Raw genomic sequence first — 57671 nt, 5'->3', positions numbered from 1 at the left:
GGAAATCGTCTTCGTGCTGCTGAGCACCTTTGCAACGAGCCTGCTCCAGGAGCAGGCGGACCGGTTTGAACTACCCCCGGATTGGGCCATGTACCTGCGGGACGGCTCCGGGAACGTCATCGCTCAACGCCTGCCGCCTGAGTTTGACGTCGGACCGGACGAATCGCCGGAAAGACGCTTCGAGGTCCAGTCGACTGTGGGTCCCTGGTTCGTGGAAATGGTAATCCCGGACAGGGTCTGGCTTTCCTTGCGTGTCCATTCCGCGATTCCGATACTCTTGGGGTTGTTGGCCACCACTCTGGTCGGCGTGCTGGGAGCCAGGCTGGCTAGCAACCGGCTGCAACGGGCCGTGGCCTCCCTGGTCGGTCCGCCGCCGACCAAACCAGCGGCCCGGATCGTCGAGATCGAGGAGGTGCGTCGGCTGCTCGCCTCCACGCAGGAGGAACTGCGTAACAGTGAACTGTACTTCCAACGGTTGTTTGAAGACGCCCCTGTCGCCCTGGCCCTTTCCAACCAGGAAGGAGTTATTCTCAGCCGAAATACACGCTTTGACGAACTGACCGGCTACTCTGCGGACGAGACGTCCACCTGGGCCGAATGGTGGTCCCGCGTCTGCCCCGAGCCTGAACTTCAGACCAAGGTCCTGGCAGACTGGGAATCCACCATCGCCACCCCTGACGCGACTTCAGTGGAACACGGGATTCGGCGCAAGGACGGAGCTGAGCGCACTGTTCAGCTTTTCTCCGCTGGATTCAACAGCGGGGTACTGTGCAGTTTTCTGGATGTCACGGAACTGCGCCGGGCGGAAGATGAACTGCGCGCACATCAGGAAGCCAAACTGGAACAAAACGCCGAGATGCGCCTTGCCCTGCTCAACCAGATGCAGGACGCCAACGCGGCCCGGGAGCGTGCGGAGACAGCTCTGGGAGCGTTGCAGGAATCAAATCAACGGCTTGCAGCCTTTCTGCGGATCAGCCAGGCTGTTTCATCTTCGCTTGAAACGAGTTCGGTGGTCCAGGCGGTTACGGACTACGCGGTTGAGGCCATGAACTTCTCCACTGGAGCAGTTTATTTGCTGGAAGGGGAGCATGTTCGCATAACGGCAGCAACCCCCGTCTTACCCTATGATTTTCCAGAAAAATTCCGCTATGCTCCTTTGATTGATCACCCCCATCTTGCGAAATCCCTGGCCACAGGAAAACCTGTGGTTATGGCTGACACAGCGACGGCAAACCTCACTCCGACAGAGCAAGAAATTGTCCGTTCAGTGAACCTGCGTTCGATTCTCTATCTGCCCATCCGCCTCAAGGACCAGTCCCTCGGCGTGCTGATCCTCTCCGACATTACAACAGCACGAACAATCCAAGAAGAGGAGATTGCCCTGCTGCAAGGGTTCGCCGATCAGGCCGCGCAGGTCATGAACAACGCCCGTCTGTATGAGGAGGTCCAAAACCATGCGGTGCAACTCAAACAAGAGATCGACCAGCGCAAGGAGGCCAAAGAAGCGCTTCGGCGGCTCAACCTGGAACTGGAAGAGCGGGTGCACGAGCGGACCAAAAACCTCGAGGAGGCCAACAAGCAGCTTGAGGCGTTCAGCTATTCCGTATCCCATGATTTACGCGCACCGCTGCGGGGAGTGACCGGGCTGACCCGTATTCTGCTGGACAAGCACGCCACGGGACTTTCCGAGGAGGGCCGAAAACTGTGCGCCATGATCACGGACAATGCCACGGCCATGGGCCTGCTGATCGACGACTTGTTGCTGTTTTGCCGGGCCGGTCGCAAGACCCTGCACGTTTCGCTCATCGATATGACGGCCATGGTCCGGGCGGTCATTGATGAACTGAGGGTAACCGAAGACGCGGCCCGGGTGGATTTTCAGGTGCAGGACCTGCCCTCTACCGAGGCTGACCCGGCTCTGTTACGCCAAGTCTGGCAAAATCTGCTGGCCAATGCGGTCAAATTTTCATCCAAACAGGAGCATCCCGTGGTCCAAGTCCGCGCGGAACGAAAAAACGGACAGCTGGTCTACCATGTCCAAGACAACGGCGCGGGATTCGACATGCGGCATGTACACAAGCTTTTCGGCGTCTTCACTCGTCTGCATTCCTCCAAGGAATTCGTGGGCACAGGCGTCGGGCTGGCTATTGTCCAGCAGATCATCACGCGCCACGACGGCCAGATCTGGGCACATGGCGAGCCGGACAAGGGAGCAACGTTTTCGTTCACCCTCAATTAGGTGGGAATGAAATTGAAGAAATCGAATCAACAATAGGGAGCACTCATGTCTGAATCGACAAAGGTATTGATCATCGAGGACCTGCCCACGGACGCCATGCTGGTGGAGCATGAAGTCCGGGAGGTATTACCCGAAACCAGCTATCTTGTTGTGGAAACCGCTCCGGACTTTCTGGCGGCCCTGGATTCGTTTCAACCGGACATCATCCTCTCCGACTACTCCATGCCCCAGTTCGACGGCCTTACCGCCCTCAAACTGGCCCAAGAACATGCTCCGGACACGCCTTTCATCATCATTACCGGCTCCATCAACGAGGAAACCGCGGTGGCCTGCATGCAGGCCGGGGCCTGGGATTACATTCTGAAGGAGCGGATCATGCGGCTGGGGCAAGCGGCACTGGCCGCCCTGGAAAGAGGGAAAGAACGGCTGGAAAAGAAGCGTGCGACCGAGGCACTGGAGCAGAGCGAGACCCTCTTCCGGAGCCTGTTTGAACAGCATGCAGCCATCAAGCTGATGGTGGACCCGGTGAGCGCTGTCATAGTGAATGCCAACCAGGCTGCCGCTGAATTTTACGGATGGTCCCGAGAGCAACTCAGATCCAAGTATGTTTTTGATATCAACACCCTGCCTCCGGATCAAATCAGGGCCAACATGCAGAAGGCCGCAGCCGATAAATGCGTTTACTTTGAGGCCCGGCACAGGCTGGCCAACGGGGAGATTCGTGATGTGGAAATATTCAGCAGCCCCATCGAATCAAGCGGAAGGATTCACCTACATTCCATTGTTCACGACATCACCGGTCGCAAGGAAGCGGAACGAGCCCTGGTGACGGCCAAGGAGCAGGCCGAAGCGGCCAATATCGCCAAGTCCGAATTCCTGGCCAATATGAGCCATGAACTGCGCACGCCCTTCAACGGGATCATGGGCATGATGCAGCTCCTGCAGACCACACCCTTGGACGCGGAGCAGCAGGAGTTCGTGGCCGCGGCCATCGAGTCTTCCAAGCGTTTTACTCGGCTGCTTTCGGACATCCTGGACATTTCCAGTTTCGAAGCGGGCAAGGCGAGCCTGACCATGTCCGAGTTCAACCCCGCTGAAGCCCTGGAATCCGTCCTGGACCTGTTCCACCTCCGCGCTCGGGAAAAGGGTCTTGACCTGGATCTGACCGTTGATCCGGCCATGCCCCGAAGCGTCGTGGGCGACGTTGCACGGGTCAAGCAGATCCTGTTCAACCTGGTGGGCAACGCCATGAAATTCTCGGACAGGGGGGCGGTCCATGTCCGGCTGATCCCCCTGTCCGCGGCCAAAGGCGGCGATTTGCGAGCCATGTTCTCCATTTCCGATACTGGCATCGGCATCCCGGACGACAAGCTGGCCTCCTTGTTCAAGCCCTTTGTCCAGGTGGACGGCACGTATACCCGGTCCTACCAGGGTGCCGGCCTGGGGCTGTCCATCGTCAAGCGGCTCATGGGAATGATGAACGGAAACGGCTGCGTGGAAAGCGAGGTCGGCCAGGGAACCACCGTCCATGTCATTCTGCCTTTCACTCTCCCGGCCAGGGACGCCGCGAAAACCGCCCATGCCGCAGTGCCCAGGGTGAGGAAAGAACACCTGAAGATCCTTCTCGCCGAGGACGACTCCCTGAACCAGATGTTCATGACCCACGTGCTGAAAAAACTCGGACACGCCGTCACCGTGGCCAACAACGGCCAGGAAGCCGTGGACCTCTTCCAGACGAGAGACTTCGACTGCATTCTTATGGACATCCAGATGCCGGTAATGACCGGTGTGGAAGCGACACAACGGATAAGAAGTCAGGAGTCAGAAGCCGGAAGCCAGAAGTCAGAGGATGGAGACAGGACGTCAGCGAAGGGACATCGGACCTCTGGCACTCAGGTTTCAGGTCTCATCCCTCCACCCTCTCCCCATACGCCCATCATCGCCGTGACCGCCCATACCCAGCCCGGCGACCGGGAAAAATTCCTGGCCGCGGGCATGGACGACTACCTGGGCAAGCCGGTGGGGATCGAAGATTTGGAGAAGGTGCTGAAGAAAATTCAAGGTGATAAATGGAGCTAGCATTGACTGCTTGTAAATTACCTTCCCAAAAACCATCCGCGGACTGACGCTTCCGACGGAGCTTCAGGGAGGCCATTTTTATTAACGCTAAGGTGGAGCATGAGGCATAAGGCTCAAGAACCTGTGAAAATGAACTGTTGCGTGAGGTGGAGGATGCATGAAAACCAGAGCCATTCATGATCACCAAAGGCCGGATCGCAAAATTTCTTCTCGCATTATCAGCTCGCTGTTTACTGTATTTTTTTTGCTGGCAGCCATGCCTATCGAGACGCGGAATGGACAATCCGAAGATGTTGGATCGCCATGGTATGGACAGATGGAGGGCAACCTCATCGGACTTGGTATCATGGATCGGAAAAAAGCAGAGAGCCAGCTCCAACAAAGTGAGGAACTCAACAGTGCCTTGTTCAACGACCATGCCGCGGTCATGTTGCTGATTGACCCCAACACAGGCGAGATCCGCGATGCCAACGTGGCTGCCGTCGACTATTATGGCTGGCCCCGGGACCAACTGGTGGGAATGTTCATCCAGAATATCAATACTCTTTCCCCCGACGAGGTGAAACAGGAGATGCAACGGGCCGAAAGCCGTGCTCGCACCTTCTTCGAATTTCGTCACCGCAGGGCCGATGCCTCCATTCGTGACGTCGCTGTCTTCAGCAGTCGTGTTCACACTGGCGAGGAGGGACTTTTATACTCCATTATTCATGATATTACCGACCAAAAGAAGGCCGAAGCGGCTTTGGCGACCCGTACTCAAGTGTTCCTGCTCGCACTTGCGGTGCTTTGCCTCATGCTGCTGGGACTTGTCGTCAGGCTGGTCATGATCCTGCGACAACGCAAGCGTGCCGAGGATGCATTGCAGCAAAAGAGCGCGCTTCTGGCCAAGGCAGAACAACTTGCCCAGCTTGGAAGCTGGACGCGGGACATGGCGACCAACGGCCTGACATGTTCGGACGAAGCCTACCGCCTCTTTGGTTGCACACCGCAGGAACTTACCCCGACATATACGGGCTTTCTCGAAAGAGTTCATCCGCTGGACCGGGAGACCTTGGCCTGTAAGCATTCAGTCTCGGTTCGGATGGGCATAGAAGCGGATGAGTTCGAGTACCGGATTCTACGCAAAGACACTGGTGAAGTTCGTTACATCAATGAACGCTGTGAACACGTACGCGACGCATCCGGGACCGTCATTCGGACCATCGGCATATGCCAGGACATCACAGAACGTAAACTCGCGGAGCATCAAACAACAATCCAGTTGAAGCTGATTGCCTGCTCCGCAGCGAGCCCCCTCTCCGATCTTCTGACCATGGCCCTGGACGAAGTTGAACAATTGCTGAACAGCTCCATCAGCTTCTGGCATTTTGTCGAGCCAGATCAAAAAACGCTGTCCTTGCAACAATGGTCCACGGCAACCCTGGAACGCTTTTGCACTTCCCAGGGCCGGGGGATGCACTACAACATCGACCAGGCCGGTGTCTGGGTGGACTGTGTCCGTGAGCGCAAAGGCGTCATCCATAACGACTACGTCTCCCTGCCGCACAGAAGGGGACTGCCTGAGGGGCATGCCGAGATTGTTCGTGAAATGGTCGCCCCGGTTATCCGCCAAGACGCAATCGTTGCAATTATGGGCGTGGGCAACAAGTCGACGGATTACACACCGGAGGACTTGAGCACCCTGTCCTTTCTGGCCGATGTGATCTGGGAAATCATCACGCGGAAAAAAACAGAGGAGGCGCTCCGGCAGTTCAACCAGGAACTGGAAAAACGGGTGCGTAAGCGGACCTGGGAACTCGAGGAGGCCAACAGGCAGCTGGAGGCGTTTAGCTATTCCGTTTCTCATGACCTGCGCGCCCCTTTGCGAGGGCTGACCGGGCTGACCCGTATTCTTCTGGGCAAACATACGACGGGGCTTTCCGAGGAGGGCCGGAAACTGTGCGTCCTGATCAATGACAATGCCACGGCAATGGGCCTGCTGATCGATGACTTGTTGTTTTTTTCCCAGGCTGAACGCACGGCCCTGCATGTTTCGCCCATCAATATGACGGCCATGGTCCGCGGGGTCTTCGAGGAACTGGGGTCAACCGAAGACACGGCCCGGGTGGATTTTCAATTGCAAGAACTGCCCCCCATCGAGGCCGACCCGTGCCTGTTGCGCCAGGTTTGGCTGAATCTGCTGGCCAACGCGGTCAAGTACTCGTCTAAAAAGGAACATCCCGTGGTCCAGGTCCGCGCGGAACTGAAAGACGGACAGGCGGTCTACCATGTCCAAGACAACGGCGCGGGATTTGACATGCAGCATGCACACAAGATTTTCGATGTCTTTAAGCGCGTGCACTCCACCAAGGATTTTGCGGGCACGGGCGTCGGGCTGGCAATTGTTCAGCAGATCATCACGCGCCACGGCGGTCGGGTTTGGGCCCAAGGCGAGCCGGACAAGGGTGCGACGTTTTCATTCACTCTCAATGTGGTGGAAACGGAACGGATGAAATCGAACCAACAATAAGGAGTACTCATGTCTGAAGAGACAAAGATATTGATCGTCGAGTATTTGCCCATGGACTCCGTCATCGTGGAGCAGCCCTCAACCATGAACCTGAACAAATACATCCCCAGCATCTCCGTGGCCGCCCACGCCAAACTTGGCGACCGGGATGGATTCCTGGCCGTCGGAATGAGCGACTACCTGAGCAAACCAAAGCCATGAAGCATCGAATATTGTTCGTGGACGATGAACCTCAGGTCCTGCAAGGTTTGCGGCGGATGCTGCATGGTCAGAGCAGGGACTGGGAAATGCATTTCGCGCCAGGCGCGAAAGAGGCCCTGGAGGTGATGGCCGCAACCCCAATGGACATGGTGGTTTCGGACATGCGCATGCCCGGCATGGACGGGGTCCAGTTGCTGGCCGAGATCAAGAGTCGCTTTCCCAAGGCGATTCGGTTGGCCTTGTCCGGCCATATGGACGAACGGATGATCATGGGCTGCACCAAGGTGGTGCACCAATATCTGAGCAAGCCATGCAGCCCGGAAATCATGATCTCCGTGCTCCGGCGCATTCTGGCCCTGCGCCGTTATCTGGCCGAGGAAGCCCTGGCCTGCCTTACCTCCAGCCTGGACCAGATCCCCAGCCTGCCCAAAATGTATCTGGCCATCCAGGAGGAACTGCAATCTTCCCGCTGTTCCTTGAAGAAAATCGGCGAGATCATTTCCACGGACGTGGGCATGTCCGCCAAGATCCTGCAACTGGTCAATTCCTCGTTTTTCGGAATGTGCACCAAGGTTGCCAGCCCGGCCCAGGCCGTGAACCTTCTGGGCACGGAAACGGTCAAGGCCTTGGTGCTGCACGTTCAGATCTTCTCCCAGTACGATCCCAGAAAATGTCCGAACTTTTCACTGGCCCGGCTTTCCCGGCACAGCCTGATAACGGCCACTCTGGCCAAACGGATCTGTGCCATTGAAAGCGCGGCCAAGGATGTTCAGGAGGATGCCTTTCTGGCCGGCATTCTCCATGACGTGGGCAAGCTGATTTTTGCCGTGAACTGTCCGGTTCTCTACGACGAGATACTGGAAATGATCTCGTCCCGGCACTTGTCCCTGGCCTCTGTGGAGCAGGACGCGCTGGGTGCCAGCCATGCCCAGCTCGGAGCCTATTTGCTCGGCTTGTGGGGCATGGCCGATCCGGTGGTGGAAGCCATCGCCTTTCATCATCACCCTGCGCTGAGCGCCACGAGCCAGTTCACTCCCTTGACGGCCCTGCATGCCGCCGACTCCCTGATCCTCGGCATCCAGCCGGAAGGGCCCACGGGCAAGGCCGAGGGTCCGGACATGAACTATCTCGAAGCCTGTGAGCTCGGCGACCGAATCGAGGAATGGGAAAAACCGGCCAAGGAACTTTTCGGGATGACCGTGGACGAGGCATGAGGAATTGTGGATGAGTGATTCTAAAAGCAAGCCGACCATCATGGTCGTGGACGACAATCCGGCCAGTCTGAATCCTCTTCAGGATTTACTGCAACAGGAGGGTTACTGCGTCGAGCTGTTCCCGCGCGGTGAAACGGCCATCATGGCTGCGGTCAGGCACCCACCGGACTTGATCCTTTTGGATATTGTCCTGCCTGAAATGGACGGCTTCGAGACATGCAAGCGATTGAAGCAGGATGCGAGGCTCAAGGACATTCCCGTGCTGTTCGTCAGCTCCCAGGCCGGCACAAACGAGGATGTCCGGGCCTTTGCGGCGGGTGCCGCTGATTTCGTGGCCAAACCCTTCCATCCAAGCGTGCTGATCGCGAGAGTGAAGACGCACTTGCATCTCCACCGGGTACAAAAGGAAACGGAAGCCGATATCCAGCAGCGATCGGCTGAACTGCACCTGGCCCACCAGGAGATCTACCAGATATTATCCTCCATCCAATTACTACTTGTCGTGCTTGATGAACAGAACATAGTCACGAGGTGGAACTGGGTGGCCGCCAAACTGTTGCGTCTTCCTTATGAAAAGGCCTTTGGCAAGGAATTCGACGCATTGCCCGTGACATGGGAACAGGAACGGGTTGCGGAAGCGATCCGTTCCTGTCGGGAAAACAGGGCCGCCGTCCGCGTCGACAATCTCTGGTTTGAGCTGCCGGATGGCACCAACGGATTTCTCATGTTGCACCTTGATCCCATTCTGGACATTTACAAGAGTGAAGTCGGCGGAGTGCTGATCCTGGGCGAGGACAAAACAGAGCAGAAAATGTTGGAAAGCCAGCTGCTACAGGGCCAAAAGCTGGAAGCCATCGGCCAGCTGGCCGCCGGAATTGCCCATGAAATCAATACGCCCATCCAATTCGTGGGCGACAATTTGCAGTTTTTGGGTAGCGCCCTGAACGATCTCCTCCCGCTTCTCGACTCCTGGTTGGCATTGACGCACGGGGCCGTATGCGGGGACGAGTTCGAGAAGCAGACGGCCGAATGCAAAAAGCGCATCCAGGAAGTGGATGTCTCGTTCCTGACCCAAGAAATTCCCCAGGCCATTACCCAGTCCATGGACGGACTGGAGCGGGTGGCAGATATTGTGCGGTCCATGAAAGCCTTCTCCCACCCCGGAAAGGAACACTCTACCCTGGTGGATGTGAACAAAATCCTGGAGCACACCGTCACCATATCTTGCAACGAGTGGAAATACGTGGCCGAAATGGACGTGCGCCTGGCCCCGGACTTGCCGTCGATCCTTGGCCATCCTAGCGAACTCGGCCAGGCCTTCCTGAACATCGTGATCAACGCGGTCCATGCCATAGCCCAGACCCATAGCCAGGCCGCCAAGAGTCAAGGCAGGATCAGCATTACCAGTTGTCTGGACCAGGAGTGGATCGAGATTCGGATATCCGACAGCGGCGGAGGGATTCCAAAAGAGATTCAAGGGAGAATTTTTGATCCGTTTTTCACCACCAAAGATGTGGGCAAGGGTACCGGCCAAGGACTGGTCATCGCCCATTCAGCCATTGTCAAACGCCACAAGGGGACAATAACTTTTAAATCCAAGGCCAACCATGGTACCACCTTCATCGTGCGGTTGCCGCTCATGGAAGACATGGAAAAGAAGATAGATACGACACAGCTCCCTGAAATTTTCGCGGAGCGGGAAAAAATGACTGGTGGACAGGTTGAACCGACAGCCCATCAAGTCTGATCAGGTTTCCAACCAGAGGAACACGACCATGACCGAGCAATGCATTATACAGGAAAAAATCCTCTTCGTGGACGACGACCAGAACATCCTGGACGCATTGCGGCGCAACTTTCGCAAAGAATACGCTATGGATACCGCCACAGGCCCCCGGGAAGCCGCGGCGATCATCGCCCGTAAGGGGCCCTTTGCCGTAGTGGTCTCGGATATGCGCATGCCCGGAGTGGACGGGGTCCAATTCTTGGCGAGGCTGAAGGAAATCAATCCGGACACGGTCCGGATCATGCTCACCGGCAACGCGGACATCCAGTCCTCCATCGCAGCGGTGAACGAGGGCAACGTGTTCCGCTTCCTAACCAAGCCCTGCTCAACCCAGCAGATGAAGCGGGTCCTGGAGGACGCCCTGCGCCAGTACCGGCTGGTCACCGCCGAAAAACAGCTCCTGGAACAGACCCTTGGCGGCAGCATCAAGGTACTCACCGAACTTTTGGCCCTGGTCAATCCGGACGCCTTTGGCCGGGCCAACCGGCTCCATCGCCTGGTCCGTCAGATGGCCCTGCACCTGGGCATGACCAATACCTGGGAAGTAGAAAATGCGACCCTGCTCTCCCAGATCGGATGCATGCTCCTGCCCTCCATGGCCATCCAGAAAATTACACAAGGCAAGATGCTGGACGAGGAAATGCAGCAGCTCTACGACATGCACCCGGTGATCGCCGCGAACCTGCTGGGCCATATCCCTCGACTGGACATTGTTCGGGAGATGATCCTTTACCAGGACAAGCACTTTGACGGACAGGGTTCGCCCATCGGCGGCAAATCAGGCCCGGACATCCCTCTTGGCGGCCGGATATTGAAAATCTTGGTAGACTTCGACCAGCTGGATTATTCCGGAAAGTCCACGGAACAGGCCCTGAACATTCTGAGAGGCCGCGAAGGCTGGTACGATCCTCAAATCCTGGCGGCCCTGGAAAAAGTACTCAGCCTGAAATCGGAATACGAACTGCGCGAGGTTCGCGTCGACCAGCTTGAAACCGGAATGCTGCTGACCGCGGATGTCCAGAGTCAGAAGGGCATGCTCCTGGTGGCCCAAGGTCAGGAAGTCACCCCGGTGATGATCACCAGGCTACGGACCTACGCGAAAATCAGTGGTGTACACGAACCGATCAAGGTGCTGGTCCCGCCGCATCAAAAGGCAAGCAGGGCTTTCCAGGTTGAGAATTAGCGGAATGCTATGCTCCATAACTCTAAAAAAATACAAGGAGAATCCTGTGGGCATTACACGAAGATTGTTTTTCAAAGGTGTTGGTCTGGCCCTTGGCGCCGTGGGCTTGCAGTCAATAGCCCCGAATCGGTTGGAGGCAGTGCAGGGCAGCAGTGTTGGCGATAAACGGTTTGAAGGGGCGGTGGGTATTGAATGGCTGGGCCATGGCAGTTTCTTGTTCACCTCCTGCGCGGGCAAATCAATTCTGCTTGATCCCTGGCTGACGACCAACCCTAATTGTCCGGACAAGTACCGTCGCGTCGGAAGCTTTGACGCTGTCGACTACGTGCTCTGGACCCATGGTCACGTGGACCATTTCATGCTCGGCGACGCGAAGGACGTGGTGGAACAGTATCAACCCAAAATCATCGCACCCTGGGAGCTGAGCTTTTTCATCAAGAGCGAAATCCCGGAGGCAGACTGTCTGACCTTTACTTTGGCCAACAAGGGCGCGACGTCGGACTTCGACGGCATCAAGATCACCATGGTCGAGGCCTTTCATTCCGCCGGAGCCCAGCTGACCGGATTTCAGGGTACGAACCGGTTCGTGGGCGAGGCCGTGGGCTATATTCTGGAATTTGAAAATGGACTGCGTGTTTACCATTCCGGCGACACATCCCTGATGGGAGACATGAAGACGATCATCGGAGACTATTACCAACCGGACATCGCCATCCTCCCCATCGGCGGCGTATTCACCATGGGGCCTGAAGAGGCGGCGCACGCCTGCGCCCTGATCCGACCTCGCATGGTGATTCCCGAACATTACGCAACTTTTCCGGTACTTGAACAGTCCGCGGAGGCATTCATGGAGGCAGTGGCCCGACGCGCCCCAGACGTCGCTGTCCAGGTTTTACAGCCCGGTATCCCTTTCCAAGCTTGATCGTTGATTTACCGAGTATGATCCGCTTCCAGGATGATCCCAGGCATTGCACCGACAATAGTGCCATGAAGAAAACCGGAGTCCGAATTCCGATTTTTCTGAAGTTCACGATTCCGGTCGTCCTTCTCTTCATGCTGACATCTTTCCTTGGCGCGTTCCTGATCATGCGAACGGAACGGAATATCCTGCTCGGTAATGTCGTCCACTCCGGCGAGATCATCGCAAAAAATGTCGCGTCCCTGACGGAGAGTGCCTTCTGGTCCCTGAACTGGGCCAATGTCGAGCAGTTTTTACGAGAACTGGCCAGTAATCCGGAGGACGGAATCCTGATTGTTCAGGTGGTTCGTCCGGACGGAGCAGTGTATCTGGCCAATGACCGAGAGGTTTATGGACAATCGGTTGAATCAACATTGCTCACCGGCCAGGTGCAGCGGCATGTGGACTACTTCTTTTCCGATCATGGTCAGCGAGGGGTTCTGGTGGCGCATCCGGTAACCATCGGCAACGATACCTGGCATGCCCTGGTCGGGCTCTCGCTTCGCGACGTTGATGCGGCGCTGGCGACCTGGTTCCAGCGTATATTGATCTGGGGCGCGGTGATCCTGGGCATGGTCATGGCCCTGCTGCTATATATTTCCCGAGCCATTTCCCGACCGATAGCCGCCCTGACCAAATCCGCGGAACGTATCGCCCATGGGGATTTGGAGTTAACCCCTCCGATTTCTTCCCGGGATGAAATCGGAGTGCTGGCCTTGCAGTTCAACAGGATGGTCATTCACCTCCGTACGGCCCATGAGGAACTGCAGGCCTCCGAGCGGCGCAACAGGGCCCTCATCGAGAGCGCTTCCGCGGCCCAGATCGGTATTGCCTTGGTGGAGGACGAGGGACCACGTGTCGCACTGTTTCGGTACGTGAATCAGGCCGTTTGCCGGATTTTGGGTTATGAACGGGCCGAGTTGCTGGGCATGCCGATCAACATGGTGATCCATCCCGAGGACTTGCCCAACGCTTGGCGGAAGCTCAGCAACAAGGCGCTGGATGGTGAGCCCGTCACGCCCATCAACCTCCGGGGAGTATGCAAGAATGGCCTGGAAGTGCCCATTGAGGTGAGCACCTCTGTCACGGAATTCGAAGGTCGTGTCGTACTTGCCGTTTTTGTGCGGGATATCACGGAAAAGGTCCATGCCGAGGAATTACTGATCCGCCATCGGGATGTACTGGAAGAGACCGTTCTGGAGCGAACCAAAGAACTTCGGGACAGCCTTGATGAACTGAAGCGGACGCAAAGCCAGCTCCTGCATGCCGAAAAACTGGCTTCCATTGGCCAGCTCGCCGCCGGGATCGCCCACGAGATCAACACCCCGGCCCAGTTCGTCGGAGATAACGCTCTTTTTCTTCAGAACGCCTGCCGCGAAATGAACCCCATCCTGCGGGGCTATGGCGAACTGCTGGACCAGGTCCGTGCGGGCTCGGTGGATTCCCAAACCGTTGACAAACTGGAAGCGATGCTCCTGGAAGCGGATCTCGAGTTCTTGCTCCAGGAAACTCCACTGGCCATTGAACAGATTCACGATGGGATCGGGCGGATCAGCAAGATCGTTCGGTCCATGAAGGAATTCGCCCATCCCGGGGGGATGGAGAAGAAACCAGCGAACATCAACAAGGCCCTTGAAAACACCACCGTAGTGACCAGAAACGAGTGGAAGTACGTGGCGGAACTGGAAATGGATCTCGACCCGAGTCTACCAGAGGTGTTTTGCCTGCCCGACGAGATCAATCAGGTCTTTTTGAACGTCCTGGTCAACGCCGGCCAGGCCATTCGGGATGTGGTCGAGACCGAAGGCCAAGGTATGGGGATGATCCGGATCAGCACCTGCCGTGACGGGGATCAGGTTGAAATCCGAATCAGCGATACGGGCAAGGGCATCCCGGATGCCATTCGAGCCCGGATTTTCGATCCTTTTTTCACGACCAAGGTCGTGGGACAGGGCACCGGCCAAGGCTTGGCCATCGCCCATGCCGTGGTCGTCGAAAAACACCATGGGAGCATATCCTTCACGGACAACGAAGGCCATGGCACCACGTTCGTGATTCGCCTGCCCATCGGCGACGGAGAGGCAACCAGTTCAGATTTCCGATAGCCTTGCGATTTTTGTAACTAATCAGCACATCCTGAGTTGAATCCATTTCCGACGCTGGATTCCCGCCTTCGCGGGAATGACGTGTTTTTCCGTGCCGCCTCCCAATCAGTCATACCCACGAAGGCAGGTATTCAGGCCGCTTTCTCACGGATGGGGTGAGTAGTTACGTTCCGCCATAATCGCCCCCTACCGCCCGCTCCACCAGGTCACGGCCAAAAAAACCAATACAAACCCGACAAACAACACGCCCACGGTATGCCAGTACAACAGCCGCCGCTCGATCCGGTCCGGAACGGTTTGCATCCAGCGGCTTTGCAGAATCCGGTCCGACCAGGCCACGAGATCAATGGTCCCGCAGGCCGGGTCGCAGTACGGGCTGCGCCACCACCAGGAGCGCAGGCGAGTCGCGCCCCGCTCCACGGCAGCCAGGACCAGATCGTCCAGTCCTTTGCTTTCTCCGTCGCCCTGACTCAGGCGAAGAAACAGCCCAGCGGCCACCAATCCAAGGGAGATGGGCCACAATCCATCCCAGACACCCTCCCAGCCTTTTCCAGCAAGCTCATTCAGTTCGTTGTATAATTCAGGGAACATAAGCGACGCTATAGGAACCACCCCAAGCACCAGGGCCAACAGTCCGCCCCAGGCGAAAACCATGCCCCACCGCGCCTTTGGGCTTCCCGAGTCCTTGTCGGCCTTGGAATGCACTTCGTGGCGAGCGTCCTCCGCGGCCATGCTTCGCCAAATCCGCCAGAGAAACATGGCCATCAGCAAGGTCGTGCCCACGGCGGTCAGGGGCAGCACGGCACTGAAAAAACCGCTCCAGACCGGCGACAATTGCTCGGCTCCGGATTTCAGGGTCTGCTTGACCAGGGCTCCGCCGGTGAACGGCGCACCGGCCAGAACCAGTCCGGCGGCGGCCAGACCGGCCAGGAGCCACCGCGCCCGGGCCGTTCCCCATTGCGTCGCCTTGGCCACGCCGACGCCGAGAAACAGCGCGCCCTTGGCCAGACCGTGGACCAGCACGAACAGCAGGATTCCCGCAGGCAGCACGCCACTCTCAGGAAACATTCCGCCGCCCTGACTTTGGGCGGCCAGGACAAAGCCAACGCCCATGGTCATCAGCCCCATCTGACTGACGCTGGAATAGGCCAGAATGGTCTTCGGATCATGCCGGGCAAACCCGGCGGCCGCGGCGTAGACCGCGCCGACCAGGCCCAGCCAGGCCATCCCCATCCCCCAAAGTGTCAGACCAACGGTGAGCGGAAACAGTTGCAGCCAGCCCAGCAGGCCGACCTTGATCATCACCCCGCTGAGCACCGCGCTGGCCGCGGTGGGGGCCGCCGGGTGGGCCAGGGGCAGCCAAAAGTGCAAGCCGATCACCCCGGCCTTGATCCCGAACCCGGCCAGGGCCAGGGAGAAGACCAGAGCGCTTCGGTTCCATCCAGTCTCCGCGCCTGCCAGGGCTTGGGCCGCGTCCGCGAACAGCAGGCTGTCCGCGATGATCCCGGCATAGAAAAAGGCCGCGGCCAACAGCACCTCGCCGACCACGGTCATGATCAGATAGATTTTCCCGGCATGAAACGCCTTGGGGGTCTGATCGTGGACGATCATCCCGTAGGCGGCGAAGCTCATCATGGCGAAAAAGACGTAAAACGAAGCCAAATCCTGGGCCACGCAGACCCCGAGGTTGCCGCTCAGGGTCACCAGGAAAAAGAAGGCGAACCGGAACCGATCCCGGCCGCCGGAACCGCTTTGCGCCGCGGACCAGGCGAACAGGCCCGCCGCGGTCCAGAGCACGGCCGCCAGGAGCAGGAAAACCCTTCCGTACGGCCCGAAATGCAGCGTGGTTTCCAGAAACAGGGCCGGAAAGAAACCGGATGCCGCGCCTTCGCCGAACAAAGCCAGCCCCAGGGCCGGCAACGGCGCCAGCCAAAGCCCCGGCCCGGCAGCCAGATTCCGCGTCCGGGCATGGCCGAGCAGGCAGCAGATGAGAAGCGGGAAACCGATGACGATCAGCCAGATCATTTCGTTTGGATGCCTATGTTTTCTTGATTGTCTGACCCAGGATGGTCATATGCGGAGGGTCGGCGTAACGTAGGGGCGGACCTGTGTGTCCGCCCTGGTATCCCATCGTAGGGGCGACCCTTGCGGTCGCCCTGGGCAGGCGCAAGGCCTGCCCCTACGGATGACCGATCCTTCCGTGGTTTGTTCAAGAAGGATTTCGATTTCGATTCAGTCGGAATATATCGAGAATCCGAAAACAAAAGAATCCCGCGATTCACGGAAAAGCCCCCCGACCAGAGGTTATAAGCTGAGCCACGCCCAAAGGGCTCCACTCCCATCCGGCGAAGACCCCGGCGGCCAGGGAGAAAAAGGCCGTGGCCATGGTGGGCAACAGCAGCATCCACGGTGCTTCCCAGATTCCGCACCGGGCCTGTTCGCCGCCAGACTCCGGCTCTTCCCCGCAGGGCCGGAACCAGGCCCGGTGCAGAATGGGCAGGAAATAGGCGGCGTTGAGCAGGCTGCTGAGCACCAGGACCACCACCACCCAGTCCTGCCCGGCCTGAATGCCGCCCTGGGCCAGATACCATTTGCTGACAAACCCGGCCACCGGCGGAACCCCGATCATGCCCAAAGCGGCAATGGTAAACAGAGCCATGGTCACGGGCATGGTCCGGCCCAGGCCGTCCATCTGGTCGATGCGGTGGATATTCCTGGACCTGGCGAAGATTCCGGCGCAGAAAAACAGGGTGATCTTCATGATCCCCTGATGGACCAGATGGGCCAGCCCGCCCACCGTGGCCAGGGGCCCGAGGACCACCGCGCCCAGGGCGATGTAGGACACCTGGCTGACCGTGGAATAAGCCAGGCGGCGCTTCAGTTCGTTCTGCATCAAGGCCCGCAGGGAGCCGAAAATGATCGTGGCGGCCACCACCGCGGCCAGGGGTTCCAGCACCCCGATCTGGGCCGCGAAGTCCTTGCCGAAAACGTCCTGGACCACCCGGAGCACGCCGAAAGCCCCGGCCTTGACCACGGCCACGGCGTGCAGCAAGGCGCTGACCGGGGCCGGGGCGACCATGGCCGCGGGCAGCCAGCCGTGCAGGGGCACGAAGGCGATCTTCACGGCCAGCCCGCAGATCAGCAAGGCGAAGATGATCCGAGCCTCCCACGGCCCGATGTGCTCCAAGCTTCCCAGGACCCCGCCGGAAACGAAGTCATAGGGACCGGCCAGGGTCTGAAGCCCGACCACGCCCAGAAACAGCACGGCCCCCGCGCTCATGGCGTACCACAGATACGTCCGCCCGGCGGCCAGGGCTTGCGGCGTGCCCTGGTGGACCACCAAGGGATAGGTGACCAGAGTCAGGAACTCGTAGAAGATGAAAAACGTAATCAGGTTTCCGGCCAGGGCCACGCCGGTGGACGCGGTCACGCACAGGCTGAAAAAACCGAAAAACCGGCTTCGGTTCCGGGACCCCTTCAGATAGCCCACTGCATACAGAGTGGTCAGGAACCAGAGATTGCTGGACAGAGAGACAAAGGCCAGGGACAGCAGGTCCACGTGCAGCACGAAGTCGAATCCCAGACCCATGGTGAAGCGCGCTTCGCACACGGCCCCCTGGACCAGCACGCCCCAGGCCATGACAAAAACCCCGACCACTTTCACGGTGGCCCCGGTCATGTTCAGGGCCGTCCGCCACCCGGAACGCTCCTCGGGCAGGAGAAAGATGATCAGCCCGGTAAACAAGGAGCTGCACAATACGATCAGCGGCAGCCAGGAGATCATGGTCATGGCCGGCCTCCGCCAAAATTTCCCATCAGCACCGCATCAAAGGGTGGTTCAAGCCCCATGTCTCGAAGCAGCAAGGCAATCACCTCCTCGGCCCGAAATCCGAACAGCACGCAAAGCGCGGCCAGAATCAGGGCCGACAGGGTCATCAACGCGGGAACCGGACCCAGTTCCGGAATGCCGGAATTCCTCGATATCTGACGTTTGTCGGCATCCGTATCGGCGTTTGAATCATCTCCGCCCACCGGTACAAAAGTGAATGAAAGGATCTTGAAGACATAGGCCGCGGTGAGCAGGCCACCCAGGGCGATGACCACGGCCCACCACCATTGCCCGCTGGCCAGGGAGGCCTTGAGCAGCATCCACTTGGCCACGAATCCGGCGCTGGGCGGCAGGCCCATCAGGCTCACCCCGGCCACGCCCAGGGTGAAGGTGACCACGGGCAGCCGCCCGGCGATGTCCCGCATGGCCGCCAGTTCGTCCGTGCCCATGGCCAGCAGCAGGCAGCCCGCGGCCATGAACAGGGCCGCCTTGGCCAGCCCGTGGGAAAAGACATGGAAGACCGTGCCGGTCCAGGCCATACTCGCCCAGCCCTCGCTCCAGGCTGCCCCGCCCGAGGGCGTGAGCAGGGCGAAAACAAAAAACAGATACCCCAGTTGGCCCACCGTGGAATAGGCCACCAGAAGCTTCAACCGGGTCTGACGCACGGCCTGCAGGGATCCCCAGAGCACGGCCGCGGCCCCCAGGACGCCCAGCAACTGCCCCGCCGCCGGGGCCGTGACGTCCGGAAAAACCACGAACCAGATCCGCAACAACAGGAAAAACGACGCCTTGGTCACCATCCCGGAAAGGATGGCGCTGACCGGGGCCGGGGCCCCGGCATGGGCCGGGGGCAGCCAGAAATGGAACGGCAGCAACGCGGCCTTGATCAGCAATCCGCCGGTCATCAGTCCGAAAGCGACCAGTACGGGAAACGAGCCGTCCACGACTTGGGCCAGCAGAAAGATGTCCAACTGACCGGTCTGGGCATAGAGCAGGGCCACGCCCAGGAGATAGATCAACGACCCGAACATGGTCGCCAGCAGGTAGCGCAGGCCGGCCACCAGGGAGTCGTTGGTCCCGGAAAGCACGGTCAACCCCACTGCACCCAGCCCGACCATCTCCAGGAGCACGTAGGCGTTGAACACGTCCGCGCTGAGATACAGACCATTCAACCCGCCCCAGAGCACCAACCAGACGGGCCAGAAATAGGGCTCCATCCGCGCGTACTCCCGGCCTCGCCCAAAAAAAGCCAGGGCATAGACACTCACCAGCAGGCCGACAATGGCCGTAAGCAACAAAAACATCGCCCCCAGCCCGTCCAAGTACAGCCCGATGCCCAGGGGCGCGGCCCATCCGCCCAGGTCGATCCGGACCGGGCCGGAGAGCCAGACATGACGCAGCAGCGGCAGGCAGGTCCAGGCCGTGACCACTGAGGCGCCCAACCCGGTCCAGGCCACGGCCCGCCCCCGGAGCAACAGGCAAACCACGCCCCCCAGGAACGGAATCAGAATCATCCATGCCGCCTGGCTCATGGAATCGACCCGCCTCGGGTCGGTGATGCATCCTTGGCCTGTTCACCGCTCCCTTCCCGCTCTTTTCGCTCTGCTTTTCCCTGGGCATTTTGTTGGGACCGATAAACCCGACGCAACAGGGCCAGGGCAAAGGCCGTGGCGCTGATGGCCACCACGATTCCGGTCAGGACCATGGCCTGGGGCACGGGGTCGGCAAAATCTCCCTGGTTGCGATACGCCGTGCTAATCAGCAACAGAAACACCCCGCCCGCGATCACGTTCAGGGCCATGATCTGCCGCAGCAGATGCCTGCGGGTGATCAGGCCGTGCACGCCCAGGCCCGCCAACAGGGCCGCGGTCAGGGAGTACACCAGAAAGGTGGTCATTGCTCGTCCACCACCAAGACCAAGACCACCAGCGCGGCCAGGGTCACCCCGATGGACACGGTGGCCGCGGCCTCCAAGGCCAGAATCAGCGTGCCGGCCCAGGCCGACGGATATTCCAGGGGAAAACTTTGCGGTCCAAGCGAGGTCAGCACGGCCAAGAGCAGGATGGCCGCGAAGCCCACGGCCACGCAGGAGAGCAAGGCGGTCCGGGGCAACCGGTCCACCGAAGGCAGGCCGGTCAAGCGCAGCAGGACCAGCCCCGCGGCCAGGACCACTCCGGCCTGAAAGGCCCCGCCGGGGGCGTGGTCTCCCAGCCAGAGCAGATGTACCGCGACCAGCACGATCAGCGGCCCCAACAGGCCCACCAGCCGACGTGCAACGGGCGAAGCGGCCGGACGCATGGGCAGCCCGCGCAGGTCATGCGCCCCGCGCACCCCGAACACTCCCATCAGAGCCAGGAGCAGGACGCCCAACTCCAGCCAGGTGTCATACAGCCGGAAATTGAGGAGCACGGCGGTCACCGGATGCTCCACCCCTGAGAAGCCCAGTTTTTGAGCCACCATTCCGGTCAGTCCGCCCCCGTGACGTGGCAGTTCCAGCACCGCCAAAACCAGCAACGCGGTCAGGGCAACGGCCCCCACTCCGGCCACGAGGTAATGGAACCGGCCCGGGCAGGCCGCGGCCTGATCCAGTCGGCAGGAGCTCACGGAGAACGGCTCGTCCCCGGGGCCACGCTCCTGATCGGATTGATCTGATTGAGGTTCAATGCGCTTGAAGGTCCCAAACAGCAGCACCCCGGCCAGCCCCGCGCCCACCGCGGCTTCGGCCAAAGCGATGTCCGGGGCGCGAAGGCGCACCCAGGCCAGGGCCAGAAACAAGCCAAAGGAAATGAACAGCACCGTGGCCTGGAACAAATCCGAGGCTTGCAGCAACCGCCAACTGACCAGCAACAAAGCCCCGGCCAGCAGCAGATCAAAGACCAGGGAGAGGTTCATGAGGTGGGGCTCTTGGGGCTTGTGGGGCCTATAGGACGTATGGGACTTATGGGATTTGGGGGATGGGGTGCAGAGGGACTGTCATCGTGGGACGATTGGCTATTTGCCAGCCCGCTTTGCTGTTGGCCCAGCATGTTGCGGCCCAACAAGAAGCAGATGGTGGAGCTGGCGGCCAGGGCCACCAGCCAGATCAGCAAAATTTTCAGGGCCGTGCTCACGGATCCGCTGGTAATCGTCAAGGCCAGGACGATCAGGCCCAGGCCGAGGTTGTCGGCCTTGGTCAGGGCGTGAATCCGACTCATGGCGTCCGGAAACCGCAGCAATCCAAGCGTTCCGGCCAGAAAGAAAAACGCTCCGCTCAGACAGAGCAGAACCGCCGACACCGTAACCACCACGTCGAGCACGCCTCTACCCTCCGGCTCCGCCTCCGCCGCGCCCGTCGTTTTTTCGGGAACCGCGTACAAAGGCCATCACCGCCAGGACGGCCAGGACGACGAAAACCATGGCCGTGTTGCGCATGGCCGGGGCGTCCAAGGCCGCGGCCAAGAGCAGCAAAACAGCCACCCCCGTGGTCCCGAACAACTGGACCGCCACCAAACGATCCTCCTGCCGCGGCCCCAGAAAAACCCGCGCCAAACCGATGATCATGGTCAGCAGAAGAAAACTGGCCACGCCGAGATAAAACGTCTGCATGGGGGCCTCTAACTAAGTGTTGACCTCTACCCTATTCGCAACTGAGCCAGGCTGGCGACGGCATTCTCGTTGCTGATGTCCGGCTTGATGATCAGTTCCAGCGTGGTCACGCCGATGGCATCCAGGTAGATGTTTTCACTCTCCTCCCGCATCCCGTCGGGACTGAAATTCCACTGTTGGCGCACGATGTCCGTGAAGGATTTGCCGTTGTCGGCTGACCAACGCAGGACGAACTCGTGGGTCCGCTCCACTTCGGATTCCTCGAAATGAATCCAGATTCTGCGGAGACTCCGGGGTTCGTCAAAGAGGAATCGGATGGTCTGCTCTCCGGCCGTCCCGGCCCGCCACCCGGAAGGGTGACCCGGCAACAAGGCGTGCTCAATGGGATGTTCCGGATCCTCGGAGGTGATCTCCACTTCCGCGACATCCTCCAGGTTCAGCCACTCCCCTTCCGGGGCAGCAGAGTCCGTCGCCCCAGGCGAAATAATTCGTTTGCGCATGAAATTTTTCCCTTGTGATCTGATTTGTGGTTTCATTCGCTTCCGTTACAACGTAACCTCGTCCTGAGCGTCTGGTCGTTCACGGAATTCCTCAATGGACTTCTCCCAAGCTTCGTTGAGCACGGAAAAAGCGTCCAGAAATCCCTCCCGCATCTGCTCCCAGGCCCCGGCGGAGGAACTTTTGAGAGCGCCGTACTTTTCCGCCAATTCCACGCGTTGCCGCCGCAATTCGCGCATAGCTCGGCGCGAACGCTCCCGGGCGGTCTGACTCATCTCATCCCAGTTCTCTTCAATGGATTTTTCCAAAGCGTCCAGACGACGGTCCAGATCCTCCAGGGCAGGCCTGGAGCGTTCCAGGGCCTTGTCCCGCTGCTCCGCGCCGTATCGACCCAGAGCACGGCCCAATTCCCGCATCTCCTCACGGACTTCCTCAAAAGAGGCTTCACCCGGCGCAGTCCCGGAATTCGCGGCCCCGGACTGAGCCGAACAAACCCAGGGTATCCCGGCGAGCAGCATCATGAAAAGGAAAACAGCAAGCCGTACTCTCATCATTCCAGCTTTCATGATCAACCTCCCTTTGTCGATGGAACACGTTTCGTGTCGTGAAATTGATGATAGCACTGGACCTCGTCAGGTCAAACCACACAGCCCGCCTTGCCGTGAGCGCCCGAAGCATCTGCGTGGATACGCCAATTATTGATTATTTCGATGAAAAACTGCCAATTCAATACACATAGACAATACATCCGCAACATAGTCTAAATACCATCCTGAATCCAGAAATTCAGGGTTCGACAAACCGACTAAAAAGGTAAACAGGAATTATTCATATTTTCAACACTCAACCTCAATTCAGGAGGAACGAATGGCGGATGAAAAACCCATTAACTGCGCCAGACCCACTGGCGGACTCGTTGGAGAGGACGCATCGGCAGAGCAGGCCGGCACCCCGCAACAGCAACCGAACACAGGAGAGAAAAAAATGATGGTCCAGATTGGACGTAAAGCCCCTGACTTTTCCGCACCCGCCTATCACAACGGCGCCTTCACCTCGATCAAGCTTTCGGACTACCTTGGCAAGTGGGTGGTTCTCTGCTTCTATCCGGGCGATTTCACCTTTGTCTGAGCGACCGAGATTTCGGCGGTCGCCGAAAAGCATGCGGAATTTGACAAGCTGGGCGTTCAGGTACTTTCCATGAGCACGGACAGCATGTTCGTACACAAGATGTGGGTCGACCACGAGCTGTCCAAGATGGTCACGACGGGCAAGGTGCCTTTCCCGATGCTGTCCGACGCCGGCGGCAAGGTCGGCGAGGCCTATGGCGTGTACGACGCGGATGCCGGAGTGGATGTTCGTGGCCGCTTCCTGATTGACCCGGACGGCATTATCCAGGGTTTTGAGGTCCTCACCCCTCCGGTGGGCCGCAACGTCGGCGAAACCTTGCGCCAGGTCCAGGCCTTCCAACTGGTCCGTGAAAGCAAAGGCAGTCAGGCCACGCCTTCGGGCTGGAAACCAGGAAAGATGGTCCTCACCCCCGGTCCGGAGTTGGTCGGAAACGTATGGAAAGAGTGGAAAGTCCAGATGGCCTCTGAGTAGGCTCGAACAAACCTGACACATGGAATGGACGGCAAGGCCGCGCGGCCTTGCCTCCATTCGCTGGATATCCATTACCGGCTCGGTCTCGAATTCAGAGACGGCCGTCTATTTCTCCACGTCGTCACGGGCATCCCGCTCATATCGGGCCCTTGCCGCGGCATAGCCCTCCTTCAGCGCTTCCCAGGACCGCTCCACGTTTTTCCTGAGGTCTTCCCAGCCAGCCTCGCCGCCCTTGCGCAGCTCGGCGATCTTCTCTTCCATCTCGCCACGCTTGGCCCGCAGAGCCTCGATCTGATCACGGTACTCAATCTCTTTTTCTGCTTTGACCTGCCTGGCCTTTGCCGCCAGCTTGTCGATGTCGGCGTTCCATTCGTCGATTTTGGCCTTCAACTTGCGAATGTAGGCTTCCCGATTTTCCAGCATGTTCACTCCACTTTTTTCAGTGCTCGACTTCGCCGCCCCCCGCGACAAAATGCTCAAAAGCAAGCGTAGGGTATGCGCAAGGGGGAGGATGATCAACCGGACGCACTTCCGCCACCTCCCATCCTCGGCTCCTCCCGCACAATCCCCCGCAACAGTCGGCCGAGAATGTCCGAGCCGGTGATCACGTGCTTTTCCTCGCCCCAATAGAGGATGATGTCGTTGTCGATGACGTCGTCGTCCGTTCGTTCCGGCAGGACCTTCAGGCGCGGAATCACGGCCCCCAGACTGGTCATGGGGTCGCGGACGATGATCGGTCGGTGGCAGTGAGCCATGGGATTGAACGTGTCCGGCTCGAAAAAGGCCTCGCGGAGAAAGGAGGCCACGTTCACGACGTAGCGCGGCTCTCCCTCCTGGTCCACGAGGATCACCCATGTTTTTCCGGAACTTTGCACAAGCCTGAGAAACGGATCCGCGCTGGAGGGCCTGATGGAGGGAAAAACGGGCCTGTCGTCTTCAAACTTCATGGTCAGGATGCTTCGCGGGTCCGCGCTCTCGCCCTCCGCGGCCACGGGCAGATCGTCCAGGGCCAGGAAGTTCAGGCTTCCCTTGCCTTCCACTTTATCAATCTCCGTGGAGGACGACTCCATGTGCATCTTGATCAGCTCCCGCAGATCCCGCTCTCGAAAGTAACCGATCCCCTCGGGTCCCAACCACTTGTCCAGAAGCAGGGCCGTGGGCTTGACCACGGGGTAAAGAGCTATCTGGTAGATCCTGATCACTGGTGCCAGCATGGCTCCCATTCTCAGCGCGTTTCGGGAGAAGTACGCCTGAGGCATGATCTCCCCGCAGATGGTGATCAGCACGGTGGAAAACAGGAACGCGGCCACTCCGGCAAGCACGGAGCCGGACAAGAGGGCCAAAAGGACGTTCACTCCCACGTTGGACCAGAGGATGGTCACCAGCAGGAGGTTGGCGTCCCGGCGCAGATGCAAGACCCGCCGGGCATGCACGTTGCCCCGGGAGGACTCCATCTCCAGGTGGAGCTTGCTCACGGAGAAATAGGCCAGATTCAACCCGGAGAGCATGGCCGACTGGGTCAGGCAGATCAGGATTCCGATCCAGATGAAAGTGGTCATGGCGGCGAGGGGATGGTGGTGACGGCAAAGTTGCCGAAAGCGCTGCCGCTGTCGAAAAACGTGGGTGCCGCGGCTGAGCCTCGATTTTGACTTGCCCGGCCCGCGCCGTTACGCTCAAATCCGCTCGTATCCGTCTACACGCTTTCACACGGGTCTTCCAGGGGCCTGCACCTGCACCCCTGGGCCAAACGCCATTTCCGACAACACACTAGAGCATATATGCCTCAATTCATCCTGCCCGACCAGATGCACGCCCCTGACGGCGAGATCCGTCGCGTGGGCGTGGAGATGGAAATGGCCGGGCTGGAGCTGCCGGTCATGGCCCAGGCGGTCAAGGATCTGTTCGGCGGTCACATCGATTCCAAAAGTCCTTTTGAAATCCACGTCCTGGAGACGCGCCACGGAGCGTTCGCCGTGGAACTGGACGCCAGCCTGCTCAAGAATCACGAATACCAGCCCTATCTGGCCAAGGTCGGCATCGACCTGGACGCCAGGGGCGACCAGCAAACCTTCGACGCCATGCTGGCCCGCCTGGCGGCCGGCGTCGTGCCCAGCGAAGTGGTGGCTCCGCCGATTCCGGTCACGGCCCTGGAGAACATGGACGCCTTGCGGGACAGACTACGCCGGGACGGAGCCAAGGGCACCCGCATGGCCCTGGTCTACGCCTTCGGCGCCCAGTTCAACGTGGAGGCCGCTCGACTGGACGCGGCTTACCTGCGAAACATCCTGCGCGCCTACGTGCTGCTCCACGACCGGCTGACCGAGCGGGGGGCCGTGGACCTCTCCCGCAAGATCTCGCCGTATATCCGGGCCTTTCCCGGCGGATACGTCCGGCTGCTTCTGAACCAGGACTACGCGCCGGACCTCCCCGACCTGATCCGCGACTACCTCCTGCACAATCCCACCCGCAACCGCCCCCTGGACATGCTCCCGCTGTTCGCGCACCTGGAACGGGATCTGGTCATGCACGCGCCGGTGGAAACCCACCTGATCAAACCCAGGCCCGCATTCCACTACCGCCTGCCCAACTGCCAGATCGACGAATCTGATTGGTCCCTGGCCAAGCCGTGGAACGACTGGGTCATGGTGGAAAAGCTGGCCGCGGATGAGAATCGCTTACGGGAACACGCCCGGGCCTACCTGGAAAAACCAGGGGAAGTCGTGACCCGGATGGTGGACGAATGGGTGGACATGTTGGGGACATGGCTGAAGCGATGAACGGGAAAAAGCCGGTAATCGGCGTCACCGGCCCGGATCACGGCGGCTTGGCCGCCTGGTGGTTCACCCGCCTAGCGGTTTGGCGGGCCGGCGGCCGGGCGTTGCGGATCATTCCCCAGCGCCCCCGCCACGTTCAGGAACTGGACGGCCTGATCATCGGCGGCGGCGCGGACGTGGCGCCGGACCTGTATGGCGCCGAGCCGTTGAGGCCTCCCGAAAAAATGGCCGAGGAAATGACACGGGGAGAAACGGGCTGGTTTCGACGCGGCCTGGCCTTGCTGGCCTTTCCCCTAATGCTGCTGATCCGAAGAATCCTGACCACCCGCAACCCCGGTCTGAACACGGACCGCGACGAACTGGAGCAGAGCCTGCTCCGCTCGGCCCTGGAACGCGACCTGCCCATTCTGGGCATCTGCCGCGGCGCGCAACTGATCAACGTAACCCTGGGCGGCACCCTGCACCAGCACCTGACCGGTTTTTACCAGGAATCCCCCAACATCCGCAGCCTGCTGCCCCGCAAAACCATCCAGGTGGAGCCGGACTCCCTCCTGGCCCGCGGCCTCAAATGCGTCATATGCGGCGTCAACGCGCTGCACGACCAGGCCGTGGACAAGCTCGGCCGGACCGTGCGCGTCACGGCCCGGGAACCAAACGGCGTGATCCAGGCCGTGGAGGCCACAAGCAAAACCTTTGTCCTCGGGGTCCAATGGCACCCCGAATACCTCCCCCACCACCGCCGCCAACAACGCCTGTTCCGCGCCCTGGTCCAGACTGCTCAAGAATCGCGCCGCTCAGTTTAAGCGACGATGGTCGACTTCCGCGGCGTCTCCAAATTCTTCCGTCATCTTTCCTTCCAAAGCTTCGCCTTTACCAAGCGCTCCACAAAGGCTTTACGGCGAAGATTACGCTGAACCAGTTCGTTCAAGTGCCGGGAGAAGATCGGACGGTCCTCTTGAAGGCCGTATGCATCGGCAAGGTCCACGAGCAGAGCTTTAGCCTCGTCGTAGCTTTTTCCAATGCTTCGCTCCAACAATTTCTCCACCGCCTTCCAATGCTTGGGAAAATCCTTGGCCAAAGCGACAAGATGGGCTTCACGCCGTTCGCGGCGTTGCCGCTCCTGTCTCTCCTTGGCCAGACGTTCTTTTTCCAGGCGCTCTTCTTTTGCGACCTCTGCATTGGCACGAATATCGCCCACTGCCCGCGCGGCGCCATACTGTTTTGCTCCGGCCCGTTCGCTTTGCCAAGCAAGAAAGCGTCGACGCAACCCTTGCTTCGCCTCCACCCCCTGGCCATCCATGAGCTGCTTCAACAAGGCAAACACCTCGTCGCGCGGCAGGGCTTCCAGCCAAGCGTCGACTTCCTGATTTGAAAGATTGACGGCTTTCAAAGGAGGACTGCCGATTGCGGCTCCAGACAGGATATCTTCGTCCAACTCCAAAAAACGAGCCAAATCCCTCTGCGCCGGGGTCAATTCACCGAGACCCTCCAGCAGGAGAGGTTCGGGATCATCATCGTCGAACTCCCCCTTGGCGAGAGAAGCCAGCCAGCCGATGTACAGCCCGCGAAGGTCGCCCCGAAGCAGTTCATCACGGAGAGGAGCCAGACGGGCCATCCATCCCTCGCCGTCTTCAGCGCCGAACCGATCATAATTCGTGGACTCTTCGAGAATCCATGTAATCACCCAGTGGGACTTGGTAGCCTCAAACTCCAGGCAATGACCGTCTTCAAATGCCTCGACCAGGGCGTCCGATAGAACCGCCAGCGGTACGCGAATCATCAAGACGGCGGTCATCCAGTTGGCCACATACACATGCACGTCGAACATACGACGCATCAGCTCACGCGAATCGCCCGAAAAATTACCCCAGTTGTAGAAATTGCTGAAGCTGATCGGAGTAATCCGCCCCCGACTGGAAAGATCGCGCAATTTTGCCATCTCATCGGCCGTCAGTGATCTCTCCAATGCCAAAAATTCATAATATTGGTATTCACTCATAATCTCAGACAGCTCCTCATAAGGTCGGGCGGCGCACTCCGACCTACCTCAAAGTAAATAGTCCCAAAGTAGAGAGATAGGTGCAGCGAACAATGCCTCGCCAAAAGATACGACGGCATTTCCGTCATACAAAACCACCCCTGTTGCAAAGCGTGCATCCGCGGCATGTCGCAGCTTGCGCAATCCCTTGAAGTCAGCGTTGGTGACCGTCGCGCCCGCCTTGATCTCGACGCCCGCCAACTTCCCGCCGGACTCCAGCACGAAATCCACCTCGTCCTTTTCCTTGTCGCGGAAATGGTAGAAGGCAACCGGTTCTTCATGCCACCCCGCCTGACGACGCAACTCCTGATAGACAAAGGTTTCCAACAGTTGGCCGTACAAGGAACGATCCGCCCACAGGGCCTCGGCATCCAGACCAAGCAGGGCGCAGGCGAGCCCGGTATCGCCCAAGTGAACTTTCGGTGTCTTAATCAGACGGCTGAGTCGATTGGTGTGCCAGGACGGCAATTCCTCCAGGAGAAAAATCCGTGTCAACAGGGTCAGGTAGTCGCGGATTGTTGGCCGACTCAGTTGGAAGGGGGCGGCGAGTTCGGCAACATTCAAAAGGCGCGCCGTTTGTCCGGCAGCCAGGGCCAGCAGGCGGGGAAGCGCGTCCAGGGCGCTGATTCGTGCCAAATCCCGGACATCGCGTTGCACCAAGGTGTCGGCGTAGTCGCGATACCAGGCGGCTCGGCGTCGAGCAGTGGCTCGGGTCAACGCAGGTGGGTATCCGCCTGTCGTCATGCGCTCCGCCATGGATCGGCCCAGCCGTCCGCCGCCAACACCCACCTTGAACCCTTTGCCGAACAATATCCGCAAAAAGACGCTATCCTTTCCGGCAAGTTCGGCTTGAGCCAACGGGTGTAAGCGCAGGATCTCCATGCGCCCCGCCAGGGAATCCGCCAGCCTGGGAACCAGGAGGATATTGGCCGAGCCGGTCAGGATAAATCGCCCAGGATCACGCCGAGCATCCACGGTCGTCTTCAATGAGGTGAACAGCTCCGGCACTCGCTGAACTTCGTCCAGAATCACCTTTTCGGGCAGATCGGCAACGTACCCTACCGGATCAGCCTGAGCCGAGGCTCGTTGCACGTCGTCATCAAAGCTGAAATAGGCAAACCCCGTCTCGCTTCCCACCAGCCGGGCCAGCGTGGTTTTTCCGCACTGACGTGGACCATGGATCAGGACAACCGGAGTGTCGGCCAATGCCTCGATCACGCGAGGCTTCAGATATCTTGGATAAATGTCTGGCTTATTCATTGCGGCCAAATGAAAATTTATATTCGTCCAAATGTAAGAATACTTCCGTCCAAATGAAAACAATCATCCGACTATATGAAAGAAACTCGTATGGCAAGCTTAGACATAGAGCAGCTTAAAAGCGCGCATAACGTTCAAACGACCAAATAATGTTATAAAATTCAACAATATAAATCCATTTCGACAAGATTTTTACCAGAAAAAAGCAGAGATTCTTCCATATCCGGGCTCCTGATGGCCACCATCGTTGTAGCTTTATCGCCGTACCTCATGACTTCCCGCATTTGCAAGAACCGGACAATGGGCTTATTCTGGGTGGACTGGAATCGAAAAGAGTGAACAAATCAATACATTCACGACTGTTCGGCTTTGGGGCGACGATTTAGTTTCGGCTCGTAACGGCTCATATCGGGCCACCCCCTATCTCCGTCATGCAACGTGAAAGCCTCTCGTTGGCCCGGCTTCAAGAACCGTCGCCATCCATCAGCCATTTTTGACAATCTTCTTCAGGAGCAACACCATGAACGCGGCTGAAACAGCCTTGAACGGCACGCCCCCAAAACCCAACGGCCCACGGGTCTGGCCCGGTTCGCCCAATCCCTTGGGGGCCACCTGGGACGGTTCCGGGGTGAGTTTCGCCCTGTTCTCGGCCCATGCCGAAAAGGTCGAACTGTGCCTGTTCGATAGCGACGGGGTCACTGAGACCGCCCGGATCACCCTGCCGGAGTACACCCATGAAGTCTGGCACGGCTATCTGCCGGACGCCCGGCCCGGACAGCTTTACGGCTACCGCGTCCACGGCCCCTACGAGCCCTTGGCCGGACACCGTTTCAACCCCAACAAGCTGTTACTGGACCCCTACGCCAAGGTTCTGGTCGGAAATCTGAAGTGGGACGACGCCCTGTTCGGCTACACGGTGGGCCATCCGGACGAAGACCTGTCCTTTGACGAACGGGATTCCGCTCCCTTCATGCCCAAGTGCCAGGTGGTGGACCCGGCCTTCACCTGGGGCCGAGCCATGGACTTTCGGCCCTGGCACGAAAACGTGATCTACGAAATGCACGTCCGGGGCTATACCATCCTCCATCCCGAGGTGCCCGAGGAATTCCGGGGGACCTTTGAGGGCTTGGCTTCCCAGCCGGTGGTCGACCACCTCAAGCACCTCGGCGTCACGTCCATCGAGCTGCTGCCCATCCACGCCTTTTTGCAGGACCGCCACCTGATTGATCGCGACCTGAGCAACTACTGGGGCTATAACTCCATCGGCTATTTCGCGCCCAACCCGGACTACCTCCGCCCCAGAAACGACCTTTCGTCCTTTAAGAGTTTTGTTCAGAAAATGCACGACGCCGGGATAGAGGTGATCCTGGACGTGGTCTACAACCACACCGCCGAAGGCAATCATCTTGGACCGACCCTCTCCTTCCGAGGCATTGACAATTATTCCTACTACTATCTGATGGGCGAACAACCGCGGTTCTACAACGACTTCACGGGCACGGGAAACGCCCTGGAACTGCGCCACCCCAAGGTCCTGTCCATGGTCATGGATTCGTTGCGCTACTGGGTGCACGTGATGGGCGTGGACGGCTTTCGTTTCGACCTAGCCACCACCCTGGCTCGAGTGGAGGGCCCCTACGACAAACACGCCAGCTTTCTGGACGCCGTGGCCCAGGACCCGGTCCTGGGCCATGTCAAGCTGATCGCCGAGCCCTGGGACACCGGGCTGGGCGGGTATCAGGTAGGCAATTTCCCGCCGGGCTGGGCAGAGTGGAACGACCAGTACCGGGACACCATGCGCAAATTTTGGAAAGGGGACGAAGGACTGCTGCCCGAGTTTGCGGGCCGCTTCTCCGCCTCCGCGGACATCTTCAACCGCCGCGGACGACGGACCTGGGCCAGCGTAAACTTCATCACGGCCCACGACGGCTTCACCCTGCACGACCTGGTCAGCTACAACCATAAGCACAACGGGGACAACGGAGAGGACAGCCGGGACGGCTCGGACAGCAACAATTCCTGGAACTGCGGCGTGGAAGGCGAGACGGGTGACCCGGAAATTCTGGCCCTGCGCCGCCGCCAGATGCGCAACTTCCTGGCCACCCTGCTCTTGTCCCAGGGAACGCCCATGCTCACCGCCGGGGACGAATTCGCCCGCACCCAGCAGGGCAACAACAACGCCTACTGCCAGGACAACGAAATCAGTTGGCTGGATTGGATGGCCATCGACGAAGCCGGCCGGGCCCAGATCGACTTTGTCGCCCGGCTGCTCGCCCTGCGCCACCAGCACATCGTCTTTCACCGCAACCGCTTCTTCCACGGAGACATCATCCCCGGTACGCGGGTCAAGGACGTGATCTGGCTACATCCCGACGGCCGCGAGATGACCCGGGACGACTGGCACGACCACGAGGCCCGCTCCCTGGCCATCCGTCTGAGCGGCGAAGCCGGCATCGTCCACCTCACGGAAACCGGAGAACAGGAACCGGACGACACCTTCCTGCTCCTGGTCAACGCCAGCCATGAAGACGTGGCGTTCGTGCTGCCCAATGGAGACAGCGGAGCCTGGGAGCCCCTGGTGGACACCATGTCCGAAGACGGACAACCCGAAGGCGACGTCGGCCCCCATTCACCGGGCGTGAAACTGACCCTGGGAGGGCGCTCGTTGCGTTTACTGCGCTTGGTGGCGAAGGCTGGGTAAGCCATGGAAGATAATTGCTAAACCAGCCGAAACTCGAGACAGGATCGCCCCATGAACCCACTCTACGCTCCCTCTTCCTTTTACCGGCTGCAATTCCACGCCGCCTTCACCTTTGCCGACGCCCTGGGAATCGTGCCCTATCTGCGGGACATGGGCGTGAGCCACGTTTATACCTCGCCGATCCTGGCCGCCCGGCCCGGCTCCACCCATGGCTATGACATCGTGGACCACCAGTCCCTGAATCCGGAACTCGGCGGACGGGAGGGCTTCGACGCCCTCAGCGCGGCCTTACGGGAAGCCGGGATGGGCCTAGTCATGGACATCGTGCCCAACCACATGGGCATCGGCCGCAGTGACAACCTGTGGTGGCTGGACGTGCTGGAATGGGGCCGCAGCAGTCGCTTTATCCATTTTTTCGACATTGAATGGTTTCCCCAGACCCAGGGCATCCACGATCAGGTCTTGCTGCCCGTGCTGGGCGACCTTTACGGCGCGGTCCTGGAACGCGGCGAACTGCGCCTGCGTTTCGACGCCCAAGCCGGCTCCTTCAGCGTCTGGTACTACGAGCACCGCTTTCCCGTCTGCCCGTCCACCTATCACCGGATTCTGGCCCCCTGCCTGGAATATGCCGGAGAAGAAACAACCTCGCACCCGGAAATCCGCGCCGCGTTCACCGAATCCAAGCGCCTGCGGACCACGCCCCGCTCCGGAACCCGGCGCAAGGCCCTGCGCACTCGGGGAGAAACCTTTAAATCCACTCTGGCCCGGTTGAGCGATAATCTCCCGGAGCTGCGCCGCGCCCTGGAATATGCCGAACATCTTTTCTCGCCCGCGAGCCCTGATGGTCGGGGCCTGGAACGACTGCATAAGCTGTTGGAACGCCAGCACTATCGCCCGGCATTCTGGCGGGTGGCCGGACACGAAATCAATTATCGCCGCTTTTTCCAGATCAACGACCTGGCCGGATTGCGCGTGGAGGAGGCCGAGGTCTTTGCCGCGGCCCACGGCCTGATCCGGGAACTGGCGGCCGCCGGGCAGGTGCACGGGCTGCGCATCGACCACATCGACGGACTCTATGATCCCGCCGGATACCTGGACCGGCTGCAGAAGCTGCTCAAGCCCCATGCCGCGAGTTTGGGCTTTGCTCCCGGCCGTTTTCCGGTCTATGTGGAAAAAATCCTGGAAGAGCACGAAACCCTGCGCGGCCGCTGGCCGGTGCATGGAACCACTGGATACGACGCCCTCAGCGAGATCAACGCCGTGCAGATCAACTCCGGAGGGCTGGCCGAGTTGCGCGCCCTGTACGAAGCCAGAGAGGGCGCGGGAAGCGCGGACGCCCATGCCGAGGGCGTGCGGGCCAAACGACAGATCATGGACCAGGAACTAGCCTCGGAACTGGAGGTGCTGGCCACGGAAACCACCCGCCTGCTCAAGCGCGATCCGGCGACCCGGGACTTTTCCCGGGGCGAAGTCCGCCAAGCCCTGCGGGAGATCGTGTCCCGCTTTCCGGTCTACCGGACCTATGTCGGCTCCAAAGGCCCCACCGCGGAGGACGTCCGAGACCTGGACTGGGCCCTGGGCCTGGCAAGGCGGGCCCGTGCCGTGAGCCATCCCCGGCTCTTCGACGTGCTGGAGGCCCTGCTCAAGGCCGCCTGGCAAAAACGCGCCGACGGCCGCCCCCGGGCCGACGTCCTGCGCCTGGCCCGCAAATTCCAGCAGTTCACCGGCCCGGCCATGGCCAAGGGCATGGAGGACACCACGTTCTACCGGGTCCTGCCCCTGGTTTCCATGAACGAGGTGGGCATGGGGCCGGACCGGCGAATCAGCACAATAGGGGATTTTCATCAGCAGATGCAGCGCCGCGCCGCGGACTGGACCAGGGCCATGGTCACCACGGCCACCCACGACACCAAGCGCAGTGAGGACGTCCGGTCCCGGATCGCGGTGCTTTCGGAACTGCCCAAGGCCTGGGCCGAACGGGTAGACCGCTGGCAGACCCTCAACCGCCGGGCCCGTCGCGACTCCGCCCTCGGCCCTCTGCCCTCCAGCCGGGACGAGTACCTGTTCTACCAGACCCTGGTCGGTGTCTGGCCTCCGGAAGGACTCGGCCCGGACCTACCCGGAGCGGCGCCCCTCTCCGCGTTACGAGACCGATTGCAAACCTACATGATCAAGGCGGCCCGGGAAGCCAAGATCAGCACCTCCTGGCTGAACCCGGACGAGGAGTACGAACAGGCCCTGACCGATTTCACGACCCAGGTCCTGGACCCGGGCCCGACGGCCGCGCCGTTTTTGCGCGACGTCCAGGAGTTCGTGACCAAACTGGCCGTGCCCGGCGCGTGCAACGCCCTGACCCAGACGATCCTGCGCCTGACCATGCCCGGTACGCCGGACAACTACCAGGGAACGGAACTCTGGGACGACTCCCTGGTGGACCCGGACAATCGCCGTCCCGTGAACTTCACGGACAGATGGGATGGTTTACGCGAATTTCAAGCCGCGGAGGCCGAAGAAAATCAAAGAGACTACGTCGCATCTCTCAAGAGGACCTGGCACGACGGGCGCATCAAGCAGTACGTCCAATGGCGCCTGCTGACGCTGCGCCGCGCCCATCCGGAGCTGTTTCTGAACGGGAACTATGTTCCCCTGGAAGTTTCCGGGACCAGAGCGAACAACATCCTGGCCTTTGCCCGTACCCATGGACGCCAGGCGGTCATCGCGGCCCTGCCCCGCCTCGTCGCGGACCTTTGCCCGCCGGACGGCGGATTTCCCACCGGCGAAGCCTGGTCGGCCACGACCATCGCCCTGAACACGGCCCTGCCCAAAGCCGGCAAGGAAGGACACTGGCTCAACCGTTTCACCGGACGGCCCCTCTCTCCCACGGACGGCGTGCTCACCGCGGCCGAACTCTTCGCCGACCTGCCCTGGGCGGTGTTGACCTTTACGCGAAGAGGCGGATAACAAGACCGTCATGCCTACTCAAGCCGAAGAATTCACGGTGCTCTTTGCCGATCTTTGCCAGAGCAGAAGGATCTATCTCGCTCTGGGAGACGAAAAGGGACATCAACTCGTCTCGCGTTGTCTTTCCGTGCTCACCACGACGGCGACGCACCATCAGGGCGAACTGATCAAAACCATCGGCGACGAAATTCTTTGCCTCTTTCCCTCACCAGATATGGCCGTGGCCGCGGCCATGGAAATGCATCAAGCCATGGCTACCCTGCCCATTGACCACCTCGACGAGACCAATCGGCCCGGCATCCACATCGGCCTGCACTCGGACATCGTCATTCGACGGGATGGCGACGTATTCGGCGATCCGGTCAACATCGCGGCCCGCCTCACGACCATGGCGAAAAACGGACAAATTCTGACGTCTGAACGAACGCTTCGAAAATTATGCCCGGAGTATCAGGCCAAAACCAGATTCATCGACAATATTCGTCTCAAGGGACAGCATGACAAGGTTCCGGTTTATGAAGTGATCTGGGAAGAACACGACTTGACCGTCATGTGCAACCGCCCGGTGGACGCGCTTCACTCCGGCCCATGTCTGAAAATTTTCCATGGCGAACACTCGCTCGACGTCGACAGATCCCGCACCACCATCAGCCTGGGGCGACACGCTTCCAACGATATTCACGTGCCCGGCATTCTGGCGTCCCGAATCCACGCCCGCATCGAACTTCGCAAAGGCAAATTCATTCTCATCGACCAAAGCACCAACGGAACCCACGTCCTTACGAGAGACGGCCGTAGCCATTTCGTCCATCGCGACGAATTCATCCTGACTCAAGACGGCTGCCTCGGAATTGGCCACCAAGTCACCCCGGAAGCCCCCCACACCATCGCCTTCATTCTCGCCAGCGCGGCATAGCACGCCTTTAGTTTCAACCCACTCAATCAGCTCAAGCTCTACTGAGCCTGCCAAGTCACCAGTCTCATTTCCAATTCCCAGGCTATTCCCGCGAAGATTCTGAAGGTGACCGGCTCCTGACTTTCAACCACCCCGCAATCAGGAATCGCCCATGTCTCCAGACCAAACACCAGACCAAACACCAGACCAAACACCAGACCAAACACCAGAGCGCTTCATGCGCGAGGCCATCAGGCTGTCCCGGGAAAGCGTCCGGCACGGCGGCGGACCGTTCGCCGCCGTGATCGTGAAGCACGGCGAAATCATCGCCCAAGCCTCCAACAGCGTTACCAGCGACAACGACCCGACGGCCCATGCCGAAATCAACGCCATCAGACAGGCTTGTCAAAAACTGAACACATTCGACCTGTCAGGCTGCACGCTCTTCACATCCTGCGAACCCTGCCCCATGTGCCTGGGGGCGATCTATTGGGCTCGCCTGGAAAAAATTTACTACGGCAACACCAAAAACCACGCGGCTGCCATTGGCTTTGACGACGCCTTCATTTATCAGGAGTTGGACGCTCCTCCTGAAAAACGCGCCATTCCCATGATCAACCTGTTGCCGGAGGAGGCCGGGAAGGCCTTCGAGGACTGGGAAGCCAAGGAAGACAGGATTGAGTACTGACGGCAAAAACTCCCGGAATCGGAGTCAATGCTTCCCTCGGGCAAGAAACCCGTGCCGTCCCCCAATACCTACAGCCCACATCTTTATCCAGGAGGCCGCATGACCTGGTGCCGCCCTTCCGATCCGGACCCCGATCAGCTTTTATTTCCCGACGCCCAGGAAATCCTGGCGAACGCGCCCATCGGCATCTCCATGTCCACTCCGGAAGGCCGCTTCATCTCGGCCAATCCGGCCATGGCCCTGATGCTCGGCTATGCAAGCCCGGAAGAACTGGTCGCGTCCATTACGGATATCGCCGCTCAAATCCATGCCGACCCGCGGGATCGGAATTCGTTGCTTCGTCTTCTGGAGGACAAGGGCGAAGCGGCCAACCAGGAGTGCCGATTTCGCCGCAAAGACGGGACGTTCTTCTGGGTGTTCCAAAATGTCCGCACCGTCAAGGACAGGGAAGGACGGGTCGTTGCCTGCCAGGAGTTCACCCAGGACATCACCGCGCGAAAACAGGCGGAAGAGGCGCTACGGGAGGAAGTCGTCCGGCGTCGCATCCTTGTTGATCAGTCAAGAGACGGGATCGTGGTCATTAACGAGGATGGAAGCGTTTACGAAGCCAACAAAAGATATGCTGAAACGCTGGGCTACTCCCCGGAAGAAGTCCGGCGACTCCACGTTTGGGATTGGGAGACCAACTGGGGCCGCGAACAGCTCCTTGAAATGGTCCGAAAAGTCGACGAAGAAGGTGATCACTTTGAAACACGCCACCGCCGCAAGGACGGTACGTTTTATGACGTTGAAATCAGCACCAACGGAGCCGTGATCGGAGGACGAAAACTTGTTTTCTGCGTTTGTCGCGACATCACCGAGCGTAAGCGAGCCGAGGCGGCGCTGCATCACTCACGCGACTTGCTGCACTACATCGTGGAGCACATGCGCAGCGCCGTTGCCGTCCACGACCGGGATTTGAAGTACATCTATGTCAGCCAGCGCTACCTCCAGGAGTACGGGGTCCAAGATGAGGAGATCATCGGGAGGCATCACTACGAAGTGTTTCCCGACCTGCCGCAAAAATGGAGAGAAGTTCACCAAAAAGCGCTTGCCGGAGAGGTGTCCAGCGCCGAGGATGACCCATACCATCGCTCTGACGGCAGTGTGGAGTGGACTCGCTGGGAGTGTCGGCCCTGGTATGCACAGGATGGATCGGTTGGGGGCATAGTCGTGTATACCGAGGTCGTCACGGAACGGATAATGGCGGAGCGCGCCCTGCTTCTGGCCAAGGAGCAGGCCGAAGCCGCCAACAAGGCCAAGAGCGAATTCCTGGCCAACATGAGCCATGAAATCCGCACTCCCATCAACGGGATCATGGGCATGATGCAGCTTTTGGAGACCACTTCCCTGGATGTCGACCAAAGACAGTATGTCCAGCTTTGCACGGCCTCGGCGGAGCGGTTGACCAGGCTGCTGTCGGACATCCTGGATCTTTCCAGGGTCGAGGCGGGCAAGATGACGATCCATGAGGCCGAATTCGTGGTCCAGGAGCTTGCCGATTCCGTTTCCGGCCTGTTCACCTTCAATGCCAGAACCAAGGGAGTGGAACTCGATTGCAGCATCGACCCCGCCTTACCACCCAAGCTTGTCGGAGACGAGGCGCGGGTCAGGCAGATTCTCTTCAACCTGGTCGGCAACGCCCTGAAGTTCACCGACAAGGGACATATCCGTGTTGCAATGACTTCGCTGGAACCCGAAAATGACGGCGTCAATGTGTTGTTCACCATCGCGGACACAGGCGTCGGCATTCCTGAAGACAAGGTGAAAGACCTCTTTGACCCGTTCTTTCAGGTCGAGGAATCGCACACGCGCAGTTTTCAGGGCGCTGGTCTTGGCCTGTCGATAGTCAAGCACCTCGTGGACCTGATGGACGGAAAAATTTCCGTGACCAGCACTCTCGGTGAAGGAACCACCGTGAATGTGCTTCTGCCCTTCAAGCTGTCCAGAGGCGAAAGTCTCCTTAACCATCGCGAATCGAAACGACCTCAGAAGGGCAAGTTGGGACTACGTATTCTCTTGGCCGAAGACGAACCGTCCAATGCCATGCCGGTCATGAAACTGTTGGAAAAGAACGGGCACGCCGTAATTCTGGCCGAGGACGGCCGCCAGGCTCTGGACCTGCTCGCGGCCCACGACGTCGATGTGATCCTGATGGACATCCAGATGCCGGTAATGAACGGATTGGAGGTAACGCGGGAGATCAGGAGGTTGGAACTAGAAAGGGGAAATCAGGAGTCGGAGGATGGAGATCAGACGATGAACGTCAAAGAGCGAAACTCCGACCTTCAGGTCTCTGGTTTCAGCCCTCAACCCTCCCACCGGCGCATGCCGATCATCGCGCTGACCGCCTACGCCATGCTTGGAGATCGGGAAAAGTTCCTGGAAGCGGGGATGGACGACTATTTGGCCAAGCCGGTCAGGATGGAAGACTTGGAAAATATTTTGGAGCGGGCTGTCGGGCGGAATGACGGACGGACAGCATGAAGCGTCCCGGATCGCATCCTCAGCCGGAATTCCTGCCCATGAGCCGCGCGGAGATGGATGCCTTGGGGTGGGACGAGTTGGACGTGCTGCTGGTCAGCGGGGACGCCTATGTCGACCATCCGTCCTTCGGCGTGCCCCTTTTGGGCCGCTGGCTGACGGCCCATGGTTTTCGGGTGGGGATCGTGGCCCAGCCGCGCTGGGACACCCTGGAAGACGTCCAGCGAATGGGGCGTCCCCGGCTCTTTGCCGGGGTCGGGGCCGGGGCGCTGGACTCCATGCTGGCCCACTACACCGCGTTTCGCAAGATCCGCCGGGACGACGCCTATACTCCGGGAGGGGTTGCCGGAGCCCGGCCGAACAGGGCGTGCATCGTCTACGCCAATCTGCTGCGTCGAGCCTTTCCCGGATTGTTCGTGGCCCTGGGCGGCATCGAGGCCTCCCTGCGGCGGATCGCCCACTACGATTTCTGGACGGACAATATCCGCCGCTCCATCCTCCTGGACAGCAAGGCTGATCTGCTGCTGTACGGCATGGCCGAACGCGGCATCCTGGATCTGGCTCAGTGCCTGACGCAGCATGTGGATCAGGGCGACACTTCAGGCTCTCCCCCTGCTCCCTCCTCTCCCTCTGACGCAAACCGGCCGGATGTCCATACCCTGCTTCGGCTCCCCGGCGCGGCCTTCGCCTGCCGCCCGGAAGAACTTCCTCTGCTCCCTTCCACATTGGAGCTGCCTTCCCATGAGGCTATCCAGGCCTCACCGGACGCCCTGCTGCAAGCCACCGTGATGCTGGAAAAGCATGTCCACCAGGGCCGGGATACGGCCCTGCACCGAATCGGGGACCGGCTTCTGGTGCTCACCCCACCAGCGGCCCTGCTCCCGGAAGCGGAAATGGACGCGCTCTACGGGCTGCCGTTCGCCCGCCGCGCCCATCCGTCCTATGCCAAGCCGATTCCCGCCGCGGAGATGATCGCCTCCAGCGTCACCACCCATCGCGGCTGCGGAGGCGGCTGCTCGTTCTGCTCCCTGGCCCTGCACCAGGGCCGACGGATCAGCTCCCGGAGCAAACGCTCCATTCTGGAAGAGGTTGAACGGATGAGCGCAACGCCGGACTGGAAAGGCGTGATCAGCGACGTGGGTGGCCCCAGCGCGAACATGTGGCGGGCCGTTTGTACCCTGGATGATGGGAAAAAAAAGACTGGGGAGGAAGGATGGGACGGAAAACCAAGCCCCTGTCGTCGGGCCAGTTGTCTGCATCCGACGATCTGCCGCCATTTCCGCGTTGACCAGCAGGCGATTTTGGCCATGCTTGAAGAGATCAGCCGCTTGCCGGAGGTGCGCCACGTCCGGGTGGCCAGCGGGGTGCGCTACGACCTGCTTTTACAGGACCCGCAAGCCGCTGATCATCTAATTCGCCGGTTCGTGGGCGGACAGCTCAAACTGGCTCCGGAACACGCCTCCGACAAGGTGCTCCACCTGATGCGCAAGCCCGGCTTCAAGGTGTTCGAGCAGTTTCTGGATCTGTTCCAGCGCCAATCCGCCCAGGCGGACAAACAGCAGTTCGTCGTGCCCTACCTGATGAGTGCCTTCCCCGGATGCACGGATCAGGACATGGCCGCCCTGGCGGACTGGCTGCGCCGCAAAGGCTGGCGACCGCAACAGGTCCAATGCTTCGTGCCGACTCCCGGCACCATGGCCACGGCCATGTACCACGCCGGAAAGGATCAGCAGGGCCACCCGTTGTTCGTGGCCCGGACCGACGCCCAGCGTCAGGCCCAACACCGAGTACTGGTCGAGCCCCAGCCCCATTCCCAGTCCCGGCCCCGACCGCGAAAACGGAGACAGCCCAATAGTGAAGGACGCGGCTGAGCACCAAGGCTTTTCACCCCTCGTCGCCCCGGTCCACCATCCACGAAAACTCCGCCCCGTCCAGAACCGTCAGCCCCAGCTCCCGGGCCTTGGTCAGCTTGGACCCGGGCTCGGCTCCGGCAACGACAAAATCCACCTTTTTGGAAATTGCTCCGACCACCGTTCCCCCGGCCTGTTCCACCAGCTTCTGGGCCTGGGAGCGAGACATTTCGGGCAGGGTTCCGGTGAACAAGACCCGTTTGCCGACGAACGGAGAATCCGGCTTACGGGCCGCTCTCTCCTGATCCCCGGCGCTTGGCCAAAGGCCCAACTCGCGCAGTTCACCCAAAAGACGTTGGTTGTCAGGATTGGTGAAAAAGCCATGGATGGAGGCGGCCACCTCGGGGCCGACGTCCGGGAGCCGTTGCAATGCTTCCTCATCCGCCTGGCCCAGAGCGTCCAGGTCAGGAAAATTGTCCGCCAGAACCCGGGCCGTCTGCGCGCCCACATGGCGGATGCCCAGGGCGCGGATCAGCGTCGCCAGGTCAGCCCGGTCCCTGGCCTGGGCGATGGAGGAGAGAATGTTCCCGGCCAGCTTGGGCCCCATCCGGTCCAGGGTCAGCAAGTGCTCTTCCCGAAGCCGAAAGATGTCCGCCGGAGTGTGGATCAGCCCCTTGTCCACCAGAACCTCCACCCATTTCCGGCCCAGGCCCTCCACATCCAGACCGGCTTTGGACGTGAAGTAGACCAGGCTTTCCCGCAGCAGCGCCGGGCAGGCCAGATTCTGACAGCGCCAGGCCGCTTCCCCGGGCAGACGGACCGCCGGGGTGGCGCAGGCCGGGCAAACATGGGGAAAAATGAACTCGTACTCCTCTCCCGTGCGCTCTTCCACCACCGGGCCGACCACCTCGGGAATCACGTCTCCGGCCCGCTGGACCACGACCATGTCGCCCAGCCGCAAGTCCTTGGACCGGATTTCATCCTCGTTGTGCAGCGTGGCCCGGGACACCTTGACCCCGGACAGGGCCACCGGCTCCAGCACGGCCACCGGCGTCAGAACTCCGGTCCTCCCGACCTGGACCTGAATGTCCAGCAACCGGGTCACGGCCCGGCCGGCCGGGAATTTCCAGGCCAGGGCCCAGCGCGGAGCCCGGGCCGTGGCCCCCAGGCGACGCTGCTGTTCCAGATCATCGACCTTGGCCACCACTCCGTCGATTTCGTAGGCCAGGGTTTCGCGAAGCCGGGCCACGTCGGCGTAATGGCGCTCCACGTCCGCCGGGTCGGAACAGAGCCGGGAATGCTCCGGCGTGGAAAACCCCAAGGCCCGCAAGCCTTCCAGAATCTCTTTCTGCGTGGACCAGCCCGTCGCGCCCTCCGGCCACTCCACCAGCCCCACGCCATAGGCGTAAAAGCGAAGCGGCCGTTCCGCCGTGATCCTCGGGTCCAACTGGCGCACCGAACCGGCCGCGGCGTTGCGCGGATTGGCGAAGGCTTTCCGACCGGCATCAGCCTGCTCCCGGTTCAGTCGGGCAAAGTCCTCGCGGCGCATGATCACCTCGCCGCGCACTTCCAAAAGATTGGGCACGGTCCCCTGGGCGTTGAGCCGCAGCGGCAGATTGCGCACCGTGCGCAGATTCGCGCTGACGTCCTCGCCCGTGACGCCGTCGCCCCTGGTCCCGGCCCGAAGAAAGCGCCCTCGCTCGTACACCACTTCCACGGCCAAGCCGTCCAGCTTGGGATCAACCCAAAAGGCCAAATCCTCTCCGGGCAGCGCCTTGGCCAGACGAGCCATGAAGGCCCGCCATTCCTCCAGGGCAAAGGCATTGTCCAGGCTGTACATGGGCAGGGAATGGGCAAAAGGCCGGAAGGCCCGCGACGCCTCCCCGCCGACGCGCTTCGTGGGCGAATCCGGGTCCGCCAGCTCGGGGTGCCGCTCTTCCAGAGCCCGCAGCTCCCGAAACAAGGCATCGTACTCCGCGTCGTCGATCTCCGGATCGTCCAGCACATAGTACCGGTGATCATGGTGGCGGATCAGTGCGGCGAGCTCACGCATGCGCTTGCCGGGGTCGTGATTCATTGTCGACGTCATCACAGTTCCTCGTCCGTGAACGTGGTTTGGACTTGGCGCAGGATTTCGGCATGACCGTGACCGAGACGCGCGGAGAGGTACGCCCGTTCATGCAGCGCGGCGGTTTCCAGAAAGCCGGGTACGCCCCTGGCCGCGGAATGATACACGTGGCGCATCCGGACCTGATGGTCCACGACCACCGGCCACCCCGCCCGGGAAGCTCGCAGGGAAAACCACAGGTCCACACCGTAACCGCGGGGATTGTCCGTGCAATCCAGCCCCCCCAGGGCTTGCCAGCACTCCAGGCTGATCAAGGGAGCCACGCCGTCCAGCACGGTGGCTCGGCGATAGGCCCGGGCCGTATCGGCGACCATCTGGGGATGATACGGATGGTGCTCGAATGTCGGAGAGTAGATGCCCACCGGGCCGATGCTCCGCTCCATGCGCCGGAGCCGTTGCCAGGCCCGCTCCAGAAAGGGCGGCCTGGAGATGAAAAAGGCGTCGTTGTTCAGGAACCAGACATGGGACCATCCGCTTTCCCGGCCCAGATGCAGGACGTAATCCAGAGCCCCGGCCCAGAACAGATTTTCGTCCAGCCGCTGCCAGGCTTGCGGATAGGGCTCCGGAGCATGGTTGTCCAGAACCATGACCCGCTCCCGCCAATCAGGGTCGCTGTTCAGCAGCTGACGATGCAGACGCCGGGTCACCTCGGGTCGGCCGTAGTGCAGGATGACGACCACGGGTGAACTATTCGATTCGAATTCAGGAGGGCACATCACCTCCCCCCGTCTCCATCCAGCATCTTGCGCCGCAACAAGGCCACTTCGTCGCGCAGGGACGCGGCGCGTTCGAATTCCAGTTCCTTGGCCGCGGCGCGCATTTCCCGTTCCAGACTTTTAATCCGGCGGGCCATGTCCTTGGGGGAGAGGTTTGCGTCTCCGTACTTGCCCCCGGCTTCACGCAGGGTCGCGGATTGATCCTTGTCCCTGGCCTCGGCGTAGATGTGGCCGAGAATGTTGTCCATGCCCTTGATGATCGTGGTCGGGACGATGCCGTGGGCTAGGTTAAACTCCTGCTGGACCTGGCGACGCCGGGCGGTCTCGTCCATGGCCTCGGCCATGGAGCGCGTGACCTTGTCCGCGTAGAGAATCACCCGGCCTTGAACATTGCGGGCGGCCCGGCCAAAGGTCTGGATCAGGGAGCGGAACGAGCGCAGAAACCCCTCCTTGTCCGCGTCCAGGATGGCCACCAGGGAGACTTCGGGCAGGTCCAGCCCCTCCCGAAGCAGGTTGATGCCCACCAACACGGTGAACTCCCCCTTGCGCAGGGCCTGGATGATGGCCACCCGTTCCAGGGTGTCGATGTCCGAGTGCATGTACCGGGCACTCATGCCCATGTTGTTCAGGTACTCGGTCAGGTCCTCGGCCATCCGCTTGGTCAGGGTGGTCACCAGGACCCGTTCTCTCCGCTGCTCGCGCAGTTTGCACTCTCCCAGCAGGTCGTCCATCTGCCCCCGCACCGGCCGGACTTCCACTTCCGGGTCCACCAGTCCCGTGGGCCGGATGATCTGCTCCACCACCGTGCCGTTGCTCTGTTCCAGCTCAAACGGCCCCGGGGTGGCCGAAACCGAGACCACCTGCCCCACCCGCTCCCAGAACTCCCGGATGCTCAAGGGGCGGTTGTCCAGGGCCGAGGGCAGGCGGAAGCCGAAGTCCACCAGGGTTTTCTTGCGGGACTGGTCGCCGTGGTACATGCCGCCGATCTGGGGGATGGTGATGTGGGACTCGTCCAGGAAGAGCAGAAAATCCGAAGGAAAGTAGTCCAGCAGGCAGGCCGGAGGCTGTCCGGCCCGGCGGCCGTCCAGATGCCGGGAGTAATTCTCGATTCCCGTGCAGTAGCCCAGCTCCTCGATCATCTCCAGATCCAGCATGGTCCGTTGCTCCAGGCGCTGGGCCTCCACCAGCCTGTTCTCGGCCTTGAGCAACCGCAGCCGCTCCCCGAGTTCGTCCCGGATATCCGCCATGGCCCGCAACAGGTTCTCCTTGTCCGAGACATAGTGGCTGGCCGGGAAGATCACGGTCTTCTGGATTTGGCCATGGGTTTCCCCGGTCAGAGGATCGATCTCATGGATGGTCTCCAGTTCGTCGCCGAAAAATTCCAGCCGCAAGGCCCGCTCGTGGCTGTAGGCCGGGATGATGTCCAGGCTGTCGCCCCGGACCCGAAAGGTTCCCCGGTGAAAGTCGATGTCGTTGCGCTCGTAAAGCACCTCCACCAGGCGGCCCAGCAGATCGTCCATGGTCAGCCGCTGCCCGGCCTCGATGGGGATGACCATCTTGGCGTAGTATTCCGGCGATCCCAGGCCGTAGATGCAGGACACCGAGGCCACGATGAGCACGTCCCGCCGGGTGAGCAAGGCGTGGGTCGCGGCGTGGCGCAGCTTGTCGATCTCCTCGTTGATGGAGGAGTCCTTTTCGATGTAGGTGTCGCTGTGCGGCAGGTAGGCTTCGGGTTGGTAGTAATCGTAATAACTGACGAAATACTCCACGGCGTTGTTGGGGAACAGTTCCTTGAACTCGTTGAAGAGCTGCGCGGCCAGGGTCTTGTTCGGGGCCATGACCAGGGCCGGACGCCCCAGCCGGGCAACGACCTGGGCCATGGTGAAGGTCTTGCCCGAACCGGTCACGCCCAACAGGACCTGATGCGCCTCGCCGGCATTGACTCCGGCCACCAGGGCGTCAATGGCCTGGGGCTGGTCCCCTTGGGGGGTGTACGGACTGATCAGTTCAAAGGGAGTTGTGGGCGCAGGGGCGGAAGAGGTCGTCATTGCGGTACGCGGCGTCGGATGATAAGAAAAAAGGTTGGATTCACGTTCATTATCAACCCATCGGCGAGTTGACTCGTGAACCAAATGGACGGTCGCAGTCTAGAGATTTCCACTTGGGCTGTCACCTTGCCCGGCAAAAACCTTATCGCTTATGCGTCAAGAGAGGAACCACATGGAACTGAACATTCTCTGTCCTGAAAAAGAACCGGCGGTCCCCCGGGCCCACGTAATGACCATGGCCATTAAAAGCTTCAAGGGGCGGCGCAACGTCGAAGTGCATCTGTATCGGGCCGGCTGGAAGCCTGAGGAGTTGGACGCCTACGACTGGGATAGCCTCTTAGGCGATCCGATGCAGGCGGACACCCCGATTCCCCACGAGAACAGCAAAAAAGTGCTCCTGGAGGCCTTCACTACCGAGGAGCGGGACCAGGTGGTCGCCTATCTGCAACACCGCTACGGGGAAAAGCTGGCCTCCATCTCGGCCTGCGCCTTGGACTTCCCCATCCCCAAGGGCTTGGCCGCCCTGTCCGACGTACCCGAAGGCAAAAGCGTGGGCCGGATTCGCCTGGAAACCGTCCCTCAATTCACCCTGCCCTTCCCGGTGCATGGCCTGTACGACCTCAGTCAGCATGAACCGCTGATGGAGGCCAACGGACGGGAAGCTGCCTGAAGGCAAACCGCCCGCTTCGCTCAGGACACGGAGAACGCCAAGAAGAAAGAACTTCGTCTCCTGCTGGAAAAATGCAGGAGACTAAAGGCTTCGCGCCAGTCGGCAATCTCAATCCATCCGGGAGGCAAAACCTTTTTGAAAGCAGCTCTTTCCCTGCTTTCAAAAGATGTCTTCCTTTGCGATCCTCGCGTCTTGAGCGACCAACGGGAGCGGGCGGTTCCCTTTCTCTCTGACATCAAGCCTCCGTCCATCGACCGAAAATGGTCGGTTGGACCGTGGCCTCTTCCAGGATGGCCATGAACTGCCCACGGCGGATCTCCCGGGCCCCGAAGCGTTGCATGTGCGCCGTGGTCTGCTGACAGTCCAGAAGCCGGAAATCCCAGCGTCGCAATCGCTGAACGAGGTTGACCAGGGCGACCTTGGACGCGTTGGGGCGCAGGTGAAACATGGATTCGCCGAAAAAAACGCGGCCCAGGGCCACGCCGTACAACCCTCCCACCAACTCCCCGCTCTCCCAGACTTCCACGGAGTGCGCCAACCCGACCTCGTGCAACAAGGCGTAGGCCCGTTGCATTTCCGGCACCAGCCACGTTCCCGGGCCGTCCGGCCTGGAAGCGACGGCGCAGTGGCCGATCACCTTGAAAAATGCCCGGTCAAAGGAAACCTGAAATGGTTCCCGGCGTAAAACCCTGCGCAGGCTGCGGGGAATGTGCAGTTCCTCCGGAAACAACACCAAACGGGGATCCGGCGACCACCAGAGAATCGGCGAGTTGGGCCCGTACCAGGGAAAGATTCCCTTGCTGTAGGCGTGCAGCAAGCGTTCCGGGGACAAATCTCCGCCCACGGCCAGCAATCCGTCCGGCTCGGCCTGTTCCACCGGAGGGAAGATGATCTGAGGATGCAGTGCATGGACGGGCATGATCGAAAAGGGAAGCGCCTCTGCGCGATTATCCGCGGGAAAGGTCGCGCCGCAACGCGAAAGGGCCGAGCCACAAGCATGGCTCGGCCCTCGTACCGGAATCGAATGCGCGGTGGTCAGGCAAATTCAAACACCAAGGCTTGGTCTTCGCCCTGCTCTCGAGCTTGATCCGAGGCGGGAACGTTCACCCGCACCGTACCGCCCTTGACCAATCGACCGAACAGTATCTCGTCGGTCAAGGGATCCTTGATGGAGGTCTGGATCAGGCGGCCCAAGGGTCTGGCCCCGAAGGACGGGTCAAAGCCGCGTTCCGCGAGCCAAGTCAGAGCATCCTTGGTCAAGGAGACGACCACCTTCTTGTCCTTGAGCTGGACATTTAATTCATCCACGAATTTGGTCACTATCTTTTCCATGACTTCGGTGGTCAAGGAGTGAAAGCAGATGGTGGCGTCCAGCCGGTTGCGGAACTCCGGGGTAAACAGCTTCTCCACGGCCTTCTTGCTCAGGTGGCCGCGGTCGTCGTCCTTGCCCGGCTCGCCGAAGCCGATGCTCGTGGCGCACATGTCCTGGGCCCCGGCGTTGGAAGTCATCAGCAGGATGGTATTCCGGAAGTCGGCCTTGCGTCCGGCGTTGTCGGTCAAGGTGGCATAGTCCATGACCTGCAGCAGGATGTTGAACAGGTCCGGATGGGCCTTCTCGATCTCGTCCAGCAGAAGCACGGTGTGCGGGTGCTTGCGGATGGCGTCCGTAAGCAGGCCGCCCTGCTCGAAGCCGATGTATCCGGGCGGAGCGCCGATCAGCCGGGCAACGGCGTGCTTCTCCATGTATTCGCTCATGTCGAAACGCAGGAAATTGACGTTCAGGGTCTGGGCCATCTGCCGGGCCAACTCGGTCTTGCCCACTCCCGTGGGCCCGGTGAGCAGGAAGCAGCCCGTGGGCTTGTTTTCCGCGCCCAGCCCGGCCCGGGAGCGTTTGATGGCCCGGGCCAGACTCTCCACGGCCTCATCCTGTCCGAAAATGACATCCTTCAACCGCCCTTCCAGTTCCTGGAGTTGGCTCTTATCCGAGGCCGAGACTCGGGTTTCCGGAATACGAGCCATCCGGGCCACGACCTGTTCCATTTCCAAAGGCCGAATCAGATTCTTCTTCCGATTTTTGGGACTGAGCTTGAACACCGCACCGGCCTCGTCAATGACGTCGATGGCCTTGTCCGGCAGAAAACGGTCGTTGATGTGGCGCATGGAGAGATCCACCGCGGCTTCCAGGGATTTGGGAGCATAGCGCACCCCGTGGTGTTCCTCGTAGTACGGCCGCAGCCCTTGGAGAATTTGCACGGTCTCATCCCGGCTGGGCTCGGGGATTTCCACTTTCTGGAACCTTCGGGACAAAGCTCGGTCCTTTTCAAAATGGTTCTTGAACTCCTCGTAGGTTGTGGAACCGATGCAGCGCAGCTTGCCCGAGGCAAGGGCAGGCTTAAGCAGGTTCGAGGCGTCCATGCTTCCGCTGCTGGTGGCCCCGGCGCCGACGATGGTGTGGATTTCGTCGATGAACAGGATCGCATCCGGAACGGACTCCAACTCCTTGAGCACGCCCTTGATCCGGGCCTCGAAATCACCACGGTACTTGGTCCCCGCCAACACCGCGCCCATGTCCAAGGCGTAAACCTTGGCCTTGCCCAGATACTCCGGCACGTTCCCTTCGGCGATACGCAACGCCAATCCTTCGGCCAGGGCGGTCTTGCCCACGCCGGGATCGCCTACGTAGATGGGATTGTTCTTGCGCCTCCTGGCCAGGATCTGCATGGTCCGGTGCAGCTCCAGATTGCGGCCCACCAGGGGATCGATCTCGCCGTTCTTGGCCTTGGCCACCAAGTCCACGGTGAACTGCTCCAAAAACGATTCTTTCTTCTGTTTCTGGCTCTGGGTCCGGCACTGCGTACAGGACTCGTCCTCGGGCCGACCCTGAGGATCGTGGGTGGGAACGCCGTGGGAGATGTATTCCAGAATATCCAGTCGATCCACGCCATAGGATTGCAGAAAGTAATTGGCGTAGGACTCCTGTTCCTGACAAATGGAAGCCAGGACGTCGCCCACGCTGACCTCAACCTTGCCCGAGGACTGGACATGCAGGATAGCCCGCTGAATGACCCGTTGCAGGCTGGGAGTCTGAACAACCTCGGTCATTCCGCCCGCCGACATGACCTGCATGTGATCCAGAAAAAACCGCTCCAACTGCCCTTTCAGCTTGACCAACTCCACGCCGCAATGCTCCAGGATGTCCTTGGCCGTAGAGTTCCGGATCATTGCGTACAGCAGATGCTCCAGGGTCAGAAACTCATGGTTGCGAACCCTGGCTTCACGCACGGCGACCAAAAACGAGCGTTGCAATTCCTTGCTCACCATATATCTATTCCTCTTCCATGGTACATTTCAGCGGAAAACCGTTCTTTCTGGCCATGTGCCGAACCAAGGCCACCTTGGCCTCGGCGATCTCCGCGGTGTAAACTCCGCAAATCCCCATGCCCTCCTGGTGCACTTTGAGCATGATCGCGGCGGCCTCGTTCTCGATCTTTCCAAAGACCACCTTCAGGACATGCACGACAAACTCCATGGTCGTGTAGTCGTCATTGTGCAGCAAGACCTTGTACCGCTTCGGCAGGTCCAGAAGGTCGTCAACCTCGATGTCTCCCTCGATCCGGGGATCGGATATTTCCACGCTCAACGGTTCATCCTTATCTTCAGCTATCTATTCGTCAAAAAGAGAACCCAATTTCCTGCCGCTTCGCTTCGACTTTGACGGACTTCCCTGGATTCCAATGGACTAACTAACATCCGCGATACGCTTGTCAATTCCCGGAAAGTCCGGGTTCAACTCCTTGACCCGGAGGTACAATTCCAGGGCCTCTTGCTTTTTCCGAACCTGCTGCATGGCCACCCCGATGTTGAACGCGGTGACGTCGTTGGAGAGCATGTTGATCTTGTTGATCTTCATGGCCTTTTCGAACGCGTCGTGAGCGTCCCAGAACCGGCCGCCTTCCATGAAGGCCATGCCGATATTGTAATGGACGATCTCCGCATCGGAGGCCACGTTGAGCACCTTCTTGAATTCCTTCACGGCCTGCTCCCACTTGCCCTGCTTGCGCAACGCGATGCCCAGCCTGTTGAAAACATGAACATCCGACTGGGTCAAGGTGGATTTCCCGTCCAGAATCTCGCGAAAATACTTTTCAGCCAGGGATGCGTCCTTGTTCAGACAGGCTTCGGCCACGGTCAGCTTGACGTGATCGAGCATGTCTCTGGCCTGTTTGGTGGAAATCTTCACCGCCTCCTTGAAATAGGTATCGGCTGCCTCCGAATTCCCCTGTTCCAGGTGCAACTCACCGATCTCAATCTTGCGGTCCATGTTCATCGGGCTGAGACGTTCCAGTTTCTCCAGATATTCCAACTGGGCCTGAAAATCGTTCTTTTCCCGAAAGTATTCAACAATCTTTTTCAACGGTTCCAGGTACATCTTGGCTTGTTGGGCCGCGTGGAGATAGGATTGCAGAGCCTCGTCGTCGCGCCCCAGCCGGAGAAAGGCGTCTCCCTGAATCATCAGGGCCGCTGAGCTGTTGGGCTTGATTTCTAAAATTTTCTCAACCACTTCCAGGGCTTTTTTATACTCTCCCTTTTGAATCATATCCTTGCCGTGCCCCACCAGCTTGGGTAATTGCCCCTGAGGACGGATGGTCAAGGCGATCTTCTCAATGAGCGTATTCACGGAAACCGGTTTGACGATAAAATTGTCGGCTCCTATTTCATGCAGATAAACCAGGAGATTTCGATCCGCCTCCGTGGTCATTAAAATGATATAGGATTCCGGGTACGTGCTCTTCAAAAATTTAATCAACTGGTTATTGCTGCGGTTGTTGACCACGCGCTCGATGAAAAACAGCGGCTTCCCCTTGATGTCGACAATCCGGCGGGTATCCTTGAGCAGTTCCTCCTCGCGCAGCACGAACCGCATGCAGTCCTTCAGCTGGAGATGGCTGGCAAAGGTGTTGCGCAAAATCTTTACCGCGATGGTATCATCGGTAAAGACAAGACAATACCCGCGCTGATCCAACACGAAATCCTTGATCACCACTTCGTACTTCTTAAGTTGCTGGATCGCGGCCAGCTGATTTTCATACATCGACAACCTCCTTGGGAGCCAAACACTCAACCAGCGCCAACCGGCGCGGTCGCTGAACAAGGATCAACGCATGTCCCTTGAAGTTGAAAAAAAATACTTAAATCCGAACCTGCACGCCGTTTGCGAACGACTTTTGGAAACGGGAGCAACGTTTTGTTCCCTCCATCTTGAAAAAAACTGGCTGTTCGACACCCCGGAACGGCGGCTTCGAGCCGCGAAGATCCTGCTTCGCCTGCGCAGAGCCGACGGGGCCACGCTGACGGTGAAAAAAAAGCCGGATAGCGTCCTGCCGCTGGATCCGCGATTCAAAGTACTTGAGGAACTGGAGACGAACGTCACGGACCCGGCTTCGATGCGCGCAATTCTGGAGTTGTTGGGATACGTCATCGTGTTTCAATATGAAAAGATTCGGGCGACATGGCAATGGCAATCCTGCGCTATCTGCCTGGACACGCTGCCCTTCGCCCAGGTCGTGGAGCTTGAGGGAACGCCTGAGTCCATAGAGCGGACAGCTTGCCGGCTCGGCCTGGATAGGCTGGCGTCGTCCACCTGGAATTACATGCGGATGTACCAGGAACACTGCCGAACCCTGGGCCAACCGGAAAAGGATAGTTTTCTTTTTTCCAAGACGCAACGCAACACGGCCTTGACGGCGTTGCGGGAGGCCAAAGACGCCCTCAGCCCATGCGCAGTATTTCTCCGGCTAGATTTCCCAGAGGCATGACCTTGCGCACCCCACCCAGCTTGATGGCCTCGTTGGGCATGCCGAACACCACGCAGCTTTGCTCATCCTGGGCCACGGTATGGGCACCGGCGTCGAACATCTCGCGCATGCCCTTGGCCCCGTCGTCCCCCATTCCGGTCATGATCACGCCTACCGTGTTGGCCCCGGCATACCGGGCCGCGGAGCGGAAAAGGACGTCCACCGATGGCCTGTGCCGGGAAACCAGCGGCCCATCCTTGACTTCCACATAATACCTGGCCCCGCTGCGCTTGAGCAACATATGTCTGTTTCCAGGCGCGATCAGGGCCTGCCCGCGCAACATGGTATCGCCGTCCTGGGCTTCCCGGACCGTAATTCTGCATATCCCGTCCAGACGCTTGGAAAAGGCCGCGGTAAAATTCTCGGGCATGTGCTGGACCACGGCAATGGCCGGGCAATCCATGGGCAGAGCCTCGAGCAGGACGCGCAAAGCCTCGGTGCCTCCAGTGGACGCGCCCACCACCACGACCTTTTCCGTGGTCTTGACCATTGCCTTGGGCTGATGGCTCATGGGAATCACCGCGTCCGCGGTAAGCTTGGGCCTGACCGTAACCGGCGTGTACACTCGCAGCTTAGCGCTGGCCGCGGCCTTGACCGCGTCGCAAATTCTGATCCGGGACTCCTCGAAAAACTTCTTGGTCCCGACCTTGGGCTTCTGGATGATCTCCACCGCGCCATATTCCAGGGCCTTGAGGGTGGTTTCCGCCCCCTGTTCGGTCAGCGTGGAGCAGATGATCACCGGAATCGGATGCTGGGCCATGATCTTGCGCAAAAAGGTCAGCCCGTCCATCCGCGGCATTTCCACGTCCAGGGTGATCACGTCCGGAACAATCTCCTTCATCCGCTCCACCGCGGCATACGGATCACCAGCGGCCCCAATCACCTCGATGCCCGGGTCCGAGGAAAGCAGTTCAATCAGCGTTTGCCGGACCAGGGCGGAATCGTCTACAACCAGCACCTTGATTTTCTGTTTCATCGGCCTGACTCGTTTTCCTGGATTGTTGAACGGGAACAGGCGGTTCGATCATCCGGGAAAATTGAACGTTTGATCCGCTTAACCCAAACCTCGCCCGTGTGACTCAAAAAATACAGTTTTCGCCCTAACGGGCCGCCGACATCCGAGGCCATGACCCGCAGTCCGGCTCGTTCCAGCTCCATGATCGCCATCTGGACGTTCTTGCGTCCGACGCTGCCCGCGGAGGAACTTTTGCCGCCGGTGAACCCGAACAGTTCCGCGCCGCCGAAGACCTTGATCTGAATGTCCTTGCGTCGCCCGCCATGTCGCTCCACGGCTGAAAGGATGCTCTGGATGGAGTAATTCACGAACCGGCATGGCTGCTTGGCCGCATGCTCGCCGTTATGCTCCGAGAAATCCGGAAGCAGGGCGTGGAATATGCCCCCCAGCCGGACGGCCGGTTGGTAAAAGGAAACCGCGACGCAGGATCCCAGCACCGTGCAGACCAGCGTCGGGTCCTTGGACAGGAAACATTCCCCTATATGGAGATGAAAAACCGGATAGCTTGAAAAATCAGTCACTTACAACACCCTTCCCCCACTCCTTCATGCACGGTGATATTCGCGAAACTGGCTCCCTCAAGGAGGCTTCGGCGAAAAACATCACGGCGCTATCTCAAGGATACCCTACTTCCCCAAGGCTATCAATCTGTAAGCGAAAGTATCCCTTCCCATCGCCGGACCATGGATCAATTCGCGGTGTCCGGACGCTCTCGAAAAAACGGAGCGTGGTTGGAGGTGAACAAGGGCGGGTCGCGGCGCAAAATCTCGGCCATGGCCGGATGACGCCGGAATTCCCGATCCAGAAAACGCCGCACTAAGCGCCGATCCCAGCCTTTGGGGTGCCGAAAGCCGGCATACAGGGAAAGGTCGTCATTGTAGGGTAAAACGTCCAATCCGGCTCGCCCACGTCCGGCCAGCGGCAGATTGAACAGAGCCAGATTCAGAAAGCTGATCGCGCGGCTGTTCCGGACCGTGAATTCCAGCGTGGCCCGGGCCTCCTGTTCGGATTCCGATGGCGTGCCGAAAAGCAGGTAGACGTAGCTGGCGATCCCGGCACTACGCGCACTCTCCAGCACCCGTTCGGCCAAGGCCAGGTCCACGCCCTTTCTTTCCCGGTCCAGTACGGCCTGACTGCCGGACTCCAGGCCCAGCTTAAGCATAACGCACCCGGCCTGACGCAGGGCGCGACAGTACTCCGGATCGGCGAGACGAGGAGCGAACCGAACAAAGCCATACCAGGGCGCTCCGGGCGGGTTGAGAATCAGCTCGTCCAGCAGGGCAGGACTGAGAGCGTTGTCCACCAGATGGATCAGTGCGGGCCGATGCTTTTGGACCAGCAAACACAGTTCCCGACCCGCTCTGCTCCGTCCCACGGGAAGGTAGCGGTTGCCTTCCGCCGGTTCCGGACAAAAAGCGCATCGGTTCCAGTAGCATCCACGGGAAGCGGCATAGGGCAGAATCAGTCCCGGCGAGAAATAATCGTTCAGGGGAAAAAGACCATAGTTCGGGAGTTCGAGCGGAGCCTTTCCGGAGGCGGTCTTGTCGAACCATTGAAGCAGCGGGGCTTCCCCAGGCCCGGAAATCACCGCATCCACCAGTCCGGCGAAAAGACCATCCAGGGTTCCCAAGCTGCCCTTTAAGGTGTCCTCACTTACCAAGTCGCTCGACGGCTGCAACTCGGCGTGGCTCCCGTGTCGACCCGCTCCCGTTGCCAGCCTTCCAGCCCAGGAAGTGACCAGCCCGCCGCCCAAAAGAATCACCATGTCCGGCCAGCGACGGCGGATGAAGCCGATCAGGGCGAAGGCGCACAGGGCCTGGCTCAGGTAGTTCAGGGAAATTCCCACGGCCTCGGGCTGAAACGTCTCCACGGCCCGGATCAGCCGGGGCGCGAGAACCGGTATAAAGGGATTGGCTTCCGGCATTTCCGCGGCCCAGAGCAGATCCCGACTCCGGGTGGGGGCCAGACGGTCGTCTTGATAATTGGCCAGGGAAATCCGGATGCCCGCGTCTGGTCCGCCCGGACCAAATGGAACGGAGCGCTCCACAAGGCGATTCAGGTCCGCGACCACCCGCGAGTAGCGATCGGGCGAATCATAGGTCTGCCCGCGGCGGAGCGCGTCCAGGTTGTGGTCCCGATGACGCACGGCCCGCCGGGTCCAGGCGTCGTCCCCGGCCGCCTCGCCGTGCATCAGTCCGTCCAACCCCTCCAGATTCAGATCCAGAACCTCGCACTCCACCCCGGCCCGCTCCAGGGTTCCGATCAGCGCGGCAATGCCTCCCGGCGGTTCGCAGGCTTTGGCCACCGGAGGATGAATGAACAGAATGGAGGGCAATCAGACCACGCCAGCCGTCTCGAATGCGGCGTCCACCAAAGCCTGGGCCTCCTCGGCCAGTTGTTCCAGGTGGGCCTGATCGCGGAAGCTTTCGATGTAGATCTTGTAGATGTCCTCGGTTCCCGACGGCCGGGCCGCGAACCAGCCGTTGGCCGCGACCACCTTCAGCCCCCCGATGGAAGCGTCGTTGCCCGGGGCGGTGGTCAGCACGGCCGTGATCGACTCGCCAGCCAGCGTATCCGCCCGGACCATTTCCGGAGTCATGGATTTGAAGGCCTTTTTCCGGGCCAGATCCGCCGGGGCCGAACGCCGCTCATAGACCGGACGGCCCAGCTTGTCCGCCAGTTCGTCGTACAGTTCCTGGGGCGTTTTGCCGGTCACGGCCAGCATTTCCGCGGCCAGGAGATCCATGACCAGTCCGTCCTTGTCCGTGGTCCAGACCGTGCCGTCCTTGCGCAAAAACGACGCTCCGGCGCTTTCCTCGCAGCCCAGTCCCAGGCTGCCGTCCAGCAAGCCCGGCACGAACCACTTGAAGCCCACGGGCACTTCGTGCACCTCCCGGCCCAGAGAGGCGGCCACCCGGTCCAACATGGAGCTGGTGACCACGGTCTTGCCCACTCGCGTCATGGGGCTCCATTGCGGACGATGAGTGAAGAGATAGGCCGCGGCCGCGGCCAGGTAGTGGTTCGGATTCATCAACCCCGCCGGGGTGACGATGCCGTGGCGGTCGTAATCCGGGTCGTTGCCGAAGCAGAGATCGAAGCGGTCCTTTTGGTCCAGCAGCCTGGCCATGGCATAGGGAGAAGAGCAGTCCATGCGGATCACCCCGTCCTTGTCCAGGGGCATGAAAGCGAAGCGCGGGTCCAGGTCCGTGTTCACCACGGTCAGGTCCAGGCCATAGCGCTCGGCCAGGGGCGCCCAGAAGGCGATCCCCGAACCGCCCATGGGGTCCACGCCCAGCCGGGGCTTGGCCCAGGCAATGGCTTCCATGTCCACCACATTGGCCAGGTCCGCGATATACGGCGCGATATAATCATACTCCCGGACGGTCTTCGCGGCCAAAGCCCGGGCAAGGGACACGCGCTTCACGCCGCGCAGATTCTGCTCCAGGAGTTCGTTGGCCCGATTCTCCACGACCTTGGTCACTTCCGTGTCCGCAGGGCCGCCGTGGGGCGGATTGTATTTGAATCCGCCATGTTCCGGAGGATTGTGGCTGGGCGTGATCACCACTCCGTCGGCCCGGATTTCGGCATGGTCGCGGTTGAAGGTCAAAATCGCGTGGGAAATCACCGGGGTGGGGGTGTAGCCCAGCCCCTTCTGGATCATAACCTGGACGTCGTTGGCCGCGAACACCTCCAGGGCCGTGGCCAGAGCCGCCTCGGACAGGGCGTGGGTGTCCATGCCCAGAAACAGCGGCCCGGTTATTCCG

45 protein-coding genes (2 of these 45 cut by a window edge) are annotated in these 57671 nt (G+C 60.1%); 20 read left to right on the top strand and 25 right to left on the bottom strand.

Annotated features, from left to right (window positions below; translation table 11 throughout):
• The 9 genes from GY33_RS20030 to GY33_RS21850 form a co-directional block, all read left to right on the top strand.
• Positions 1-2239 carry the 3' portion of an ATP-binding protein gene (locus GY33_RS20030; RefSeq protein WP_051822732.1) on the top strand. Its footprint begins 527 nt before the window's first position, so 2239 of the gene's 2766 nt are visible here — the last part of the coding sequence; its start codon lies beyond the left edge, outside the window; it ends in the stop codon at positions 2237-2239.
• Positions 2240-2284: 45 nt separating this feature from the next.
• Positions 2285-4318, top strand: a complete 2034-nt coding sequence (locus GY33_RS0115945; RefSeq protein WP_051822731.1) for a hybrid sensor histidine kinase/response regulator — start codon at positions 2285-2287, stop codon at positions 4316-4318.
• 346 nt (positions 4319-4664) lie between these two features.
• The gene (locus GY33_RS20025; protein ID WP_161788494.1) at positions 4665-6827 is read left to right on the top strand and encodes a PAS domain-containing sensor histidine kinase; all 2163 of its coding nucleotides are present in this window, start codon (positions 4665-4667) and stop codon (positions 6825-6827) included.
• Positions 6828-6836: 9 nt separating this feature from the next.
• Positions 6837-7028 (top strand): response regulator, encoded by a 192-nt coding sequence (locus GY33_RS0115935; RefSeq protein ID WP_031388290.1) that lies wholly within the window; start codon positions 6837-6839, stop codon positions 7026-7028.
• A complete protein-coding gene (locus tag GY33_RS0115930) occupies positions 7025-8242 on the top strand; it encodes a response regulator (protein ID WP_035272466.1) in 1218 nt (405 codons plus the stop codon). The genes GY33_RS0115935 and GY33_RS0115930 overlap by 4 nt, the downstream gene beginning before the upstream one ends.
• 10 nt (positions 8243-8252) lie before the next feature.
• The gene (locus tag GY33_RS20020; protein ID WP_051822729.1) at positions 8253-9989 is read left to right on the top strand and encodes an ATP-binding response regulator; all 1737 of its coding nucleotides are present in this window, start codon (positions 8253-8255) and stop codon (positions 9987-9989) included.
• A gap of 28 nt (positions 9990-10017) precedes the next feature.
• Positions 10018-11211 carry an HD domain-containing phosphohydrolase gene (locus tag GY33_RS0115920; protein WP_031388287.1) on the top strand — a complete coding sequence of 398 codons (1194 nt, stop codon included), beginning with the start codon at positions 10018-10020 and terminating at the stop codon, positions 11209-11211.
• A gap of 46 nt (positions 11212-11257) precedes the next feature.
• Positions 11258-12133, top strand: coding sequence for a metal-dependent hydrolase (locus tag GY33_RS0115915; protein ID WP_161788493.1), 876 nt, complete (start codon positions 11258-11260; stop codon positions 12131-12133).
• A gap of 131 nt (positions 12134-12264) precedes the next feature.
• Positions 12265-14274, top strand: coding sequence for a sensor histidine kinase (locus tag GY33_RS21850; protein WP_161788492.1), 2010 nt, complete (start codon positions 12265-12267; stop codon positions 14272-14274).
• Positions 14275-14460: 186 nt separating this feature from the next.
• On the opposite strand, the gene GY33_RS0115905 is transcribed toward GY33_RS21850, so the two are convergent.
• From GY33_RS0115905 to GY33_RS0115865, 9 genes are all read right to left on the bottom strand, one after another.
• Positions 14461-16299, bottom strand: coding sequence for a complex I subunit 5 family protein (locus GY33_RS0115905; protein WP_031388284.1), 1839 nt, complete (start codon positions 16297-16299; stop codon positions 14461-14463).
• A gap of 253 nt (positions 16300-16552) precedes the next feature.
• Positions 16553-18064 carry a complex I subunit 5 family protein gene (locus GY33_RS0115900; RefSeq protein ID WP_031388283.1) on the bottom strand — a complete coding sequence of 504 codons (1512 nt, stop codon included), beginning with the start codon at positions 18062-18064 and terminating at the stop codon, positions 16553-16555.
• On the bottom strand, positions 18061-19617 hold the full coding sequence (locus tag GY33_RS0115895; RefSeq protein WP_200874884.1) for a complex I subunit 5 family protein: 1557 nt from the start codon (positions 19615-19617) through the stop codon (positions 18061-18063). Before GY33_RS0115895 ends, GY33_RS0115900 begins: the two co-directional genes overlap by 4 nt.
• Before the next feature lie 14 nt (positions 19618-19631).
• Positions 19632-20000 carry a sodium:proton antiporter gene (locus GY33_RS0115890; RefSeq protein ID WP_051822725.1) on the bottom strand — a complete coding sequence of 123 codons (369 nt, stop codon included), beginning with the start codon at positions 19998-20000 and terminating at the stop codon, positions 19632-19634.
• Positions 19997-20995, bottom strand: a complete 999-nt coding sequence (locus tag GY33_RS0115885; RefSeq protein WP_031388280.1) for a hydrogenase subunit MbhD domain-containing protein — start codon at positions 20993-20995, stop codon at positions 19997-19999. Before GY33_RS0115885 ends, GY33_RS0115890 begins: the two co-directional genes overlap by 4 nt.
• Positions 20992-21399: a cation:proton antiporter gene (locus GY33_RS0115880; protein ID WP_235185546.1), complete on the bottom strand. Its 408-nt coding sequence runs from the start codon at positions 21397-21399 to the stop codon at positions 20992-20994. Before GY33_RS0115880 ends, GY33_RS0115885 begins: the two co-directional genes overlap by 4 nt.
• A 4-nt stretch (positions 21400-21403) precedes the next feature.
• Complete coding sequence (locus GY33_RS0115875; protein WP_035272464.1) at positions 21404-21688, bottom strand: monovalent cation/H+ antiporter complex subunit F; 285 nt, start codon at positions 21686-21688, stop codon at positions 21404-21406.
• Between the two features lie 26 nt (positions 21689-21714).
• Positions 21715-22188: a hypothetical protein gene (locus tag GY33_RS0115870; protein WP_031388277.1), complete on the bottom strand. Its 474-nt coding sequence runs from the start codon at positions 22186-22188 to the stop codon at positions 21715-21717.
• 45 nt (positions 22189-22233) lie between these two features.
• Entirely contained in the window at positions 22234-22752 is a 519-nt protein-coding gene (locus GY33_RS0115865; RefSeq protein WP_152555218.1) for a sll1863 family stress response protein, read from the bottom strand.
• Between the two features lie 301 nt (positions 22753-23053).
• Between GY33_RS0115865 and prxU the strand changes: the two genes are divergently transcribed.
• Positions 23054-23785 carry a thioredoxin-dependent peroxiredoxin gene (gene prxU, locus GY33_RS20675; RefSeq protein WP_084185237.1) on the top strand — a complete coding sequence of 244 codons (732 nt, stop codon included), beginning with the start codon at positions 23054-23056 and terminating at the stop codon, positions 23783-23785.
• Between the two features lie 105 nt (positions 23786-23890).
• Here the strand turns inward: prxU and GY33_RS0115850 are convergent, their stop codons facing one another.
• Both GY33_RS0115850 and GY33_RS0115845 read right to left on the bottom strand, forming a co-directional pair.
• Positions 23891-24208, bottom strand: a complete 318-nt coding sequence (locus tag GY33_RS0115850) for a sll1863 family stress response protein (RefSeq protein ID WP_031388273.1) — start codon at positions 24206-24208, stop codon at positions 23891-23893.
• Between the two features lie 92 nt (positions 24209-24300).
• Positions 24301-25344, bottom strand: a complete 1044-nt coding sequence (locus GY33_RS0115845; RefSeq protein ID WP_031388272.1) for a DUF21 domain-containing protein — start codon at positions 25342-25344, stop codon at positions 24301-24303.
• Positions 25345-25563: 219 nt separating this feature from the next.
• On the opposite strand from GY33_RS0115845, the gene GY33_RS0115840 reads away from it, so the two are divergent.
• Both GY33_RS0115840 and GY33_RS0115835 read left to right on the top strand, forming a co-directional pair.
• Positions 25564-26562 (top strand): amidoligase family protein, encoded by a 999-nt coding sequence (locus GY33_RS0115840; protein ID WP_051822723.1) that lies wholly within the window; start codon positions 25564-25566, stop codon positions 26560-26562.
• A complete protein-coding gene (locus GY33_RS0115835) occupies positions 26547-27362 on the top strand; it encodes a gamma-glutamyl-gamma-aminobutyrate hydrolase family protein (protein WP_031388270.1) in 816 nt (271 codons plus the stop codon). The genes GY33_RS0115840 and GY33_RS0115835 overlap by 16 nt, the downstream gene beginning before the upstream one ends.
• Positions 27363-27403: 41 nt before the next feature.
• On the opposite strand, the gene GY33_RS0115830 is transcribed toward GY33_RS0115835, so the two are convergent.
• Both GY33_RS0115830 and GY33_RS0115825 read right to left on the bottom strand, forming a co-directional pair.
• Entirely contained in the window at positions 27404-28558 is a 1155-nt protein-coding gene (locus tag GY33_RS0115830) for a hypothetical protein (protein WP_031388269.1), read from the bottom strand.
• Positions 28559-28606: 48 nt separating this feature from the next.
• Positions 28607-29815, bottom strand: a complete 1209-nt coding sequence (locus tag GY33_RS0115825; protein WP_235185545.1) for an ATP-binding protein — start codon at positions 29813-29815, stop codon at positions 28607-28609.
• A 562-nt stretch (positions 29816-30377) separates the two neighbouring features.
• Here GY33_RS0115825 and glgX point away from each other — a divergent pair.
• Genes glgX through GY33_RS0115810 form a run of 3 tightly spaced genes read left to right on the top strand, consistent with a single transcriptional unit; the run spans position 30378 to position 36435 of the window.
• Entirely contained in the window at positions 30378-32558 is a 2181-nt protein-coding gene (gene glgX, locus GY33_RS0115820) for a glycogen debranching protein GlgX (RefSeq protein WP_051822722.1), read from the top strand.
• Positions 32559-32609: 51 nt separating this feature from the next.
• Positions 32610-35519 (top strand): malto-oligosyltrehalose synthase, encoded by a 2910-nt coding sequence (treY, locus tag GY33_RS0115815; protein ID WP_031388266.1) that lies wholly within the window; start codon positions 32610-32612, stop codon positions 35517-35519.
• A gap of 10 nt (positions 35520-35529) precedes the next feature.
• Positions 35530-36435: an adenylate/guanylate cyclase domain-containing protein gene (locus tag GY33_RS0115810; protein WP_031388265.1), complete on the top strand. Its 906-nt coding sequence runs from the start codon at positions 35530-35532 to the stop codon at positions 36433-36435.
• A gap of 38 nt (positions 36436-36473) precedes the next feature.
• Here the strand turns inward: GY33_RS0115810 and GY33_RS21285 are convergent, their stop codons facing one another.
• Positions 36474-36641, bottom strand: a complete 168-nt coding sequence (locus GY33_RS21285) for a hypothetical protein (protein ID WP_153304592.1) — start codon at positions 36639-36641, stop codon at positions 36474-36476.
• An 11-nt stretch (positions 36642-36652) separates the two neighbouring features.
• On the opposite strand from GY33_RS21285, the gene GY33_RS0115800 reads away from it, so the two are divergent.
• From GY33_RS0115800 to GY33_RS0115790, 3 genes are all read left to right on the top strand, one after another.
• Complete coding sequence (locus tag GY33_RS0115800; protein WP_031388264.1) at positions 36653-37102, top strand: nucleoside deaminase; 450 nt, start codon at positions 36653-36655, stop codon at positions 37100-37102.
• A 99-nt stretch (positions 37103-37201) separates the two neighbouring features.
• Complete coding sequence (locus GY33_RS0115795; RefSeq protein WP_051822721.1) at positions 37202-39628, top strand: PAS domain-containing hybrid sensor histidine kinase/response regulator; 2427 nt, start codon at positions 37202-37204, stop codon at positions 39626-39628.
• The gene (locus tag GY33_RS0115790; RefSeq protein ID WP_035272459.1) at positions 39625-41496 is read left to right on the top strand and encodes a YgiQ family radical SAM protein; all 1872 of its coding nucleotides are present in this window, start codon (positions 39625-39627) and stop codon (positions 41494-41496) included. The genes GY33_RS0115795 and GY33_RS0115790 overlap by 4 nt, the downstream gene beginning before the upstream one ends.
• A gap of 13 nt (positions 41497-41509) precedes the next feature.
• Here the strand turns inward: GY33_RS0115790 and ligA are convergent, their stop codons facing one another.
• From ligA to uvrB, 3 genes are read right to left on the bottom strand one after another with little or no spacing between them, the layout of a single operon-like run.
• On the bottom strand, positions 41510-43564 hold the full coding sequence (gene ligA / locus GY33_RS0115785) for an NAD-dependent DNA ligase LigA (RefSeq protein ID WP_031388261.1): 2055 nt from the start codon (positions 43562-43564) through the stop codon (positions 41510-41512).
• Positions 43564-44319 (bottom strand): glycosyltransferase family protein, encoded by a 756-nt coding sequence (locus GY33_RS0115780; RefSeq protein ID WP_051822720.1) that lies wholly within the window; start codon positions 44317-44319, stop codon positions 43564-43566. Before GY33_RS0115780 ends, ligA begins: the two co-directional genes overlap by 1 nt.
• On the bottom strand, positions 44319-46367 hold the full coding sequence (uvrB, locus tag GY33_RS0115775; RefSeq protein WP_031388259.1) for an excinuclease ABC subunit UvrB: 2049 nt from the start codon (positions 46365-46367) through the stop codon (positions 44319-44321). The genes GY33_RS0115780 and uvrB overlap by 1 nt, the downstream gene beginning before the upstream one ends.
• Before the next feature lie 172 nt (positions 46368-46539).
• Here uvrB and GY33_RS0115770 point away from each other — a divergent pair, with 172 nt between their 5' ends.
• Positions 46540-47037 carry a hypothetical protein gene (locus GY33_RS0115770; protein ID WP_031388258.1) on the top strand — a complete coding sequence of 166 codons (498 nt, stop codon included), beginning with the start codon at positions 46540-46542 and terminating at the stop codon, positions 47035-47037.
• Positions 47038-47272: 235 nt separating this feature from the next.
• Here the strand turns inward: GY33_RS0115770 and aat are convergent, their stop codons facing one another.
• The 4 genes from aat to GY33_RS0115750 form a co-directional block, all read right to left on the bottom strand.
• Positions 47273-47956 carry a leucyl/phenylalanyl-tRNA--protein transferase gene (gene aat, locus GY33_RS0115765; protein WP_031388257.1) on the bottom strand — a complete coding sequence of 228 codons (684 nt, stop codon included), beginning with the start codon at positions 47954-47956 and terminating at the stop codon, positions 47273-47275.
• Positions 47957-48072: 116 nt separating this feature from the next.
• Complete coding sequence (clpA, locus tag GY33_RS0115760) at positions 48073-50358, bottom strand: ATP-dependent Clp protease ATP-binding subunit ClpA (RefSeq protein WP_031388256.1); 2286 nt, start codon at positions 50356-50358, stop codon at positions 48073-48075.
• A gap of 4 nt (positions 50359-50362) precedes the next feature.
• Complete coding sequence (clpS, locus tag GY33_RS0115755; protein ID WP_028571598.1) at positions 50363-50665, bottom strand: ATP-dependent Clp protease adapter ClpS; 303 nt, start codon at positions 50663-50665, stop codon at positions 50363-50365.
• Between the two features lie 111 nt (positions 50666-50776).
• A complete protein-coding gene (locus GY33_RS0115750) occupies positions 50777-52129 on the bottom strand; it encodes a tetratricopeptide repeat protein (protein ID WP_051822719.1) in 1353 nt (450 codons plus the stop codon).
• A gap of 70 nt (positions 52130-52199) precedes the next feature.
• On the opposite strand from GY33_RS0115750, the gene GY33_RS0115745 reads away from it, so the two are divergent.
• Positions 52200-52853, top strand: coding sequence for a class IV adenylate cyclase (locus tag GY33_RS0115745; protein ID WP_051822718.1), 654 nt, complete (start codon positions 52200-52202; stop codon positions 52851-52853).
• On the opposite strand, the gene GY33_RS0115740 is transcribed toward GY33_RS0115745, so the two are convergent.
• The 4 genes from GY33_RS0115740 to pgm form a co-directional block, all read right to left on the bottom strand.
• Positions 52807-53868, bottom strand: a complete 1062-nt coding sequence (locus GY33_RS0115740; RefSeq protein WP_031388252.1) for a protein-glutamate methylesterase/protein-glutamine glutaminase — start codon at positions 53866-53868, stop codon at positions 52807-52809. The genes GY33_RS0115745 and GY33_RS0115740 overlap by 47 nt on opposite strands.
• Positions 53865-54428, bottom strand: coding sequence for a chemotaxis protein CheD (locus GY33_RS0115735; protein ID WP_051822717.1), 564 nt, complete (start codon positions 54426-54428; stop codon positions 53865-53867). Before GY33_RS0115735 ends, GY33_RS0115740 begins: the two co-directional genes overlap by 4 nt.
• Before the next feature lie 167 nt (positions 54429-54595).
• Positions 54596-56242, bottom strand: a complete 1647-nt coding sequence (locus GY33_RS21375; RefSeq protein ID WP_200874883.1) for a B12-binding domain-containing radical SAM protein — start codon at positions 56240-56242, stop codon at positions 54596-54598.
• A protein-coding gene (pgm, locus tag GY33_RS0115725) for a phosphoglucomutase (alpha-D-glucose-1,6-bisphosphate-dependent) (RefSeq protein WP_031388249.1) crosses the window boundary here: on the bottom strand, positions 56243-57671 show its 3' portion. It continues 224 nt past the right edge of the window; the window shows 1429 of its 1653 coding nt (coding positions 225-1653); its start codon lies off the right edge, out of view — the gene reads right to left on this strand; it ends in the stop codon at positions 56243-56245.

This window comes from Desulfonatronum thiodismutans (assembly GCF_000717475.1).
Taxonomy (GTDB): Bacteria; Desulfobacterota; Desulfovibrionia; order Desulfovibrionales; family Desulfonatronaceae; genus Desulfonatronum; species Desulfonatronum thiodismutans.
Note: the sequence above shows the minus strand (reverse complement) of the source record. Positions and strands in the feature narration are given on the sequence as shown.

Bases quoted from the DNA above. Each gene is read 5' to 3' on its own strand.
- GY33_RS0115930 (WP_035272466.1), top strand. From the start codon at position 7,025: ATGAAGCATCGAATATTGTTCGTGGACGATGAACCTCAGGTCCTGCAA.
- GY33_RS0115790 (WP_035272459.1), top strand. From the start codon at position 39,625: ATGAAGCGTCCCGGATCGCATCCTCAGCCGGAATTCCTGCCCATGAGC.
- GY33_RS0115835 (WP_031388270.1), top strand. From the start codon at position 26,547: ATGGCTGAAGCGATGAACGGGAAAAAGCCGGTAATCGGCGTCACCGGC.
- ligA (WP_031388261.1), bottom strand. From the start codon at position 43,564: ATGACGTCGACAATGAATCACGACCCCGGCAAGCGCATGCGTGAGCTC.
- GY33_RS0115795 (WP_051822721.1), top strand. From the start codon at position 37,202: ATGACCTGGTGCCGCCCTTCCGATCCGGACCCCGATCAGCTTTTATTT.
- GY33_RS0115945 (WP_051822731.1), top strand. From the start codon at position 2,285: ATGTCTGAATCGACAAAGGTATTGATCATCGAGGACCTGCCCACGGAC.
- GY33_RS0115745 (WP_051822718.1), top strand. From the start codon at position 52,200: ATGTCCCTTGAAGTTGAAAAAAAATACTTAAATCCGAACCTGCACGCC.
- GY33_RS0115870 (WP_031388277.1), bottom strand. From the start codon at position 22,188: ATGCGCAAACGAATTATTTCGCCTGGGGCGACGGACTCTGCTGCCCCG.
- GY33_RS0115920 (WP_031388287.1), top strand. From the start codon at position 10,018: ATGACCGAGCAATGCATTATACAGGAAAAAATCCTCTTCGTGGACGAC.
- GY33_RS0115810 (WP_031388265.1), top strand. From the start codon at position 35,530: ATGCCTACTCAAGCCGAAGAATTCACGGTGCTCTTTGCCGATCTTTGC.
- GY33_RS0115845 (WP_031388272.1), bottom strand. From the start codon at position 25,344: ATGACCACTTTCATCTGGATCGGAATCCTGATCTGCCTGACCCAGTCG.
- GY33_RS0115890 (WP_051822725.1), bottom strand. From the start codon at position 20,000: ATGACCACCTTTCTGGTGTACTCCCTGACCGCGGCCCTGTTGGCGGGC.
- GY33_RS0115850 (WP_031388273.1), bottom strand. From the start codon at position 24,208: ATGCTGGAAAATCGGGAAGCCTACATTCGCAAGTTGAAGGCCAAAATC.
- GY33_RS0115750 (WP_051822719.1), bottom strand. From the start codon at position 52,129: ATGTATGAAAATCAGCTGGCCGCGATCCAGCAACTTAAGAAGTACGAA.
- GY33_RS21850 (WP_161788492.1), top strand. From the start codon at position 12,265: ATGCTGACATCTTTCCTTGGCGCGTTCCTGATCATGCGAACGGAACGG.
- GY33_RS0115840 (WP_051822723.1), top strand. From the start codon at position 25,564: ATGCCTCAATTCATCCTGCCCGACCAGATGCACGCCCCTGACGGCGAG.
- GY33_RS0115905 (WP_031388284.1), bottom strand. From the start codon at position 16,299: ATGATCTGGCTGATCGTCATCGGTTTCCCGCTTCTCATCTGCTGCCTG.
- GY33_RS0115830 (WP_031388269.1), bottom strand. From the start codon at position 28,558: ATGAGTGAATACCAATATTATGAATTTTTGGCATTGGAGAGATCACTG.
- GY33_RS0115770 (WP_031388258.1), top strand. From the start codon at position 46,540: ATGGAACTGAACATTCTCTGTCCTGAAAAAGAACCGGCGGTCCCCCGG.
- GY33_RS0115865 (WP_152555218.1), bottom strand. From the start codon at position 22,752: ATGAAAGCTGGAATGATGAGAGTACGGCTTGCTGTTTTCCTTTTCATG.
- GY33_RS0115895 (WP_200874884.1), bottom strand. From the start codon at position 19,617: ATGATTCTGATTCCGTTCCTGGGGGGCGTGGTTTGCCTGTTGCTCCGG.
- GY33_RS0115780 (WP_051822720.1), bottom strand. From the start codon at position 44,319: ATGTGCCCTCCTGAATTCGAATCGAATAGTTCACCCGTGGTCGTCATC.
- GY33_RS0115900 (WP_031388283.1), bottom strand. From the start codon at position 18,064: ATGACCATGATCTCCTGGCTGCCGCTGATCGTATTGTGCAGCTCCTTG.
- treY (WP_031388266.1), top strand. From the start codon at position 32,610: ATGAACCCACTCTACGCTCCCTCTTCCTTTTACCGGCTGCAATTCCAC.
- uvrB (WP_031388259.1), bottom strand. From the start codon at position 46,367: ATGACGACCTCTTCCGCCCCTGCGCCCACAACTCCCTTTGAACTGATC.
- GY33_RS0115885 (WP_031388280.1), bottom strand. From the start codon at position 20,995: ATGAACCTCTCCCTGGTCTTTGATCTGCTGCTGGCCGGGGCTTTGTTG.
- GY33_RS0115935 (WP_031388290.1), top strand. From the start codon at position 6,837: ATGTCTGAAGAGACAAAGATATTGATCGTCGAGTATTTGCCCATGGAC.
- GY33_RS20025 (WP_161788494.1), top strand. From the start codon at position 4,665: ATGGATCGGAAAAAAGCAGAGAGCCAGCTCCAACAAAGTGAGGAACTC.
- clpA (WP_031388256.1), bottom strand. From the start codon at position 50,358: ATGGTGAGCAAGGAATTGCAACGCTCGTTTTTGGTCGCCGTGCGTGAA.
- aat (WP_031388257.1), bottom strand. From the start codon at position 47,956: ATGCCCGTCCATGCACTGCATCCTCAGATCATCTTCCCTCCGGTGGAA.
- GY33_RS0115740 (WP_031388252.1), bottom strand. From the start codon at position 53,868: ATGAAACAGAAAATCAAGGTGCTGGTTGTAGACGATTCCGCCCTGGTC.
- GY33_RS20020 (WP_051822729.1), top strand. From the start codon at position 8,253: ATGAGTGATTCTAAAAGCAAGCCGACCATCATGGTCGTGGACGACAAT.
- GY33_RS0115875 (WP_035272464.1), bottom strand. From the start codon at position 21,688: ATGCAGACGTTTTATCTCGGCGTGGCCAGTTTTCTTCTGCTGACCATG.
- glgX (WP_051822722.1), top strand. From the start codon at position 30,378: ATGAACGCGGCTGAAACAGCCTTGAACGGCACGCCCCCAAAACCCAAC.
- GY33_RS0115800 (WP_031388264.1), top strand. From the start codon at position 36,653: ATGCGCGAGGCCATCAGGCTGTCCCGGGAAAGCGTCCGGCACGGCGGC.